The sequence below is a fragment of the Klebsiella sp. Sb-30 genome, from assembly GCF_057652795.1.
The window spans coordinates 1143139-1199296 of sequence record NZ_CM172749.1 but is presented as its reverse complement, the minus strand read 5'-3'; the positions used below and the strand labels follow the sequence as shown (position 1 = coordinate 1199296).

General features: G+C 56.5%; 58 protein-coding genes (1 of these 58 cut by a window edge). 35 read left to right on the top strand and 23 right to left on the bottom strand.

Annotation, left to right across the window (positions count from 1 at the left end; genetic code table 11):
* The 6 genes from AC236I_RS05760 to AC236I_RS05735 all read left to right on the top strand — a co-directional run.
* Positions 1 to 879, top strand: partial view of an isopenicillin N synthase family dioxygenase gene (locus AC236I_RS05760; RefSeq protein ID WP_015585910.1) — the 3' portion only. The gene continues 198 nt to the left of window position 1, outside the view; 879 of the gene's 1077 nt are visible here — the last part of the coding sequence; its start codon lies off the left edge, out of view; its stop codon occupies positions 877 to 879.
* A gap of 9 nt (positions 880 to 888) precedes the next feature.
* The gene (locus tag AC236I_RS05755) at positions 889 to 1692 is read left to right on the top strand and encodes an ABC transporter substrate-binding protein (protein WP_044023589.1); all 804 of its coding nucleotides are present in this window, start codon (positions 889 to 891) and stop codon (positions 1690 to 1692) included.
* Positions 1693 to 1725: 33 nt separating this feature from the next.
* Positions 1726 to 3246 (top strand): amino acid ABC transporter permease/ATP-binding protein, encoded by a 1521-nt coding sequence (locus tag AC236I_RS05750; protein WP_004866653.1) that lies wholly within the window; start codon positions 1726 to 1728, stop codon positions 3244 to 3246.
* Positions 3247 to 3975, top strand: a complete 729-nt coding sequence (locus tag AC236I_RS05745) for a class II aldolase/adducin family protein (RefSeq protein WP_004866655.1) — start codon at positions 3247 to 3249, stop codon at positions 3973 to 3975.
* Between the two features lie 5 nt (positions 3976 to 3980).
* Entirely contained in the window at positions 3981 to 4913 is a 933-nt protein-coding gene (locus AC236I_RS05740; protein WP_015585908.1) for a 2-hydroxyacid dehydrogenase, read from the top strand.
* An 84-nt stretch (positions 4914 to 4997) separates the two neighbouring features.
* On the top strand, positions 4998 to 5792 hold the full coding sequence (locus AC236I_RS05735) for an SDR family NAD(P)-dependent oxidoreductase (protein ID WP_004866661.1): 795 nt from the start codon (positions 4998 to 5000) through the stop codon (positions 5790 to 5792).
* A gap of 22 nt (positions 5793 to 5814) precedes the next feature.
* Here AC236I_RS05735 and AC236I_RS05730 read toward each other — a convergent pair whose 3' ends face one another.
* The 6 genes from AC236I_RS05730 to speB all read right to left on the bottom strand — a co-directional run bounded on the left by AC236I_RS05730 (position 5815) and on the right by speB (position 10320).
* On the bottom strand, positions 5815 to 6141 hold the full coding sequence (locus AC236I_RS05730; protein WP_004866665.1) for a MerR family transcriptional regulator: 327 nt from the start codon (positions 6139 to 6141) through the stop codon (positions 5815 to 5817).
* Positions 6142 to 6191: 50 nt separating this feature from the next.
* Entirely contained in the window at positions 6192 to 6647 is a 456-nt protein-coding gene (locus tag AC236I_RS05725; protein ID WP_004866667.1) for a PTS sugar transporter subunit IIA, read from the bottom strand.
* Positions 6644 to 8008, bottom strand: a complete 1365-nt coding sequence (locus tag AC236I_RS05720) for a PTS galactitol transporter subunit IIC (RefSeq protein WP_004866671.1) — start codon at positions 8006 to 8008, stop codon at positions 6644 to 6646. Before AC236I_RS05720 ends, AC236I_RS05725 begins: the two co-directional genes overlap by 4 nt.
* A gap of 3 nt (positions 8009 to 8011) precedes the next feature.
* Positions 8012 to 8293 (bottom strand): PTS sugar transporter subunit IIB, encoded by a 282-nt coding sequence (locus AC236I_RS05715; protein ID WP_004866676.1) that lies wholly within the window; start codon positions 8291 to 8293, stop codon positions 8012 to 8014.
* Between the two features lie 223 nt (positions 8294 to 8516).
* Positions 8517 to 9335 carry an ABC transporter substrate-binding protein gene (locus tag AC236I_RS05710; protein WP_015585906.1) on the bottom strand — a complete coding sequence of 273 codons (819 nt, stop codon included), beginning with the start codon at positions 9333 to 9335 and terminating at the stop codon, positions 8517 to 8519.
* 13 nt (positions 9336 to 9348) lie between these two features.
* Positions 9349 to 10320, bottom strand: coding sequence for an agmatinase (gene speB, locus AC236I_RS05705; protein WP_015585905.1), 972 nt, complete (start codon positions 10318 to 10320; stop codon positions 9349 to 9351).
* A 135-nt stretch (positions 10321 to 10455) separates the two neighbouring features.
* On the opposite strand from speB, the gene AC236I_RS05700 reads away from it, so the two are divergent.
* Positions 10456 to 11358 (top strand): LysR family transcriptional regulator, encoded by a 903-nt coding sequence (locus AC236I_RS05700; protein ID WP_268650847.1) that lies wholly within the window; start codon positions 10456 to 10458, stop codon positions 11356 to 11358.
* Positions 11359 to 11405: 47 nt separating this feature from the next.
* On the opposite strand, the gene AC236I_RS05695 is transcribed toward AC236I_RS05700, so the two are convergent.
* A complete protein-coding gene (locus AC236I_RS05695) occupies positions 11406 to 12167 on the bottom strand; it encodes a transporter substrate-binding domain-containing protein (RefSeq protein WP_004866701.1) in 762 nt (253 codons plus the stop codon).
* A 316-nt stretch (positions 12168 to 12483) separates the two neighbouring features.
* Between AC236I_RS05695 and AC236I_RS05690 the strand changes: the two genes are divergently transcribed.
* From AC236I_RS05690 to AC236I_RS05660, 7 genes are read left to right on the top strand one after another with little or no spacing between them, the layout of a single operon-like run.
* On the top strand, positions 12484 to 13353 hold the full coding sequence (locus tag AC236I_RS05690) for a MurR/RpiR family transcriptional regulator (RefSeq protein ID WP_004866702.1): 870 nt from the start codon (positions 12484 to 12486) through the stop codon (positions 13351 to 13353).
* Between the two features lie 37 nt (positions 13354 to 13390).
* Positions 13391 to 13975: a D-alanyl-D-alanine dipeptidase gene (gene ddpX / locus AC236I_RS05685; RefSeq protein ID WP_004866705.1), complete on the top strand. Its 585-nt coding sequence runs from the start codon at positions 13391 to 13393 to the stop codon at positions 13973 to 13975.
* A 2-nt stretch (positions 13976 to 13977) separates the two neighbouring features.
* The gene (locus AC236I_RS05680; protein WP_370313329.1) at positions 13978 to 15534 is read left to right on the top strand and encodes an ABC transporter substrate-binding protein; all 1557 of its coding nucleotides are present in this window, start codon (positions 13978 to 13980) and stop codon (positions 15532 to 15534) included.
* Between the two features lie 54 nt (positions 15535 to 15588).
* Positions 15589 to 16608 carry an ABC transporter permease gene (locus AC236I_RS05675; protein ID WP_004866710.1) on the top strand — a complete coding sequence of 340 codons (1020 nt, stop codon included), beginning with the start codon at positions 15589 to 15591 and terminating at the stop codon, positions 16606 to 16608.
* Positions 16609 to 17505: a D,D-dipeptide ABC transporter permease gene (gene ddpC, locus AC236I_RS05670; RefSeq protein WP_032724284.1), complete on the top strand. Its 897-nt coding sequence runs from the start codon at positions 16609 to 16611 to the stop codon at positions 17503 to 17505. It begins immediately after the preceding gene.
* Positions 17502 to 18488: an ABC transporter ATP-binding protein gene (locus AC236I_RS05665; protein WP_004866715.1), complete on the top strand. Its 987-nt coding sequence runs from the start codon at positions 17502 to 17504 to the stop codon at positions 18486 to 18488. Before ddpC ends, AC236I_RS05665 begins: the two co-directional genes overlap by 4 nt.
* Positions 18481 to 19446: an ABC transporter ATP-binding protein gene (locus AC236I_RS05660; protein ID WP_290330845.1), complete on the top strand. Its 966-nt coding sequence runs from the start codon at positions 18481 to 18483 to the stop codon at positions 19444 to 19446. Before AC236I_RS05665 ends, AC236I_RS05660 begins: the two co-directional genes overlap by 8 nt.
* Here AC236I_RS05660 and AC236I_RS05655 read toward each other — a convergent pair.
* The 5 genes from AC236I_RS05655 to exaC all read right to left on the bottom strand — a co-directional run bounded on the left by AC236I_RS05655 (position 19443) and on the right by exaC (position 26774).
* Positions 19443 to 20549 (bottom strand): fimbrial protein, encoded by a 1107-nt coding sequence (locus AC236I_RS05655; protein ID WP_015585901.1) that lies wholly within the window; start codon positions 20547 to 20549, stop codon positions 19443 to 19445. The genes AC236I_RS05660 and AC236I_RS05655 overlap by 4 nt on opposite strands.
* Positions 20550 to 20565: 16 nt before the next feature.
* Positions 20566 to 23061 carry a fimbria/pilus outer membrane usher protein gene (locus AC236I_RS05650; protein ID WP_404677240.1) on the bottom strand — a complete coding sequence of 832 codons (2496 nt, stop codon included), beginning with the start codon at positions 23059 to 23061 and terminating at the stop codon, positions 20566 to 20568.
* A gap of 74 nt (positions 23062 to 23135) precedes the next feature.
* Positions 23136 to 23804 (bottom strand): fimbrial biogenesis chaperone, encoded by a 669-nt coding sequence (locus AC236I_RS05645; protein WP_369974012.1) that lies wholly within the window; start codon positions 23802 to 23804, stop codon positions 23136 to 23138.
* A 96-nt stretch (positions 23805 to 23900) separates the two neighbouring features.
* Positions 23901 to 24497, bottom strand: coding sequence for a fimbrial protein (locus tag AC236I_RS05640; protein WP_487608710.1), 597 nt, complete (start codon positions 24495 to 24497; stop codon positions 23901 to 23903).
* Between the two features lie 756 nt (positions 24498 to 25253).
* Positions 25254 to 26774, bottom strand: a complete 1521-nt coding sequence (gene exaC, locus AC236I_RS05635) for an acetaldehyde dehydrogenase ExaC (protein ID WP_004866732.1) — start codon at positions 26772 to 26774, stop codon at positions 25254 to 25256.
* A 250-nt stretch (positions 26775 to 27024) separates the two neighbouring features.
* On the opposite strand from exaC, the gene AC236I_RS05630 reads away from it, so the two are divergent.
* Positions 27025 to 28821, top strand: coding sequence for a sigma-54-dependent Fis family transcriptional regulator (locus AC236I_RS05630; RefSeq protein ID WP_015585898.1), 1797 nt, complete (start codon positions 27025 to 27027; stop codon positions 28819 to 28821).
* Between the two features lie 7 nt (positions 28822 to 28828).
* On the opposite strand, the gene AC236I_RS05625 is transcribed toward AC236I_RS05630, so the two are convergent.
* Together AC236I_RS05625 and AC236I_RS05620 are read right to left on the bottom strand one after the other, a co-directional pair.
* Positions 28829 to 29425, bottom strand: a complete 597-nt coding sequence (locus AC236I_RS05625; protein ID WP_487608709.1) for an undecaprenyl-diphosphatase — start codon at positions 29423 to 29425, stop codon at positions 28829 to 28831.
* A gap of 88 nt (positions 29426 to 29513) precedes the next feature.
* Positions 29514 to 30434 (bottom strand): LysR family transcriptional regulator, encoded by a 921-nt coding sequence (locus AC236I_RS05620; RefSeq protein ID WP_004866739.1) that lies wholly within the window; start codon positions 30432 to 30434, stop codon positions 29514 to 29516.
* Between the two features lie 106 nt (positions 30435 to 30540).
* On the opposite strand from AC236I_RS05620, the gene AC236I_RS05615 reads away from it, so the two are divergent.
* The 4 genes from AC236I_RS05615 (at position 30541) to AC236I_RS05600 (ending at position 32328) form a co-directional block, all read left to right on the top strand.
* Positions 30541 to 31146, top strand: a complete 606-nt coding sequence (locus AC236I_RS05615) for an FMN-dependent NADH-azoreductase (protein WP_004866743.1) — start codon at positions 30541 to 30543, stop codon at positions 31144 to 31146.
* Positions 31147 to 31224: 78 nt separating this feature from the next.
* Entirely contained in the window at positions 31225 to 31524 is a 300-nt protein-coding gene (locus AC236I_RS05610) for an ArsR/SmtB family transcription factor (RefSeq protein WP_004866746.1), read from the top strand.
* Positions 31525 to 31533: 9 nt separating this feature from the next.
* Positions 31534 to 32055 carry a rhodanese family protein gene (locus AC236I_RS05605; protein ID WP_004866749.1) on the top strand — a complete coding sequence of 174 codons (522 nt, stop codon included), beginning with the start codon at positions 31534 to 31536 and terminating at the stop codon, positions 32053 to 32055.
* A gap of 93 nt (positions 32056 to 32148) precedes the next feature.
* Positions 32149 to 32328 (top strand): hypothetical protein, encoded by a 180-nt coding sequence (locus AC236I_RS05600; RefSeq protein ID WP_015585895.1) that lies wholly within the window; start codon positions 32149 to 32151, stop codon positions 32326 to 32328.
* A gap of 84 nt (positions 32329 to 32412) precedes the next feature.
* On the opposite strand, the gene stpA is transcribed toward AC236I_RS05600, so the two are convergent.
* Positions 32413 to 32814: a DNA-binding protein StpA gene (gene stpA / locus AC236I_RS05595; RefSeq protein WP_004866755.1), complete on the bottom strand. Its 402-nt coding sequence runs from the start codon at positions 32812 to 32814 to the stop codon at positions 32413 to 32415.
* A 715-nt stretch (positions 32815 to 33529) separates the two neighbouring features.
* Here stpA and alaE point away from each other — a divergent pair.
* The gene (gene alaE, locus AC236I_RS05590; protein WP_004866758.1) at positions 33530 to 33979 is read left to right on the top strand and encodes an L-alanine exporter AlaE; all 450 of its coding nucleotides are present in this window, start codon (positions 33530 to 33532) and stop codon (positions 33977 to 33979) included.
* An 88-nt stretch (positions 33980 to 34067) separates the two neighbouring features.
* Here alaE and AC236I_RS05585 read toward each other — a convergent pair whose 3' ends face one another.
* Positions 34068 to 34430: a DUF2002 family protein gene (locus AC236I_RS05585; protein ID WP_004866760.1), complete on the bottom strand. Its 363-nt coding sequence runs from the start codon at positions 34428 to 34430 to the stop codon at positions 34068 to 34070.
* A gap of 150 nt (positions 34431 to 34580) precedes the next feature.
* Between AC236I_RS05585 and AC236I_RS05580 the strand changes: the two genes are divergently transcribed.
* Positions 34581 to 34907, top strand: a complete 327-nt coding sequence (locus AC236I_RS05580; protein ID WP_004866763.1) for a DUF883 family protein — start codon at positions 34581 to 34583, stop codon at positions 34905 to 34907.
* A 130-nt stretch (positions 34908 to 35037) separates the two neighbouring features.
* On the opposite strand, the gene pdxR is transcribed toward AC236I_RS05580, so the two are convergent.
* Complete coding sequence (pdxR, locus tag AC236I_RS05575) at positions 35038 to 36399, bottom strand: MocR-like pyridoxine biosynthesis transcription factor PdxR (RefSeq protein ID WP_123629442.1); 1362 nt, start codon at positions 36397 to 36399, stop codon at positions 35038 to 35040.
* A 111-nt stretch (positions 36400 to 36510) separates the two neighbouring features.
* Here pdxR and AC236I_RS05570 point away from each other — a divergent pair, with 111 nt between their 5' ends.
* From AC236I_RS05570 to leuA, 14 genes are all read left to right on the top strand, one after another.
* Positions 36511 to 36942 (top strand): carboxymuconolactone decarboxylase family protein, encoded by a 432-nt coding sequence (locus AC236I_RS05570; protein WP_015585892.1) that lies wholly within the window; start codon positions 36511 to 36513, stop codon positions 36940 to 36942.
* A 183-nt stretch (positions 36943 to 37125) separates the two neighbouring features.
* Positions 37126 to 37368, top strand: a complete 243-nt coding sequence (nrdH, locus tag AC236I_RS05565) for a glutaredoxin-like protein NrdH (RefSeq protein WP_004866773.1) — start codon at positions 37126 to 37128, stop codon at positions 37366 to 37368.
* On the top strand, positions 37365 to 37775 hold the full coding sequence (gene nrdI / locus AC236I_RS05560; protein ID WP_004866776.1) for a class Ib ribonucleoside-diphosphate reductase assembly flavoprotein NrdI: 411 nt from the start codon (positions 37365 to 37367) through the stop codon (positions 37773 to 37775). The genes nrdH and nrdI overlap by 4 nt, the downstream gene beginning before the upstream one ends.
* Positions 37748 to 39892 (top strand): class 1b ribonucleoside-diphosphate reductase subunit alpha, encoded by a 2145-nt coding sequence (gene nrdE, locus AC236I_RS05555; protein WP_032718130.1) that lies wholly within the window; start codon positions 37748 to 37750, stop codon positions 39890 to 39892. Before nrdI ends, nrdE begins: the two co-directional genes overlap by 28 nt.
* 10 nt (positions 39893 to 39902) lie before the next feature.
* A complete protein-coding gene (gene nrdF, locus AC236I_RS05550; protein ID WP_004866782.1) occupies positions 39903 to 40865 on the top strand; it encodes a class 1b ribonucleoside-diphosphate reductase subunit beta in 963 nt (320 codons plus the stop codon).
* A gap of 355 nt (positions 40866 to 41220) precedes the next feature.
* Complete coding sequence (proV, locus tag AC236I_RS05545) at positions 41221 to 42423, top strand: glycine betaine/L-proline ABC transporter ATP-binding protein ProV (protein ID WP_004866784.1); 1203 nt, start codon at positions 41221 to 41223, stop codon at positions 42421 to 42423.
* Positions 42416 to 43480 (top strand): glycine betaine/L-proline ABC transporter permease ProW, encoded by a 1065-nt coding sequence (proW, locus tag AC236I_RS05540; RefSeq protein WP_004866787.1) that lies wholly within the window; start codon positions 42416 to 42418, stop codon positions 43478 to 43480. Before proV ends, proW begins: the two co-directional genes overlap by 8 nt.
* Before the next feature lie 71 nt (positions 43481 to 43551).
* Positions 43552 to 44550, top strand: coding sequence for a glycine betaine/L-proline ABC transporter substrate-binding protein ProX (gene proX / locus AC236I_RS05535; RefSeq protein ID WP_004866790.1), 999 nt, complete (start codon positions 43552 to 43554; stop codon positions 44548 to 44550).
* Between the two features lie 208 nt (positions 44551 to 44758).
* Positions 44759 to 45487: an AzlC family ABC transporter permease gene (locus AC236I_RS05530; protein WP_015585890.1), complete on the top strand. Its 729-nt coding sequence runs from the start codon at positions 44759 to 44761 to the stop codon at positions 45485 to 45487.
* The gene (gene ygaH / locus AC236I_RS05525; RefSeq protein ID WP_004866795.1) at positions 45477 to 45818 is read left to right on the top strand and encodes an L-valine transporter subunit YgaH; all 342 of its coding nucleotides are present in this window, start codon (positions 45477 to 45479) and stop codon (positions 45816 to 45818) included. Before AC236I_RS05530 ends, ygaH begins: the two co-directional genes overlap by 11 nt.
* Positions 45819 to 45902: 84 nt before the next feature.
* The gene (gene mprA / locus AC236I_RS05520; protein ID WP_004866799.1) at positions 45903 to 46433 is read left to right on the top strand and encodes a transcriptional repressor MprA; all 531 of its coding nucleotides are present in this window, start codon (positions 45903 to 45905) and stop codon (positions 46431 to 46433) included.
* Positions 46434 to 46563: 130 nt separating this feature from the next.
* A complete protein-coding gene (emrA, locus tag AC236I_RS05515; protein ID WP_004866802.1) occupies positions 46564 to 47736 on the top strand; it encodes a multidrug efflux MFS transporter periplasmic adaptor subunit EmrA in 1173 nt (390 codons plus the stop codon).
* 15 nt (positions 47737 to 47751) lie between these two features.
* On the top strand, positions 47752 to 49290 hold the full coding sequence (gene emrB, locus AC236I_RS05510; protein ID WP_487608828.1) for a multidrug efflux MFS transporter permease subunit EmrB: 1539 nt from the start codon (positions 47752 to 47754) through the stop codon (positions 49288 to 49290).
* A gap of 146 nt (positions 49291 to 49436) precedes the next feature.
* Entirely contained in the window at positions 49437 to 51113 is a 1677-nt protein-coding gene (gene leuA, locus AC236I_RS05505; protein ID WP_044351409.1) for a 2-isopropylmalate synthase, read from the top strand.
* On the opposite strand, the gene AC236I_RS05500 is transcribed toward leuA, so the two are convergent.
* The 6 genes from AC236I_RS05500 to AC236I_RS05475 all read right to left on the bottom strand — a co-directional run bounded on the left by AC236I_RS05500 (position 51071) and on the right by AC236I_RS05475 (position 55771).
* On the bottom strand, positions 51071 to 51859 hold the full coding sequence (locus AC236I_RS05500) for an AraC family transcriptional regulator (protein ID WP_004866811.1): 789 nt from the start codon (positions 51857 to 51859) through the stop codon (positions 51071 to 51073). The genes leuA and AC236I_RS05500 overlap by 43 nt on opposite strands.
* 51 nt (positions 51860 to 51910) lie before the next feature.
* Positions 51911 to 52426 carry an S-ribosylhomocysteine lyase gene (gene luxS, locus AC236I_RS05495; RefSeq protein WP_004866815.1) on the bottom strand — a complete coding sequence of 172 codons (516 nt, stop codon included), beginning with the start codon at positions 52424 to 52426 and terminating at the stop codon, positions 51911 to 51913.
* 163 nt (positions 52427 to 52589) lie between these two features.
* On the bottom strand, positions 52590 to 54146 hold the full coding sequence (gshA, locus tag AC236I_RS05490) for a glutamate--cysteine ligase (RefSeq protein WP_015585888.1): 1557 nt from the start codon (positions 54144 to 54146) through the stop codon (positions 52590 to 52592).
* Positions 54147 to 54344: 198 nt separating this feature from the next.
* Positions 54345 to 54773: a YqaA family protein gene (locus AC236I_RS05485; protein ID WP_004866820.1), complete on the bottom strand. Its 429-nt coding sequence runs from the start codon at positions 54771 to 54773 to the stop codon at positions 54345 to 54347.
* Positions 54770 to 55336 carry a fructose-1-phosphate/6-phosphogluconate phosphatase gene (yqaB, locus tag AC236I_RS05480; RefSeq protein ID WP_004866822.1) on the bottom strand — a complete coding sequence of 189 codons (567 nt, stop codon included), beginning with the start codon at positions 55334 to 55336 and terminating at the stop codon, positions 54770 to 54772. The genes AC236I_RS05485 and yqaB overlap by 4 nt, the downstream gene beginning before the upstream one ends.
* Positions 55337 to 55456: 120 nt before the next feature.
* The gene (locus AC236I_RS05475; RefSeq protein WP_004866826.1) at positions 55457 to 55771 is read right to left on the bottom strand and encodes a BON domain-containing protein; all 315 of its coding nucleotides are present in this window, start codon (positions 55769 to 55771) and stop codon (positions 55457 to 55459) included.
* Positions 55772 to 56158: the final 387 nt, after the last annotated feature.

The following is a 56158-nucleotide window of genomic DNA, read 5'->3' as shown; positions in this document are numbered from 1 at the left end:
TTCGCCCTGCCGATGGAGCAAAAGATGCAGTACTACATCGGCCATTCCCGCAGCCATAAAGGCTACGTCCCCGAAGGCGAAGAGATTTACGGCTCCGGCAAACCGGACCATAAAGAGGCGTTCGATATTGGCTTCCAGGCGGCGGACGACCATCCGTTTGTGCTGGCCGGCACGCCGCTGATTGGTGCCAACGAGTGGCCGGAACTGGCGGAATTTCAATCCCGGGTGCTGGCCTACTATGACGCGGTTTTCGCCCTTGGCCATCGCCTGTTTGACGCCTTCGCCCTCGCCCTTGGCCTGCCGGAAGGATATTTCAAGGCGATGGTGACCTGCCCGCCGTCGAAGCTGCGCCTGATCCACTATCCCTTTGACGCCAGCGCCGAGGATGTTCCCGGTATTGGTGCACACACCGATTACGAGTGCTTCACCCTGCTGCTCGCCGACCAGCCGGGCCTGGAAGTCCTGAACGAAGAAAGCGTCTGGATCGATGCGCCGCCGGCGAAGAGCGCCGCCGGAGAAGAGGCTTTCGTGATCAATATCGGCGACATGCTGGAAGTATTAAGCGCTGGCACATTTGTTGCTACAGCTCACCGTGTTCGCAAGGTGCCGCAGGAACGCTACTCCTTCCCGCTGTTTTTCGCCTGCGACTACCACACGCTGATTCGGCCGCTGCCCAATTTTTTAGCCGCCGGGGAAGCCAGCGACTACCAGGAATTAAGCATTGGCGAGCATATGTGGAGCCAGGCGCTGCAAACCTATCGCTACCTGCGTGAGAAAGTCACCCGCGGCGAGCTGCAGCTTCCGGAGCGCGCGCGCGGCACCAACACCTTTGGTCACCTGAAGAAACAAGCACAGCAAAAAACCGTTAATAACCCGTGAGGATACATGATGAAAAAAACGCTTAAGTCGCTCTCGCACCGTGTGGCTTTGGGCATCGCCGTCGCCGCTTGCTTTTCTCCGCTGACCCAGGCCGCAGAACTGCTGACCGATGGTGTCTTTAAAGTCGGCATGGAGGTCACCTATCCGCCGTTTGAATCCTATGACAGCAACAACAACATCGTTGGCCTCGATCCGGAGTTTGCCGCGCTGATTGCCGAACAGCTCAACGCGAAGCCACAGCTGATCGATACCAAATTCACCAGCCTGATTTTAGGCATCGGCAAGAAATACGACGCGGTGATATCCGGGATGTACGTCACGCCTGAGCGCCTGAAACAGGCCGATGCGATCCCTTACGCCCTCTCCGGCGCGTCGATTATCGCCCTGAAGAGCAGCGCGATTCAGCCCAAAACGGAAGACGAGCTCTGCGGCGTCAAGGTGGGCCTGCAGCAGGGCACCACCTGGGTCACCAGCCTGAAGAATCACTCCGACGAGTATTGCCTGAAGAACGGTAAACCGGCCATCAGCATCCAGGAGTTCCCGACCGCGCCGGAAGCCTCGCAGGCCCTGCTGTCGAAAAACATTAACGCGCAGTTAGAAATCGCCCCGGCGGCGCAAATCATTGTCGATAAAAGTCGTGGACGGCTGGCTATCAGCTCCACGCGGCTGGTCTACCCGTTGCCTCTGGGGATTTACGTTGCGAAGGGAAATAGCGAACTGGTGACTGCCATTAAATCAACATTAACCACCTTAAAAGCCAACGGCAAATATGACGCCATTATCAAGAAATACAATTTAGAGCGCATCGATTAAATACAATAAAGCACACGAGCAACAGGAGTCGGTATGGAGTTCGATTGGGGATACTTTTTCTCATTATTTAGCGTTGGGGCATTCTGGCAGGCGTGTATCACCGTCATCGTCGTCAGTTCATTGTCCTGGTTTATTGGCCTGGTATTAGGATTTTTATTAGCCTGCGCGAAGCTCTCAGGTCCGCGCTGGCTAAAGGTTCCCGTCGAACTCTATATTTGGTTTTTTCGCAGCGTGCCGTTAATGGTGCTGCTGGTCTTTGTCTATAACCTGCCGCAGCTCTTTCCGGTTACGCAGCCGCTGCTCGGTATTCCGTTTATTGCCGGATTAGTGTCGATGACCGTTACCGAAGCAGCGTATATGGCGGAAATCCATCGCGGCGGATTAATGTCAGTGGCGAAAGGACAAAGCGAAGCCGGTCACGCATTAAGTTTCAGCTTTATTGGCATTCAGCGCTTAATTATTATTCCGCAGGCGTTTCGTATTTCGTTACCCACCCTGATTAATGAATACATCACGATTATTAAGCTCAGCTCAATATTATCGGTTATTTCACTTCCGGAGCTGCTGCTCACCGGACAGCGCCTGTATGCGCAAAACTTCCTCGTCATGGAGACGCTGCTGGCGGTCGCGGTCTACTACGTCATGGTGGTAACGGTCTTCACCTGGCTGTTCCGGGCGCTGGAAAATGTACTGGATATTCAGCAAAAGCGCCCGCAGACCTTCAATGACGCCGAGTGTGACGCCCTGCGTCAGTCGCTGAAGGCGCCGCAGCATACGGCGAAAGCCGAACCCACCAGCGGTAACCCGCCGGCGCTCGATCTGCGCGCGATCGAGAAATCCTGGGGCCAGCATCAGGTCCTGAAGGGTATCGATCTGAAAGTCGAAAACGGTCAGGTCATCAGCATCATCGGGCCGTCGGGGTCCGGCAAAACCACCCTTATCCGCACCATTAACGCGCTGGAAAGCATCGATGCCGGGGAGATCGTGCTCTATGGCGAAGATTACCTTAAGGGGGCGGCAATCGTGGATAAGCCGCAGATGCGCGCCGGCGTGCGGCGTATCGGCATGGTTTTCCAGAGTTTCAACCTGTTCCCTCACCGCACGGTGCTCGATAACGTCATGCTCGCCCCGCTGTATCACAAGCTGGTTGAGCAGCGGGTGGCCAGAGAGCAGGCCCTCTATCTGCTGGATCGCGTCGGCCTGCTGGCCCATGCCGAAAAATACCCCTGGCAGCTCTCCGGCGGCCAGCAGCAGCGCGTCGCCATCGCCAGAGCGCTGGCTTTAAAACCGGACATCATGCTGTTTGACGAACCCACCTCCGCGCTGGATCCCGAACTGGTGGGGGAAGTGCTGAAGGTGATTCAGTCTCTTGCCCGTGAAGGGATGACGATGCTGATCGTCACCCATGAGATGGACTTCGCTTTATCCATCTCTGACCGGGTGGTGATGATGGAAAACGGCGTCGTGGCGAGCGATGTGCCTCCACAGCGCATCCGCAACGGCGCGGAAGATCCGGCGCTGAGCCGCATACGTGAATTTATGGGAGTGCAATAAATGACGACTGAACGTGAACTACGCCAGGATCTGGCTGCCGCCTACCGGCTTGCGGCGCTGTTTGGCTGGGAAGATACGCTTTATACCCACTTTTCCGTGCGCCTGCCGGGCGACGGCGAACCGCGGTTTCTGATAAATCCGTTCGGCATGATGTTCGATGAGGTGACGGCCAGTAATCTCATCGTCGTCGATATGCAGGGAAAGGTCGTAGAGGGCCACGCTCCGGCCAACTCGGCCGGCTTTACCATCCACAGCGCGGTGCATATGGCGCGGGAAGATGCGCATTGCGTCATCCATACCCATACGCTGCCGGGTATGGCGGTCGCCGCCTGCCAGCAGGGATTGTTACAGCTTAACCAGATCAGCACCGAGTTTTATCAGCGCGTCGGCTATCACCCGTATGAGGGCGTGGCGTTTGACCTCGACGAACGCGAACGTATTCAGCGCTCGCTGGGGGATCATATCGCCATGATTCTGCAAAGCCACGGCCTGCTGTCGGTCGGGCGTACCGTCGCCGACGCGTTTTACATCATGTACTACCTCAACCGCGCCTGCGAAATTCAAATGGCCAGCGCCCAGCTCGCTCCGCTCAGCGCCATCCACACCATTCCTGCCCACCTGAGCCAGCATGCCTGCGAACAGCTGATGGGCGTGGAACATGAGCGCCAGCTGGTCTGGCAGGCGTGGTTGCGCCGCCTGAACCGTCTCGACACTTCTTACAAAGACTAACGCCTATGCCAAACCTGACTATCGTTGTCGATTGCAATGACCAGAACTATGCCCGCGAGATTTGCGAGGCGCTGCGGCTGTTCCCGGACGTAACCGCGGTCTTGCCCGAACATCCGGCGGCCCGCACCGCGGAATATGCCAGCTGCTGGTTTCCCGATGCCAGCCTGCTGACGCGTTCGCCGGCATTAAAATTAATCCAGGCCGCATCGGCCGGGGTAGACCATCTCCCCGATAACCTGTTCGCCAGCTCTGTTCCGCTCTGCCGGGTGGTGGATGAGGATTTCCGTCACGGGATGTTCGAGTACGCGCTATGGGGCGTGCTGTGGTTTCAGCGCAGCTTCGACCGCGCGCTGGCGCATCAACGCCAGAGGGTCTGGAAGATCTATCCGCAGCGGGCCGCCAGCGATTTTCGCATTGGCGTGATGGGACTTGGCGAAATCGGCGGTTATATCGCCACCCGCCTCGCCGGGCTGGGGTATCACGTTTCTGGCTGGGCGCGCAGCGAGAAACAACTCCCCGGCGTCCGGTGCTATCACGGCGATGCGCAGGCCGGTGAATTTTTTGCTGAGCTGGATGCGCTGATCAACGTTCTGCCGCTCACCGAACAGACTCGCGGTATTCTCGCCCGGCCGCTGCTCGATCGGCTTCCCGCAGGCGCGGTACTCATCAACTGCGGGCGCGGCGAACATATGGTGAATCACGATATTCTGCAGGCGCTGGATAGCGGCCGGCTGGCGGGCGCGGTACTGGATGTCTTCCCCGTTGAACCCCTGCCGCAGGATGACCCGCTCTGGCTGCATCCGCAGGTGGTCATCACCCCACATATGGCCTCGATCGCGCCGGCGGAGGTGATTGCCCGCCAGCTGCTGGAGAACATTCACCGCCAGCAGCGTGCGCTGCCGCTGAACAATCTGGTGGATAAACAGCGGGGCTATTGAGCCTTTACTCAGGCGATCCCCGGCCTGCGCCCTCATCAGCTGCTACGCTTAATGGTCTGTCTGACAACACATAAGGCCAGAGTTATGAAGATTGATCTTTCGGGGAAAGTTGCGCTGGTGACCGCATCCACGGCCGGAATTGGCTTTGCTATCGCCAAAGGGCTGGCGGCCAGCGGCGCGGAGGTGGTGGTCAACGGGCGCAGCGAGCGTAGCGTCAACGAGGCCATCGCTCGCCTGCAAAACGAGGTACCCGGCGCCAGGCCGCGCGCTGCCGTTGCCGACCTCAGCGGTGGCGAAGGGGTCGCGCAGCTCCTGCAGGCGGTAAACGGCGTCGATATTCTGGTCAATAACGCCGGGATTTATGGCCCGCTGGACTTCTACGACACCGACGATGCCATTTGGGAAAACTACTGGCAGACCAACGTTATGTCCGGCGTAAGGCTGTCGCGTGCGCTGCTGCCGGCGATGGTGCAAAAAGGCTGGGGCCGGGTGGTGTTTATCTCCTCGGAGTCGGCGCGCAACATTCCGGCGGACATGATTCACTATGGCGTGACCAAAACCGCTCAGCTGTCGCTGGCGCGCGGGCTGGCGAAATTTGTAGCCGGTAGCGGCGTGACGGTGAACAGCGTGTTGCCCGGCCCGACGATTTCCGATGGCTTTGCCGAAATGATGAAAGACGAGGTAGCGAAAACCGGTAAACCGCTGGACCAGCTCGCCAAAGAGTTTGTGATGACCCATCGCCCCAGCTCGGTGATCCAGCGGGCGGCATCGGTTGATGAAGTGGCTAATATGGTGGTGTACGTCTGCTCAACTCAGGCCTCCGCCACCTCCGGCGCGGCGCTGCGCGTCGATGGCGGCGTGGTAGATGATATTGTCTGACCGCTTAGCGCCCGCCCGCTGACTAGCGGCCGGGCTTTTTGGCCGGATCGTTAACCGACGTCATTTCGAACTGACCTTCAGGGTCCATGGCGTTGACCGCCTTTTGCAGTTCCGCAAGGGCAAACTTGAGGGAAGCCACCTCCTCCCGTAGCGCCTGCATCTCCTGCTCTTGCGTGGTGCTGCGGCTGGTTTTTGGAAAGGCTTCAAACACATCCTCTTCAAGGAACATACGAACCTGGCGGTTATCAACATTCACCAGCTGATACTTCAGCCGGCCGCTGTTGATCGCGTTATAGATAGTCTTGCGACTGACCATCGCTAACTCTATGACGTCGCTGATTCGTAACATCTTTCCCCTCTCCGCTTCCGGCCTCACCGTCTGGCGCCCATCATTTTATCTTACTGCGTGACGACGGCATCGGTGAACACTTTTGCAATCTCCTCTGGCGTCATTTTAACGATATCGTTAACGCGATCGCGATCGGCTAATAATGCGAATAAGGATTGAATAATTGCCACTTTTTCGCAAGTTTTATCAATGGCCATCATGACCACGATCTCCGGCACCACCCTCTCTTCCGGCTCATCGGTACGGTGAAACGCCACGCCGGCCCGATTGATACCGATGGCAAACCCGGTGTGGTTAACATGCTCAAACTCGGTATGCGGAATGGCGACGCTGTGGGTCTCCATAAAGATCCCCGTCGGGTAGCGCTCCTCACGAGCGAGCACGCCGTCGGTGAAACTCGGTTTTACCAGACCATCCGCCAGCAGACTTTGGGCAAGGCGGGTTAGTAAGGCCGTCCGACTCACGGCCTCGTTAAATGTCACCACTCGCTGAGCGCTAAACATCATTTTCCTGCCTCCGTCGCCGCTTCTGCCGGCTGTTCATTTTCCTGGGCCAGTTTGCGGCGATTCCACAACACCAGCGCGAGGGTGCACAGGGTCAGAATCCCGACGCCAATCTCTTTGAGGTGGAAGCTCTGGATAATCGCCCACGGCAACATGGCCCCGGCATAATCCACGCTACTGATACTGGTGGTGCCCTGCGGCAGCGAGAAGCCGGTGCTGACCGCGGTGCTGGTGACAATCGGCGCCAGGTTGGTACCAATCAGCAGCGCCAGGCTCAGGGTTAACAGCCCGGTCAGCAGCGTGCGGAACATATCGCCGCGGCATACCGCCGTTACCAGAACAAAGGCAAAGGGTAAACCGGTTAATGACGCAAAAGGCAGGAACTGGTTGCCGGGAATGATGGCCGCGAGAACCAGCATCACCGGAATCATCAGCATCGAAACGGACAGCGTGACCGGATGCCCGACGCTGACGGCAGAGTCCAGACCAATGGCAATTTTACCGAACGATCCGGCTCGTGACTGGGCAATTTCCTGAATACGCTCACTGATCGGATAGACCCCTTCCATCAGCATCTTCGCCATCCGCGGAATAATGGTCATCACCGCCGCCATGGTAATCGCAGTTTGCAAAATAGCCTTGACTTCAATGCCGGCAATAATGCCGAGCAGCGCGCCGATAATAGCCCCGAGGGAAGCCGGGTCGCCGAGAATAGATAATCTCCGCTGAATCACTTCCGTATCAATTTTAATATCACGCACCACCGGAATACGGTCGACAATAGCATTCACCAGCCATGCCGCCGGAACAAATGAAGCGGAGAAACCGTGTGGCACCGAAATAGAGGGCAGATTTAAATATTTTTCAACATCGCCGCTGGTACGGTCGGCAATCACCATCGTAATAATGCAGTTAATCCCGGCGGCAAATATCCCCAACCACAGGCTATCGGTAATAATCGTCACCAGTGAGCCGGTAAACGCGTGATGCCACAGGTTCCAGATATCGACGTTCAACACCCGGGTGGTTTTGGTGTACAGCATCAGCACGTTAATCGCCACGCACACCGGAATCACCAGCGCTCCGACGCGCGTCCCCATCGCCACCGCCGCTGCCGCGGGCCAGCCCACATCCAGCACGTTCAGATTCAGACCGAAACGCTCTACCAGCGCGTGGCTGACGGGCGTCAGAGAATCGATCATCAGGTTCACCGTAATGCTTAAGCCGATAAACCCGATCCCCACCATTAAGCCCGCTTTCAGGGCTTTACTGAGGGACAGACGTAATAATAGACCGAGGAGCATAAATATCAGCGGCATCATCACCGATGCGCCTAAACCCACGATGTAATCAACAATAAACATGGCTTAACCCTCGGCGAGAATTAATTCTTTCACGCTGCTGAACACTTTATCGGTACCCATGCCGGTTAATAGCGGCAGAGCGTTAATGACCGGAACGGACAGCGCAACGGGCGACGTCGAGACGATAAAATCGACGTCGTCACGGGTTTTGGCCTCCGCCACGGTACCTTGTGAAATACGAACCTTATCGAGGATATTTTCTTTTTTCAGGAAGTCCTGCAGTTTATTTAAGGCGACGGTGCTGGTCGCTACGCCAGCGCCGCAGCAAATCATCATGTGTTTCATATGAATTCCTCTCTGTTTTGGTGAGGGGAATTAAAACATGCGGAGGGGAGAGGAATTGTGATCAGTGTGTAATTTTACACACTGAATACACAAAGGATGGTAAAAAGACAGTAATCAATTGATAACTATGAGAATTAAGTTTTACCTGAACGATAATCAGGCAAAAACCGTGATATAGATCTCATTAAATGGCTCGTTCATCACAACATTTCCGCTTTTCATCTCAGGGCTGCGGCGCGTTATCCGTAATACCGTAGGCGGCATATTTCTGCAGCAAAGCATGATATTCCCCGTTGTCACGCAGCGTTTTCAATGCCGAAGTCAGCTGCTGCGCCAGCGCCGTGTTGCCTTTGCGAACGTAAATCCCCAGCGTTTGCGGGTAAATCGTCTGCGGGGAACTCACCTTCAGGCGGCCTTTACTACGCTGGGTAAACAGGCTGACCACGCCAGCGATATCCACCTGGGCCTGAATATTTCCGGAGAGCAGCGCCTGCAGCGTCTCCGGCGAGGTCGGGAATTCTTTAATCTCAATAGCCCCTTTGCCCTGCTGCTGGCAATCGCCTGCCGAAAGCGCCTGCAGCTTTTTCACCCATGAAGTCCCCTGCTGTAGTCCGACGGTTAGCCCACAGAGATCGTATTCCGTTTGCGGCGCCACGGGACTGTCGCTGCGCACCATAATATAGGCCCCGGTGTTGGCGTACGGGATAGCATCCGCCTGACGGGTACGTTCCTCGGTGATATAGAGCGCCGAGATCACCGCATCCTGGCGCCCGCCGCTCAGACCAAGGATCAGGCTGCTGAATTTCGTATCCACCAGCTGGAGCGTTAAGCCTGTTTGCTGGCTGAGCAGCGCCGCCAGTTCGGCATCGAACCCCACGATGGCGTCATCCTGCCAGGATTCAAATGGCGGGTAGGCCACTTCCATAGCTATTTTTATTTTTCCCGGTGAGAGAGTGGCATCGGCCGCATGCGCCGCCGATGCCAGCCCCAACGCCAGTCCCAGCGTGGTCGCAAGATAACCTAGTGAGAGACATTTTTTCATCAGTTGGCTCCGGTTAAGCAGAAATGCGCCGATGATGAGCATCGGCAAGCTGGCAAAGCAGTTCGAACATCAGGGTCGCGCCGGTCAGGCTGGTGAGATTGCCCTGGTCAAACGGCGGCGATACCTCCACCAGGTCGGCACCAATCAGGTTCAACCCGGCAAGCTGGCGGAGACAATGCTGCGCCTGCAAGGTGGTCATACCGCCAATTTCCGGCGTTCCGGTGCCGGGGGCATAGACCGGATCCAGCACGTCGATATCAAAGCTGATGTAGGTGGGCTGGTCGCCGACAATCTCCCGCGCCCGCTGCATCACCCGCTCGACGCCCAGTTCATTGACCTGCTCCATACGGATAATCGTGATGCCGTTTTCCTCCGCCCAGCGGTGTTCATCCGCGGAGAACAGCGCGCCGCGAATACCGATTTGCACCGTGCGTCTCGGGTCGAGAACCCCCTCTTCCACGGCGCGGCGAAACGGGGTGCCGTGGGTAAAGCGCTCACCGCCAAAATAGCTGTCGTTGGTGTCCGAATGGGCATCAAAATGGATCATGCCCAGCGGCTTATTCCGTCCCAGCGCCCGCAAAATCGGCAAGGTGGTGAGATGGTCGCCCCCCGCGGTTAACGGCATTACCTGCTGCTGATTAAGGGCGTGATACCAGGCCTCAATGCGCGCCAGGCTATCCTGCATATCCACGGGATTAATCCGCACATCGCCCAGATCGCCTACCCGCGCATAATCGTAGGGAGAGCGGCGGGTCACCGGATGGATCCGCCGCACCAGGCTGGAGGCATTGCGCAGTTCGCGCGGCCCGTGGCGTGTGCCGGCACGGTTAGTGGTTCCGCCATCCCACGGCACCCCCACCACGCTGATATCCAGTTCGCTGGTCTGCGGGGCAAACGGAAGACGGAAAAAGGTCGGTAATCCGCTGAAGCGCGGAATTTCACCATCCTGCGGCTGCGGGTACTCATGTTCAGTTGCGGATGTCATTGCAGTTTCTCCATGGCTTATCGGGGCGATAAAGAGATACTGCGGAACGTAGTACAGAGAAAAAATAGTCAAAGCCAAAAAATTAGTTTAGAAAAATAAAAACAAAACCCGGGACTTACAGTGGAGTATTCCCCTATGTCAGTGGGCAAATTTCCCAATCTGCGCCTGTTACACGTTTTTATCACCGTCGCAAAATATCAGGGCTACGCCAACGCCCAGCAGGAGCTTAACCTGACGGTTTCGGCCATCAGCAACTATATGAGTGAGCTTGAAGAGAAGCTGGGAATCATTCTGTGTCGCCGTGGCAGAGGCGGATTTTCGCTGACGGAAAAAGGGGAAACCGTCCTTCAGCAAAGCATCGATTTGCTGAATTCGCTGGAGGATTTCGAACGCAATACGGCCACTCTGCGGGGCGAGCAAACCGGGATCTTTAATCTTGGCGTCATCGATTCTACGATTACCGATCCGATGCTGCCCATGAGCGATATTATTGCGACATTCAGCGAACGCTTCCCGCGGGTACAGATAAACCTGCAGGTCAGAAGTCCGAACGCGCTTTTACAGGGCGTGTTGAATAACGAACTGGATCTCGCCGTCGGGACCTTCTCACTTCAGGCCAACAGCGTGATTTCTCATCCGCTCTATCGCGAACAAAACTGGCTCTACTGCGGCGATAAGCACCCGCTCTTTACCGTTAAACATCTGACGGAAGCGCTGATTTCGCCGATGCGGATGGTCACCCGCAGCTACTGGAGCAACAGTGATTTGGGGCGTAAAGGCTTTAAGCAGAGCGAAGCCAGCGCCGAAAGTATGGAAGCACAGCTGATGCTCATCTTGTCCGGCAAATATATCGGCTATCTGCCGGAGCACTATGCGCTGCCGTGGGTACAAGCGCAAAAGCTGCGCGCCCTGCTGCCGACAGAATATGGCTACCAGGCTCCCTTTTCGCTGATCTTTCGCCGCGGGCGCAGCAAAGAGACGTTAATTCGCGCGATGCGGGATACCGTCCGCACTCGCGTGAAAGGGCGAAAAGGCTAAAGGCCGCAGGGCGGAAAAATCTGACGCTTACTCCCGGCCGCCGGCACCTATTCGTGAATCTTCCATTTTTGTTTGAGGATATTTTTATCCTGACTGTCCAGCCAGCGGTTCACCTTCTCCAGCAGCGGCTGATTATCTTTGTTCATCATATAGACTTTAAAACTGGCGGTGCCCGGGAAGGGTTTATCCGTCGCGACGCAGAAGACACCGGGCTCTTTGTTCTCGTAATAGACGCCTTCAATCAGGTCGGTGACCATCATATCGGCGGTTTTCTGGCGTAACGCCTCGAGATTATCGACGTTATTTTTGACCCTGATAATCTGCGCATGTTTGAGATGAGCATCGACGTAGCTCTGATTGGTGCCGCCCGGGTTAACAATCACTTTCACATTGGGGCGGTCAATCTTTTCCAGGCTGCCGAGTGCCGGGGCCGCCATACAGTTCGCCAGGGCGATTTTTCCGTTTGCCACCACCGGATGGCTGAGGGCGAAATCTTTAGCCCGTTCCGGGGTTTCAGTGACACCGCCCATCGCAATATCAAACTTATCGGCCTTCAGATCGCTGGAAAGCGTCGGCCAGCTGGTCAGCACAAAGGTGACCTTAAGCCCCAGCTTCTGCCCCAGATCCTTTGCCATATCCACGTCGTAACCACGCAGTTCGCCCGCTTCGTTGTGGAACGCCAGCGGAGCATAGTCGCCCGGAACGCCCACTTTCAACTCACCGCTTTGTTGAATCGCCTGCAGATCCCGCGCCTGGCTACCGCAGGCAATACTCGCGAGTACGAAGGTCAGACAGACCTTTAAGTTCATACCATCATCCTTATCAATACGTGGGTTTTGTGAAGGTTTTGCACGATTCCAGCGCGCTTTATTTTCTGCTCATTTGTTGCACAGATTACAACATTGTTAATCGTATGTTTTATTTTTGTGATGCACAACCAGGAAACGTTGCACTTTCTTTGTGCATATTCTGGCGAAAATATACGCTCTTTGTTCGCCTGCCTCGCGCATTTTCCCAGTGATACCGCAAAAAACGGTTTTCCGGAACAGATGGCATGCATCGTGCTTTGTTAGTTGAGTAACACAATGCGGGTTCATGAGAGAGAAATCTCATTGAGAGGCGGGTATGAACGATAACTCCAGGCTGTTTCGCACCATCGAGTCGATATTTAGTCAGCTGACGCCAAGTGAAAAACGCATCGGCAGCTGGCTACTGAGCCATCGGGAACATATTCCCTATGAAACGGCCGATAGCATTGCGCTGGCGACCGGTACCAGCGGGATCACCGTCGGCCGCTGCCTGCGCAAACTCGGCTATCGCAACCTCGACGACGTCAAAAACGGTCTGAAAGATCATACCCCGGCGCCCTATAAACACTGGGGCGTCATCGACCGCCTCGACTCCTGGGCGCAGCAGCAAACCCAGCCCGATCGCGCCAGCCTGTCGCTGCAGATGGAGCTGGATGCGATCCGCTATGTTTATCAGCTGGCGCAGGAAGAGACCTTCGCCCGGGTCAGCACGCGGATCGCCCAGGCCGATACGGTGATTGTGCTCGGGATCCAGTCCACGCGAGGCATCGCCAACAGCTTTTTTAGCCATCTCGAATACCTGCGCCCGCGCGTGACCTATGCCGACGGCAGTTCCGGTAGCTGGCTGGAGTCGCTGAACTCCGAATACGCACACCCTTACATCATCCTGACGGATACCCGCGCCTACTCCAGCACCGCCCGCCAGTTCTGTCGGGTTGCCGCCGAGCGGCGCATTGCCACCGCGCTGGTCACCGATATCTGGTGTCCGTGGGCCCGCGACTATCCGGTCGATCTGCTGCAGGTCAAAACCGATACAGGTCATTTTTGGGATTCCCTCGCCCCAATCAGCTGTCTTTTCAACCTGCTGCTCTCCGCGGTCGTCGAGCAACTCGGCCCGACGCTGTCGCGCCGGCTGGCCGAAAACCGGGCGCTGCAGCAGGAATTTGGTCAATTTGAACGTGAATAAGCGCCTGCTCGTCAGGCTCCAGGACAGGAAACAACAGATGAATCAGCAAGTCACTCTGGTCGATATCCGCGCGCGCTTTCCGGCGCTGGCTATCGATCTCAAGTACGCCAGCGCCGATAACATTACCGGCCAGCCCATCTATGCCGAAGCCCGCTGCCTGCTGCACCCGGATGCGGCGGCGGCGCTGGAGAGATCCCTGCGCATCGCGCAGCTGGCGGGCCTGAATCTGCAGGTTCTCGATGCCTATCGTCCGCAGCAGGCGCAGCAGTTGCTGTGGAACGCCTGTCCGAACCAGGACTACGTGGTGCCGATTGCACTCGGTTCGAACCACAGCCGCGGTACCGCTATTGATGTGACGTTAATCGACGAAAACGGCCAGCCGCTGGATATGGGCACCGCCTTCGATGAGATGGACGATCTCTCTCACCCTTATCACCCGGCGGTTCCCCAGGCCGCCCAACGTAACCGCCTGCTATTGAACGCCATTATGTTTGGCGGCGGCTTTAAGGGTATTTCCACGGAATGGTGGCACTTCGAATTACCGGATGCGGCCGGTTATCCGCTCCTTGACGATGTTTTCGCCTGCCTGTCCCCCGCTCACACTGACGGAGTCATTCCATGAATATGAGTCGCACCTCTTTTACCGGTTTTCGCCCGCTGCTGTTGGCCGTTGCGCTGGCAGCGGCTATCGCCCCGGCTTATGCTGCCGTGCCCAAAGATATGCTGGTCATCGGTAAAGCCGCCGATCCGCAGACGCTCGACCCGGCCGTCACTATTGATAATAACGACTGGACGGTCACCTACCCGGCCTATCAGCGGCTGGTCAAATACAAAACCCAGGACGGGAAAGGCTCAACGGACGTCGAGGGCGACCTGGCCGAAAGCTGGCAGGTCTCTGATGACGGTAAAACCTGGACCTTTTCACTGCACAAAAACATGCAGTTTGACGACGGCACGCCGGTCACCGCCGAAGCGGTAAAACTCTCTTTCGAACGCCTGATGCGCATTAAGCAAGGTCCTTCGGAAGCCTTCCCGAGCGGGCTGAAAATTGAGGCCGTGGATCCCGCCACGGTGCGCTTCATCCTGCCGGACTCGTTCGCTCCGTTCCTCCACACCCTGGCCAATGATGGCGCGTCGATCGTCAACCCGGCGGTCCTGAAGGCCAACGCCGCCGATGACGCCCGCGCCTGGCTGGCGGAACACACCGCCGGCTCGGGAGCCTATATGCTGCAGCGCTGGCAGAAAGGCCAGCAGCTGGTGCTGGTGCCCAACCCGCACTTCAGCGGCACGAAGCCGACCTTTAAACGCGTGACGGTGAAGATTATTGGTGAAAGCGCCGCCCGCCGTCTGCAGCTGACCAAGGGCGATCTGGATATTGCCGATGCGCTGCCGGTCGACCAGTTTGCTGCCCTGAAGAAGCAGGATAGCGTGGCGGTGTATGACTATCCGGCGCTACGCGTGACCTACCTGTATCTCAACAACAGCAAAGCGCCGATGAATCAGGTCGATTTACGCCGCGCCGTCTCCTGGGCCACCGATTATCAAGGGATGGTCAACGGCATTCTCGGCGGCAACGGCAAACAGATGCGCGGCCCAATCCCCGACGGTATGTGGGGCTTTGACCCGAGCGCGATGCAGTATTCCCTTGATATGGATAAAGCCAAAGCCGCGCTGGCCAACGTCGCCGATAAGCCAAAAACCCTGTCGTTCCTCTACTCCGATAACGACCCGAACTGGGAGCCGATTGCGCTCTCCACCCAGGCAAATCTGCAAACCCTCGGCATCCAGGTGAAGCTGGAAAAACTGGCTAACGCCACCATGCGCGAGCGCATTGGTAAAGGGGATTACGATATCGCTATCGGCAACTGGAGCCCGGATTTCGCCGACCCCTATATGTTCATGAACTACTGGTTCGAGTCAGATAAAAAAGGGCTGCCGGGCAACCGTTCGTTCTATGCCAACCCGCAGGTTGACGCGCTGCTCAAACAGGCCGTCGCCACTACCGACCAGACAGAACGCACCCGGGATTATCAGGCGGCGCAGAAAACCGTTATCGATGAGGCCGCCTACGTCTATCTGTTCCAGAAGAACTACCAGGTGGCGATGAATAAAGAGGTCAAGGGCTTCGTCTTCAACCCGATGCTTGAGCAGATTTTCAATATTGCCGATATGCACAAATAGCGCATCTTAACCTTGTGATGCCGGGCCGTCGCGGGCCCGGCAGAGGGCGTCATCATGAGTTTCTGGGGTTTAATTCGACAACGCAGTTGGGGGCTGGTCCTCGTCGTCGCCGGCGTCTGCGTGATCACCTTTATTATTTCGCACCTCATTCCCGGCGATCCGGCGCGGCTGCTGGCAGGCGATCGCGCGAGCGACGAAATCGTCCGCCATATCCGCCAGCAGCTGGGGCTGGATTTGCCGTTATGGCAGCAGTTTTTCCATTATGTCAACGCCCTGCTGCACGGCGATCTGGGGACCTCCATCCGTACCGGGCGTCCGGTGCTGGAAGATTTAAAGACCTTTTTCCCGGCCACGCTCGAACTGGCGATCTGCGCCCTGTTTATCGCGCTGGTGGTCGGCATTCCGCTGGGGGTACTTTCGGCGGTATATCGCAACCGCTGGACCGATCACCTGGTTCGCCTGATGGCGCTGACCGGAATCTCGACCCCGGCGTTCTGGCTGGGGCTGGGAGTGATTGTCCTGTTTTACGGCAAACTGGACTGGCTGCCCGGCAGCGGGCGCCTTGACGACTGGTTTGACCCGCCCACCCGCGTGACCGGCTTTTATCTGATCGATTCGCTGCTGGAAGGCAACATCGACGTGTTCTTTAACGCGCTGCAGCATCTGATTCTGCCGGCAACCACGCTGGCGTTCGTCCACCTGGGGATTGTCGCCCGGCAAATTCGCTCCGCCATGCTGGAGCAGCTGAGTGAAGATTATATCCGCACGGCGCTGGCCAGCGGCCTGCCAAAATGGACCATCGTGATGCGCTATGCGCTGCCTAACGCGCTGATTCCCTCAGTCACGGTGCTGGGGCTGGCGCTGGGCGATCTGCTGTACGGCGCGGTGCTGACCGAAACCGTCTTTGCCTGGCCCGGAATGGGCGCCTACGTCGTCTCCTCTATTCAGGCGCTCGATTTCCCGGCGGTGATGGGCTTTGCCGTGGTGGTGTCCTTTGCTTACGTGCTGGTCAATCTGCTCGTCGACCTGCTCTATTTATGGATAGACCCGCGCATGGGTCGGGGAGAAAACTAAGTGATGATGACCCAGGAACGCCCCGGCGCTATCGAAAAAACCCGCCGCAACACCGTGTGGAAGCGCCGTCTGTGGCTGATACGCAAAAGCCCGCTGACGCTGATCGGCGGCGCCATTATGTTGATCATGCTGTTTTTGATGATCTTCTCGCCGTGGCTGGTACCGCACGATCCCAACGCAATCGATCTCACCGCCCGTCTGCAGGCGCCGTCGCTGTCCCACTGGTTCGGTACCGACGAGGTCGGTCGCGATCTGTTCAGTCGGGTGCTGATCGGTAGCCAGCAATCGATCGCCGCCGGCCTGGCGGTGGTGCTGATCGCCGGGATCAGCGGTTCGCTGCTGGGCTGCCTTTCCGGCGTGCTCGGCGGACGCAGCGATGCGCTGATCATGCGGCTGATGGATATCATGCTGTCGATCCCTTCGCTGGTGCTGACGATGGCGCTGGCCGCCGCGTTAGGCCCAAGCTTATTCAACGCCATGCTGGCGATCGCTATTGTGCGTATTCCGTTTTATGTCCGTCTGGCGCGGGGACAGACGCTGGTGGTGCGCCAGCACAGCTTCGTCGAAGCTTCGGTAACCTTCGGCGCCTCCCGCTGGCACCTGATCAGCTGGCATATTTTACGCAACGCCCTGCCGCCGCTGGTGGTGCAGGCATCGCTGGATATCGGCAGCGCCATTCTGATGGCGGCAACGCTGGGCTTTATCGGCCTCGGCGCGCAACAGCCTACCGCTGAGTGGGGCGCGATGGTGGCAAACGGTCGCAACTACGTCCTCGATCAGTGGTGGTACTGCGCCTTCCCGGGAGCGGCGATCCTGATCACCGCCGTCGGTTTTAATCTGTTTGGGGACGGGATCCAGGATTTACTCGATCCGAAGTCCGGAGGACGCAACGCATGAGTAATCGGGTTCTGACAATCGACAACGTCCGTTTGAGCTTCCCCGTCTACCAGGGGGAAGTACATGTACTGAACGCGGTCTCGATGCATATTGACCGCGGCGAAATCGTCGGCGTGGTGGGGGAATCGGGCTCCGGCAAATCCGTCACCGCTATGCTGGCGATGCGTCTGCTGCCGCCGGCAAGCTATCAGATTCACAGCGGTCAGGTGACGCTGATGGGAAACGATATTCTCAAGGCTTCAGAGCAAGAGATGCGCGATATCCGCGGCCGTCGGGTGGCGATGATTTTTCAGGAGCCGATGACCGCCCTGAATCCAACGCGGCGAATCGGCAAGCAGATGGTCGACGTTATTCGTCAGCATCGTCCCCTTTCTGCCCGCGAGGCGCGCGCCAGGGCGGTGGCGCTGCTGGCGGATATGCAGATCGCCGATCCGCAGCGGGTGATGGAGCGTTACCCCTTCGAACTCTCCGGCGGGATGCGCCAGCGGGTGATGATCGCCATCGCCTTTTCCTGCGAGCCCGACCTGCTGATTGCCGATGAACCGACCACCGCGCTGGACGTGACCGTTCAGCGCCAGGTGCTGCGCCTGCTAAAACAGAAAGCGCTGGCCACGGGCACCGCGGTGCTGTTTATCAGCCACGATATGGCGGTGGTTTCACAGATCTGCGATCGGCTGTACGTCATGTATGCCGGCGCGGTGATTGAAAGCGGATTAACACAGCAGGTGCTGCATCAGCCTCTGCATCCCTACTCCGTCGGCCTGCTCGACAGCGCCCCGGATAACGGCGAGCCGCGTTCGCTGCTGCGCTCAATTCCCGGCACGGTGCCGAATCTGGCGCGATTACCGGGCGGCTGCGCCTTTCGCGAACGCTGCTTTGCCGCCGGCGAGGGCTGCGGCATCACGCCGGTGCTCCGCCCGATAGAACAGACCGGGCAGCAGGCGGCCTGCTGGTACCCTCAACGGGAGAAAACGCATGTCTGAGATGCTGCTGAAACTGAACGATGTTCATCTTAACTTCCCGGCGCGTAAGAACTGGCGCGGCAAAGTCGTCGAACGGGTATATGCGCTAAACGGGCTGGATATCACGGCGTATCGCGGTGAAACCTTAGGTATCGTCGGCGAGTCCGGCTGTGGGAAAAGTACCCTTGCAAAGCTGCTGATGGGCATGCTTAAGCCCTCTCACGGCCAGTTTGAGCGCGCGACGACGTCCGGCAGCGGGCGTATGCAGATGGTGTTTCAGGATCCGCTCTCCTCACTGGATCCACGGCTACCGGTCTGGCGCACTATCACCGAGCCGGTGTGGATCCAGTCGCGCCCCAGTGAACAGGCCCGACGCCTTCTGGCTGAGCAGCTGGCGTTGCAGGTAGGTATCCGCCCGGAGTATCTCGACCGCCTGCCGCACGAGTTTTCCGGCGGCCAGCGCCAGCGCATTGCCATTGCCCGCGCGCTGTCGGCAAAGCCGGATATTATCGTGCTGGATGAGCCGACCTCGGCGCTGGATATTTCGGTACAGGCGCAGATCCTCAACCTGCTGGTCGAGCTGCAAAAACAGCAGAACCTGACCTATGTCCTGATTTCGCATAACGTGTCCGTAGTGCGCCATATGAGCGATCGCGTCGCCGTGATGTATCTCGGACAAATCGTTGAGATGGGCGAGGCGCGTCAGGTCCTCGATAACCCGGCCCATCCCTATACCCGGCTATTGATGGATTCGGTACCGCGTATCGGCTCAGCGCTGGGCGAAGCGCCGCGCAACACGGAATTACCCGGCAATCGCCATCTGCCCGAGGGCTGCTACTTCCGCGATCGCTGTCCGTTCGCCGGCGCGGGCTGCGAGAAACCGCAGCCGCTACGCCCGTCGGATAACGGGACCGCGGCCCGTTGCTGGCAGGCGGAAGCGCTAATCGGTCAGCCGCTCAACGCCGGGAAGGCCCTCTAGTTGTATTCGAGCGCGAAGGTCGCCAGACCGTTAGCCCGTCCGGGCGTCACGACATCTCCCGTTTGCACGTATCGGGCGGTGAAGTTGATGCTTTCGGCCGCGGCGGCGTTCCCGCCCGCAATGTGCTTAAGAACCGGCAGGTTGCTGGATTCGTTGATTTTCACCGGGGTTCCCGCAGAGGGCGCCGGCGCGGGATTGTTGCCATAGCTTAGCTCGATTCCTACACCGCTCGCAGCCCCGTCGACTTTTTCCAGCGCCAGGGTATCGCTGACGCCGGGATCGGCGGTCACGCCAAAAAAACCAATACGGATATCGGTGGGCGTGGTGCAAGAGACCGGGATGCTGAAGGTCTGCGCCACCCCGGCGGCGGTGCTTTTGCCTTTGAATTCCGCTTTATTGACCGTACCCAGATTAACGTTAATCGTCGGGCGAGCCACCTGACAGCTACCGCTGGCGCCGATATCCACGTTGAGCGCAGCGAGGTCGATACTCACCGGCGCGCTGGCCGTTCGGGCGGTGCGGCTGCTGTCCTGCTCCTCGATGTATAAATTTCCTACCTGCGGCAGCCCCGGGACACTGGCGTGGTTGCCGCTGACCAACGCGACATCGCCGGTTTTATAAAAGGTGATATACGCCTTCACCACCACCTCCCGCTGGGCAAGCAGCGTTGACAGCTGTGAACTCTCGCAAACCGTCACGGATTCACTTCCAGCGGGTGCATTGCTGCCGTCAATATAGTGAACAGGACCGCCGCCGCACTGAAAGCCCAACGAATAGCCCATCCCGCTGAGCGCGGAGGCATAAACATGCTGGCCGTTAATGATTCGCGGCGAGCCGGCCGTGTTGATCTGCCGGTACACAATACGTTTCCAGCTGGCGCCGGGCAGCTGCAGATCGCAAACGAAGTGAATACCGCCGCCGCTATCGGCCATTGCGTTGGTCATCTGCGTATCGGCGCGTAGCGTCGGCAAATAGCGAATGTTCGGCACGTTAATCGTCATCTGTCCTACGCGACCGCCGCAGCTCTCGGCCCATCCGGGTTGACTATAGATTGCCGACAATAACAGGCACAGCAACGCGACTAAACGAAAGCCGTAATACATGGCTTTTCTCCTCGGTTTACAAACAAAGACCCGCCGCAGTTTTCACCGCATTCTGCTGCTGACGGTCGGAAAGATGAAAATGTAGCGAGCATTTCCGCGAAATGTTGTTATCGACCCAGTCCGCGTCGAGCGTACCCTCTTCCGGTATCCCACTGAGGTACACCTGGCCGCTATCGGCCACCATGCCTCCCGCTGCCGCCCCGGTGTCGTCCCCTTCGGGGTGCAAATGTACGCTGGCGCCAAACGGAATCGCCCCGTTCCTGTCGTGGAGGGTAAACAGCACGCGATTACCGATATGGGTCCGGTAGTTCGCCAGGACTATCGCGCCGCCGCCGGGAATCACGGTTTGCCCTTGTAGATCGACATCGGTGTCGTTGGTCATCGATTCAGTATCCAGGGTCAGGGTATTTTTTCGGTACACCGTTAAGGTCGGCACCACGGCATAGCCCCGCCCATCGGTGTGGATATTGCTCCCGTTCTGAATGGCCACATTCGCCGCGCCGGGCGCCCGAACGATAGCAAAGCTGTCGCCAACCGGTTGGCCTAATGTCACGCCGTAGGGATGCGCCACGAGCGAGCCGGCGGCTCCCCAGGTCAGCTGGTGACTTACGCGGTCATGGCGATAACCCAGCTGGGCGCTGCCGTATCCACCGTGGTAATCCAGAGCGGCACTACTGTTGCTCCCCTGCCCGGCATTAGCGTACCCCTGCTGAACGGAATAATAGAGATGAGGACGATGTGGCACCGAGCCATACATCGAAACCTGCTGCGAAGTGTGCCCATTGTTATCGGAGGTCGTGCTGTAGCTCAGGGAGCTGTCCGCCAGCGGGCCACCCAGCGGAATATTGAGGTTAAATGACCAGGCGCTGTCCGCTTGATCATGATCGGCAGATTGCGTGTAGTAATAGCCCACTCCCCACGCGATCCCTTTCCAGGCGCTATAGAACCCCAGGTGCACCGTTTCATCGTGGCCGCTGCTGTGCCAGTAGTGCTGCGAGTAAGCAGAAATGGCCAGACTACTGAGAGAACCAACCGCCTGGGCAACGGAGAGCTCTTCCCGGCTACGTTTGTGATCAAGCTGTCCGTCCGGGCTTTCGAGCGCATTGGCCTCGCTAAAGTCGTCATAGCCGCTCGACGAGTAACGATAGCTGGCGAGGCTAAAAGAGGTGCCGGTCCGGACAAAATCTTTCTGATACTGCACGCGAAACGACTGCCCCACGGAGCGCGTGCTGGAAGGAGCGGTAGTGCTGGCCCAGGTGACGTCGCCGCCCAGCGATCCCAGCTCACCAAATCCCCGCCCGGCCCCCAACGCCCAGGCCTGATAATTCTGCGCCAGCTGAGTACCGCCGTATAAAGTCAACGCCGCAGGTAATCCATAAAAGAACGTTCCCTGCACAAATTCCGGCGATCGAACCTGATGCTGACCGGCGTGATAGCGCCCGCCGCTAAGGCTGAATTTGCTTCGCCCCTCCCGGAGCATAAACGGCACGGCGGAATAAGGCTGGGTAAACGTCCGAACCGACCCGTCGCTCTCTTTCACCTGCACATCCAGATCGCCACTTTGTGCCGTCGGGTAGAGGTCTTTGATGGCAAAGGCCCCCGGCGAGACGAAGGTTTCATAGATAACGTAGCCGTGCTGCGAGACCGTTACTTTGGCATTGCTGTGCGCCATACCGCGAATCACCGGCGCAAAACCCCGCTGGCTGTCGGGCAGCATTTCATCGTCAGACATCAGCTGTACGCCGCGAAATGGCACGCTATCGAATACATCGCCGGTTGTGAAGGTATCGCCAATCCGCAGCAGGCTGTTGAGTGATTTCACATCTCGCTGCAGCCAGGTGGTTTGGGAATGCCAGCGATACTGCCGATCGTACTGCATCGCCGAAATATTGCGTAAGCGCCAGGGCCCCAGGTTCGCCCCGCTGCGTAAATTCAGATAGCTTGACTGGATGCGGGTATCAGACTGGCGAGTTTGCGCTCCGGTCAAATTGTAATTAACAAACGCCGCCGGGATCCCGTCATCCCAGCGCACCGGATCGACATAGCCGCGGCTTTGCGTGTTCATCGCTGCCTGAGGAATACGCATATTCAGACGCTGGCTGGCGAAATCAAAGCGGCTGCTGGCATCGGGAATATAGTGTTCAATCCGGGTGAAAGTTTCACCGTCATGCAGCGTGTTAAATGCGGTAAAGGCGCTGACGTTCACACCCAATTCGGCCAGTTGCGCGACGGTTAAAACCGGCTGCAGCGCCCCATTTTCCTCCACAAAGGTGATGGCCCCCTGACCGGCGTCCTGGTTGTTCACCCAGATGTTGACCGAATAAACCCCGGGCTGTTGGCCACCGGATTTAGCAAAATAGTGCAAGTCCGCCATTTTTTGCTGCGGGCTGGCAAACTCTAAGGCGGCCGGATCGAAGTAATCATCCGCCGATACCCGGGCGCTCTGACACAATAAACAGAGCAGCGGCGGCAGGCTTGCGATCAATCGGGAATCCCCGAACGGGGTCGCCATCACGGAATAGCCGTGAAGAATTACAGGGGACTTTTTTTTCACAATCGCTGACCTGGCAATGCAAAGCGCAAGGATTACTGCTGCGCGCTATCCGTAATACCGCCAAAATCATTAATGGCGCGCCACCTAATCGTCCCTGCACCGTTAACCGGCCACTCTTTGCGGGTTAACGGTCCAATCATGCCGGGTTCATCTATCTCTTTACCGCCCACCGAGAGGGAGAAAAAGGAGACAAAATAAGGCGTTGGGTTGTGCGCCACCAGTCGATTACCCTCCACTTTAAAGGTTAATTGCTGCCAGGCTTTCATCGGATCCCCGGCAAGGCTATTCGGTCGATAAAAAATCTTGAATTTAGATTTAATATTGACCTGGAGTTTATTCACATCCCCTTTTTGCGTCGGGGCTATGCTTTTTACATTCAGCCAATAAACGGATTCGCGATCGCGAGGAAGATCGGCGCCAATGAAATTAATTCGCAATACGTTTTCTTGATCCGGGTCGAGACGAAACAGCGGCGGCGTGACAATAAAAGGGACTGGTCCCTGCTCTTTTTCCACATAGTTTTCTACCCACGACTGCACCAGATAGGGGGAATGCGGATCCGCATTGCTCACTGAAATAGAGGCTTCACGTTTTCCTTCCTGATATATAACCCGGGTGCCGCCCATAATAATACCGGCCTGGGCCGCAGCGGCTAACAATAAAAAGGCAGCCGCGATACCGGCCAGCATGTTTTTCATAATCACAACCATCAGATAAGCGTCTGGAAAACAACGAATAAAAAAGAAACTATCCAGTAAATGCATAATAATGAGCAGGTAAACCTGCTCATTGATGTGTTAGTTGTAAACCATATTGAAGTTTGCCGTGCCGTTTGCCGCCCCGGCGGAAACCGCGCTGGTGGAGATATAATCGGCAAAAAACTCCAGATCCGCGGTCCCGGTGCTGGCTCCGCCGGCACCCGCAAGTACCGTCTGGTCACGTGATACCGTTCCGAGGTTAATCGGCGTGGCGCGGTCATCCTCATACAGTTTAATGGCTACGCCCTGGGCGCCACCGTTAACCGCCAGCAGATTGCTGTTGTTACTATCTCGGGTGCCGTCAAACAGCACCGCCACTCTGGTGACGGAGGCTGGACAATCTTTCACTTTAATGTGGAAGGCGGTTTTCGTGGTCTCAGAACCTGCGCCAGTAAAGAAGTTGCTTGCCCATTTGCCCAAATCGATTACCTGGCTGGCGCTGTTGCTATCAATATCGCAGGAGGTATCGGTAATTGAACCGGAGAATTCGATCTGGCCGCCCGTGCTTTGCGTCCCTGTGCTGGCGCCAGGGTTAACGGACAATGCGGAACGCGCGGGTTGTGACGGTGATGCTAATACTACGCCGGACACCAGAGCACCGACAATCATTGCCATAATACGAAATTGTGTCTTCATTATTTATCTCATTTCTAACATATATTTATAACAGATCGCGCCCAGGGCGGTGATGACCTGAGTGGTTCTGCTTGCAGATTGTCCATGTTAAAAATAGTCGCGTTCCCTCTGCAGGATATTAAATGCACAGCAGGACCGTCCATTTAATTTATTTCAACACGTTCGTGAAATAATTTTTAAACGGAGGGACATAGCAAAACATTTAACATTGGAAGAAATGTTATTCCTGATAAAAATAAAAAACAATAATTTGTTATGTTAATGAAATAACGTTTTATTTTACATTTAAAATGTAATTCATCATTTTCGCCTGAATTGTTAATTCTCAAACCCAAAAAACCAAACATCATAACAATAACGCACAACAACGCCACTTATTAATTAACAAATTTAATAAAAACCGCGCTATTCTGGTGAGATTTTTTCTGTGCAGGCGCAAGGCATAAACCCAGAATTAGGAATATTCTTAGTCGAGGTCATGTTATTTATTTTGTCACCCCCGAAATCATAATAACACTAATAAATACCTGTCCTTGTTTTCTCACGGTGACATATTTCAAATGAAAGAATAAGTTGAATAAATTTCATATTTATCGATTTAATAAACATCATGCAAAGGCGCGGATCGCCGTTTTTAAAAGACGTGACAAGGATTACCGACCAGTGGGACAGCCGACGGCATAAAAAAACCCGTCACCTCAGATACCGGTGACGGGTTTGAGCCCCCCGCAGCAGGTCAGATATTCAGACCGGCAATTAAAACAGTCCTAACGGCGCGGTACCGTAGCTCACCAGCAGGTTTTTCGTCTGTTGATAGGCATCAAGGGCCATTTTATGAGTTTCACGACCGACGCCTGACTGTTTATAGCCGCCAAACGCGGCATGGGCCGGGTAGACGTGATAACAGTTGGTCCAGACACGACCGGCTTTAATCCCACGCCCCATTCGGTACGCCAGATTGCTGTCGCGGGTCCAGACGCCGGCGCCGAGCCCAAACTGAGTCTGGTTGGCTATTTCCAGCGCTTCTGCCTCATCTTTGAAGGTCGTGACGCCGATGACCGGGCCAAAAATCTCTTCCTGGAAGCTGCGCATATCATTGCGCCCCTTAATCAGAGTTGGCTGAATGTAGTAACCATTATCCAGTTCAGCCGTAATACTGGCGCGTTCTCCGCCGGTCAGGATCTGCCCCCCCTCTTCGCGGGCAATCTTAATGTACGACAGGATCTTATCGAACTGCTGGCGTGATGCCTGTGCTCCGATCATGGTGTCGGTATCAAAGGGATCGCCGCGGCGAATCTGGGCCACCTTCGCCATCACTCGCTCCATAAACGGCTCGTAGATGGATTCATGGATCAGGGCGCGCGATGGGCAGGTACATACTTCGCCCTGGTTGAAGAAGCCCAGCACCAGCCCCTCCACCGCCTTCTCGATAAACTCTTCTTCTCCGTCCATCACATCGGCAAAATAGATATTTGGCGACTTGCCGCCCAGCTCAACGGTGGCGGGAATAATGTTCTCCGCCGCGCAGGCCAGAATATGCCGTCCGACGGGCGTTGAGCCGGTAAAGGCAATTTTGGCAATACGCTTGCTGGTTGCCAGCGCTTCACCGGCCTCTTTACCGAAGCCCTGCACCACGTTCAGGACGCCCGGCGGGAAGAGGTCGCCAATAATTTCCAGCAGCAGCGTGATGCTCAGCGGCGTCTGCTCTGCCGGCTTGAGCACCACACAGTTCCCGGCCGCCAGCGCCGGCGCCAGCTTCCAGGCCGCCATCAGCAGCGGAAAGTTCCACGGAATAATTTGCCCGACTACGCCCAGCGGTTCATGGAAGTGATAGGCCACGGTGGTTTCATCAATTTCCGCAGTACTCCCCTCCTGTGCCCGCAGACAGCCGGCAAAATAGCGGAAGTGATCGACCGCCAACGGCAGATCGGCATTCAGCGTTTCGCGCACCGGTTTACCATTGTCCCAGCTTTCAGCAATCGCCAGATATTCCAGGTTCTCCTGAATCCGATCGGCGACCTGAAGCAGCAGGTTGGAACGATGCTGTACCGATGTTTTCCCCCAGGCTTCCGCGGCGCGGTGTGCGGCATCAAGAGCAAAGTCGATATCTTTGGCATCGGAGCGGGGAAATTGTGCAATGTCACTCCCGTCCACGGGGGAGGTATTCATAAAGTATTCGCCGCCGAGTGGTTCGACAAATTGACCGTCAATATAGTTACCGTATGCGGACTTGAATGAAACTAAGGCGCCCGGGGTGCCAGGATGTGCATAACGCATTGCAATCTCCTTCTGTAGGGTTGAGGCGCAGCGGCGTATTGGTTTTTTGCTGTTGCCTGCTGCACAGAAGCTTATGCAGAGGTTATGCCAGATTTATTGAAGGAATAAATAGCTAAACAATTCAATACCATAAGATGTAATCCTGTATCGCATGGAGACGTAATTTTGCTTATGTGTCGCAAATCGCAACACATGAGAAACCATAAAGCTACAATATTGCAACATCATCCATCCGACCCCGAGGTGCTCCGTGCAAGGTAATTCGTTTACTCTCGATCCCGAGGTAAAAACCAGCCCGTTGCTCAGCGATTCCTGGTTTCGTAGCCAGCAGTACGGCCTGGATCCCGCGACGGATGATTTCCCGCGCCTGGGTTCCGGCGAACTGGCGGATGCGCTGGCCAGCCATGCCCGCTTACAGCAGCTGACCCAGCCGGTGGTGAACACCCTGTCGCGAAAAGTGAGCGATCTCCAGTCGGTGGTAATCCTCTCTGACGCCAGCGGTCTGGTGCTGCAAACCTTCGGTAACATGCACGCCATGCAGAAAGCACAAAGCTTCGCGCTGGCTCCGGGAAATCTGTGGAGCGAGAGCGGGCGCGGTACCAACGCCATCGGTACCGCGCTGGCCATTGACGACAGCTGTGAAATCGACGGTCGCCAGCACTTCCTTACCCGCAATCAGGATCTCTATTGCGCCGCGATGCCGGTTCAGAGTCCGGACGGAAAAATTGCCGGGGTGCTGGATATTTCCGGCCCGGCCCACTTCCCGCACCCCCACACGCTGGCGTGGGTAAAAGAGGCCGCGAAGCAGATTGAATATCTGTGGGTAAAACAGAGTCTCCATCCGCAGCAGTGGCTGATGAGCCTGCACCTTCACCCCCACAAACTCGACAGCGTTGAAGAGCTACTTCTGGTCTTTTCCGATAACGTGCTGACCGCCGGCAACCGCCTGGCGATGCGCGATCTGGGCCTGGATAGCGGACAACTCGGCCATATCACCTTTCAGCAGCTGTTTCCTCAGCTGGCGCAAACGGCGGTGAATGTTCCGCTGCCGCTGACCCACCAGCGACAAACCTATTACTACCGCCTGCGCGCGCCAACCCGAACCCACGTTGCGGTACCGGCTCCGGCCCCCGCGCCGACGCTGCCGGCCATCGAGCTGCCTTTCGCCAGTCAGCGTGAGGGGGAGAAGATGGTGCGTCTGCTGAATGCCGGCATTGCCCTGTGTATTGAAGGCGAAACCGGATGCGGCAAAGAGTTTGTCAGCCGCACGCTTCACCAGCACAGCCGCTGGCGCCACGGTAAATTCGTGGCTATCAACTGCGCGGCGATCCCCGAATCGCTGATTGAATCGGAGCTGTTTGGCTACCAGCCTGGCGCCTTTACCGGCGCCAGTAAGAATGGCTATATCGGTAAAATTCGCGAGGCGGATGGCGGCGTGCTGTTTCTCGATGAGATTGGCGATATGCCGATGCTGCTTCAGACCCGGCTGCTGCGGGTGCTACAGGAAAAAGAGGTTACGCCGCTCGGCGCCAGTCAGAGCGCTCCGGTCAGCTTTGCGCTTATTTGCGCCACCCACCGTAACCTGATGCAGCATGTTGCCGACGGTACGTTTCGCGAGGACCTGCTCTATCGCCTGCGCGAATTCGCCCTCACTATTCCGCCGCTGCGGGAGTGGCCACAGCTGCCGGCGTTTCTTCAGCAGCTATGGCAAACCCTCGGTGCCGAAGCGCGACACGTAGAGCTCTCGCCTGCGCTCCTGACCCATCTCGCCACCCTTCCCTGGCCGGGCAACGTGCGCCAGCTACAAAGCCTGCTGAAGGTGCTGCTGGCGCTGGCTGATGAAGGAGAACAACTGGAGGTGGAGGATTTACCGGCGGAGTACCGGTCAGCCCCGGCTCCGGCTCCGTCACGCGGATTGCAGCAGCACGATGCCCAGCTGATTGCCGACACGCTGTCGACGTATAACGGTAATGTCAGTAAAGCGGCGCAGGCTCTGGGAGTCGCGCGCAGCACGCTCTACCGGCGCGCCGCGCGGACAAGAAACTAAACCTTAGCTACGGCGTAAAACGGGCCGGCAGCCAGGAAAACATGCGCTGGCTGATGGCTTCACAAATCCGCACCATTGCCGGCCCAAAGGCCTGCCAGACCCCTTTGCTCACCCAGACGGCAACCGCCGCCACCGCCACTGCGCCGGCCATATCCAGCGGAAAATGGACCCCGAGGAAAATGCGTGACCAGGCCACCGGCAGCGAAGCGAGCAGGACAAACAGCCCGAGGCTGCGTAGACGCAGCGAAAGCAGCGCAAATGCCGCGCTGAACATCACCAGGCCGTGATCGCTCGGGAAGCCATTATCCGCCGGATGGCTGATCCAGGTATGGCCCAGCGGCATCATAAACGGCCGGGGGTGGAACCACAGCGAGCCGCAGAGATAGCCCAACGCAAGCGCCATCAGAATATTCAGCGTGCAAAACAGCGCCTGCCGGTGCCCCTGGCGGCCGCCTAAAAACCACAGACCGAGCAGAATAGCCGGAACGATAAAGATCATTCCGCTTGCGCAGAAGCGGGCTAGCGCCAGAAGGCTCTCCGACGTTCCCGGCTGAGCATTCAGCGCCAGAAAAGCGCTTTGGTTAACCGTTTCGAGTACATTCATTGCGAGGGTCCATGCCAGTCATATTACTGTCATTATCGCGATTCTCTCTTAAGTTACGCTTAACCCCACGCCGAAGAGATGACGCATTTTATGGGTGGCCTCCGGTCTGGCGGATCGCCTGGGGCAATCCGGCGAGCAGCGCATCGATGGTGACCCGGATCTTCTGCGGCACCCACGGCGCCTCGGGCCAGACGGCGGAGATCGCGAAGGTGACGCTGGCGCTTTGCGGCAGAATACAGCGCAGCCGCCCCTGTTCAACCTCCTGGGCAGCCAGCCAGTCCGGAATCCAGGCAATACCCAGCCCGCTCACCGCCGCCGCCGCTATCGCCGTAAAATCATCCATCACCAGATGCGCCTGCGGCTGCCAGGCCACGGGACCGCTTTGTGGATCGTGCAGCCGCCATTTCTGAAGCTGCCCGCCGCGCAGGTAACCGATGGTCTGGTGTCCGGCCAGTTCAGGGAGAGTCGATGGTTGCGGATGCGCCTGTAAATAGGCGGGCGAGGCGCAAAGTACCATGCCATGGTGGCCGAGGTGACGAGCTTTCAGGAAGGTGGAATCTGCCAGCGTGCCAATACGAATCGCCAGATCGAATCCCTCTTCAAAAAGATTAACCTGGCGGTCGCTGAAAGAGAGCGCGAGTTTTAGCTGCGGATAGCGCTGGCTGAGAGAAAAGAGAATCGGGGATACGCAGCGTTGGCCAAACAGCACCGGCAGGCTGATCCGCAGCCGCCCTTGCACCCGCATTTTGCCGCGATGGATTTCATCCTCCGCCTCGCGAATACTGTCCAGCGCCTGACGACATTGCAGGTAGAACAGCTCCCCCTCTTCCGTCAGGGTCTGACTGCGGGTCGTTCGCTGGAAAAGCGCCGCGCCCAACCGCGCCTCGAGACGAGCGACCGTTTTACCGACCGCCGAGCGGGTCACGTGCAGCCTCTCCGCCGCCTTAGCAAAGTTACCGCACTCCACGACGGCGACAAAAACCGGAATACCGCTCAGGTCGGTGTTCATAAGATTGGTTCCTGAAAGGATACAATTGAGAAAAATAATGTCACTACTGGCGCCAAAAAGACAGTGTTAGCCTTTGCGTAACCACGATAACCAGAGGCCACGTCCCATGAGTCAGGTTTTACTTTTGAAATCCAGCATCAACGGTCAGGCATCGCTGACCAACCGGTTAATAGATGACTATATGCAGATGCGCAAAGCGTCTGGCCAGCAGGATAGCGTGACAGAACGCGATCTGACGACCATGGCGCTGCCGGCCCTCGATCGGCCGCTGTTTGCCGCCCTGCGCGGCGCCCAGGATCCGACTCCGGCGATCCAGCGGGGCGTCGCGCTATCGGATAGGCTGATTGATGAGCTGAAAACCAGCGATCTGCTGGTGATCGGCGCCCCCATGTATAATCTCAACGTCCCTACCGATCTGAAAAAATGGTTTGATCTGGTCGCCAGGGCCCGCGAAACCTTCCGCTACACCGACAGCTGGCCTCAGGGGTTGGTCGAGGGTGTACGCGCGGTGGTGATCAGCTCCCGCGGAGGCGTACATTGCGGGCAGGATACCGATGCCGTAACCCCTTATCTCCGTTCGGTACTGGGTCTGATGGGCATCAGCGAAGTGACATTTATCTATGCCGAAGGTCTGGATATCCAGCCTCACGGCCGCGATGCTGGCATCGCCCAGGCCACAGAACAGCTTATCCGACTGACGCAAGCGTCCTGACCGCGACGGCATTTTCTGCGCTGGTACCGCGCCGTTTTTTATTTTAGACTTATCTAAATTTAGAAAAGACTAAAATACATGAATACACCAGAACAGCTGCAGTCCAGCGCCGGGGAAGCCGCCGCCCTGTTGAAAGCCATGAGCAATCCGAACCGGCTGATGATTCTGTGCATGCTGTGCGAGACGCCGCGCGCCAGCGCAGGCGAACTGGCGCAGATCACCGGCCTGAGCCCTTCGGCCACCTCTCAGCATCTGGCACGCATGCGCGATGAAGGCCTGATCGGCAGTGAGCGCGAGGCGCAACGTATCCACTACTTCATCACCCACCCTGCGGTTCAGCAAATCATTACCACGCTGAAGACCATTTATTGCCCATAAGGAGCCGTCATGACTATCGTCACCCTTTCTCCTGAAGAGGCCCGGGCGCAAATCGCGCAAGGGGCCAGATTAATCGATATTCGCGATGCCGATGAATACGCCCGCGAACACATCCCCGATGCCGAGCTGGTGCCGCTGGCTGCCCTGAATAACGGCGCAATGCTGCGCACTGCCGCGGATGAAACGGTCATTTTTCATTGTCAGGCGGGATCGCGTACACAAAATAATGCCATTCGTCTGCTGGCTGCGGCAGCTCCGGCACAGGTGAAACTGCTGGCCGGCGGTATTCAGGCCTGGAAAGCAGCAGGATTGCCCGTCAAAGAGGATAAAACCCAGCCGCTGCCGTTAATGCGCCAGGTGCAAATCGCCGCGGGAGTGCTCATTCTGCTGGGCGTGGCGCTGGGCTATGGCGTCAGTAGCGGCTTTTTCCTGCTGAGCGCTTTTGTCGGCGCCGGCTTAACCTTCGCCGGCATCAGCGGTTTTTGCGGGATGGCGCGCCTGTTGGCCATCATGCCCTGGAACCGACGCTGACGCCTGCGGCATCAGGCCTGTTGTATGCTGATATTCAGCTACGCTAAAGTGAAGGCGAACAGCGGCATTAATCCATGCCAGAGGAGAAAAACGATGTATTCAGTAGGTGATCTGGTTCAGCCTCGTATGGGCGGACCAAAACTCAAGATTGTGGCCGTCGGTGAAGATCATATTGTCGCCGTACAGGCCAGTAATGAACAGGGTGAGAAATATACTCTGAAGCCTGCAGACGTCACACCTTATAAAGAAGAAGGTGATTTTGGCGTTTGCTAATACACACGGTGGGATTCCCCACCGTTATTTTTTCGCTATCCGACAGCAGCCTTAACTCCTGCCGAATATCATTTTCACTAACGCTTAAATCAGAAAACTTTCCAGCGTCGCGCCGGCTTCAATCGCACGAGCGATCGGCTTCGGCATACGTCCCTGGCCGGTCCAGGTTTTTTGCGCACCGGAAAAATCGGTAAACCGGTATTTTGCCGGACGCGGCTGGCGTTTTTTCGCCTCCTTCGACGGGCCTGCATTCTGCGTGACCAGCTCATCAGGTGTAATACCGTCGGCAATCATCAATTCCAGCCAGGTATTAATTTTTTCCTGGTATTCCGCCTGCTGTTGCAGGGCAGACTGCTGCTCTGACCGTTTTTCTTCAGTGACGACCCTGAGTTTTTCCAGCATTTCTTCAAGTACGTCAATGGAGAATTCACGCGACATCGCCCGCAGTGAACGGATATTATTCAACTTCTGTAACATTAAAGACATAAATTATTAAACGTTCCCAAATTACATATAAGACAATACTACCGGGGTACTTTAATATATGAAGCCATATATTACCACCTTTAATGGCGAGTGATAAATATATTCAGACCACGACGTCCATATTTTATTTAAAATAACCACAGCGGTTATCCAGTTAATCCCCGAAATTAATTCAGCGACAATCTGAATAGAGTAAAAAAACCGCAAAAATATCATCACTCAGTATATTACCTGCATGGTCAGCAGGTTAGCGGGATATGTCCGACGGAAGGATAAGGTCACAACGCTCTGCCAGTGAATGAACATGCATGAAAATCGAATACACACCAACGAACAAAAACAGAATCTAATGCTATTTAAATCGCATTTATGGCATAAATTATTCTAAAAGTGACAGAAATCACATTGGAACGTGACTTCAGGCGGTAGTCGGCACAATCGTGGCTTCGCGTGAGCCTCCCTTTCTGCTCACCAAAAACATAAACAATTGATAAATAAATAAAAAATTAAGAGCCAGGACAAAAGTAGCGCAGCGAAGACAAAACCACCTTTCGCAGAGTATTTTATCGACAAAAAGCCATTAAATAAAAATTTACAGCTAGTTGTCTCTTTCATCGCAGAGAGATAATCTACGCACATCAAAACAGGCAACCCAAAACGCTGTAAAAGAGCGCATTTTGTGGCGTATCAGACTTCATTTTCGAGGAGCACACCGATGTTCTCTGCGCAGTCCCGCTTGCGTCATGCGGTAGCAGACACCTTTGCGATGGTGGTTTACTGCACCGTTGTGAACATGTTGATCGAAATTTTCCTCTCCGGAATGACCTTTGAGCAGTCGTTATCCTCGCGCCTGGTGGCGATTCCGGTGAACATTATTATTGCCGTGCCTTACGGATTTTACCGCGACCGCGCCATGCGCCTGGCACGTCACATTAGCCCTTCCGCCTGGATGAAGAGTATTGCCGATGTTGTGGCTTATGTGACATTCCAGTCGCCGGTGTATGTTGCTATCTTATTTTCCGTCGGTGCCGACTGGCATCAAATTGCCGCGGCGGTGAGCTCAAATATTGCGGTATCGATGATGATGGGAGCGGTTTACGGCTATTTCCTTGACTACTGCCGCCGTCTGTTCCGCGTCAGCGCTTACCAGCAGGCTAAAGCCTGAGTCCCGATGCAACCTGCGACTGACCACCGTCAGTCGCCTGCTCGTCTGCTTTCCCCTACTTCACATCCAGGCACGGGTCTTCATACGATTAGTTATGAGACAGGCTCGGCTGCGCTTCGCCATATAATCCCCGCAAAAAACGCTCAAGCGCCATGCGTGAACTGAAGCCATGCGGAATACCATAATGCTGCTGTACATCTCCGGCTAAATACAGCGGAAACTGTTCATAATGATCGCAGGTTTTGATATCCGAGGCGGGTTCCGCCAGCGAATTACTGCGCTCTTTTAACGCCGGATGAATAATTAAAGCGGTCCGCCCCATGCGCGCTTCGCGGTTCACATAAACATAATTATCGCCACGGCGATAGCCGTACGCTTTTTGCGTCACAACATCCATGGTGAAGCCGGCTTTTTCAAGAACACGCGCCACCTCATCGGGTCTTAAATACATACTCATTCCTCTTTATCTTTTACCGCACCTTTACCTTACCTTATTCATCATTGATAGTGCTTTCGGAAAATTCCAGAAACGGCACTGCAAAAGCATAATTCAAAATCTTGTTCTACACTTAATGACTCAATGGAATTAAGGGAGAAATCGATGGCTAACCGTCTGAACCGCAACAATGTCGATGAAAGCGCTGAAGATATTCATAACGATGTCAGCCAATTAGCGGATACGCTAGAAGAGGTGCTGAAATCATGGGGCAGCGATGCGAAAGATGAAGCTGATGCCGCACGGAAAAAAGCCCAGGCGCTGCTGAAAGAGACGCGAGCCCGTCTGAACGGGAACAACCGTGTGCAGCAGGCCGCTCGCGATGCCGCAGGCTGTGCCGATAGCTACGTGCGGGATAAACCGTGGCAGAGCGTCGGAGCCGCTGCCGCAGTTGGACTATTTATTGGCGTATTATTGAATTTACGTCGATAATATAAACGATACATGAAGATAACAAATACGCGTCTGCCCCTGTGTGCCTCTGGCCCGGGGGCTTTTTGTTGCCTCAACGCACGATCGCTACTTCAGGAAGCTCAATCCCCCGAATCCTCAATCAGCGACTTTATTTATCAGCAGAAAACAGCGCGACTTTGAGTTGACGCACCGCCTCCGTTGCCATCGCCATCGATGTCAGATTAGTAAAGCTCACCAGCAGCCCCCCTTCGCCGCGACTTTGTATCCGCCAGTCGCTCAGCGCCTGTACCGACAGGCCGACCTGCCGGGCTTTCAGAGCCAGCGCCCGATCGTCACCGTTCACCGTAATAACCAGCTGAATCCCCCCTAACTGAGGGACGACGCTGAACCCCTGCGCCAATAGCGCGGACTCCAGCCACTGTCGGCGCTGCGCATAGCAGGTACGCATTTTCTTCAGATGACGCCAGAAATGACCTTCGTGGATAAAGTCAGCCAGCGTCTGCTGCCACAGCGTCGGTACGCTACAGCTCATCCATTCGGCCTGCTGGCGAAAGGCGGCCACCTGCGGAAGGGGCACCACCAGCCAGGCGGCGCGTAATGCCGGAAAAAGCGATTTACTGAAGGTGCCGGCGTAAATTACCCGCTGCGGGGCATCAAGACTTTTCAGCGGCGGCAGCGGCTTACCCCGGTAGCGAAATTCGCTATCGTAATCATCTTCAATAATCCAGGCGTCGCGCCGGGCCGCCCATGCCAGCAGCTGCCTGCGTCGGGCCAGCGACAGCGCAACCCCCAGCGGACTCTGGTGCGCGGGAGTGAGAAGCGCAAAATGCGCATCGGGGTAATGGCGTTGCGCCCACGCCACATCCATCCCCTCTTCATCGACAGGAACCGGATCGATGACCACCCCTTCCCCGGTTATCACCGGCCGAATCAGCGGAAACCCCGGATCCTCCATCCACATATGCTGACCTGGCTGCGCCAGAGTGCGGAGGAGCAGCCTCATGGAAGCGGCATAGTTGCCGGTCACCAGTACCTGTTCGGGCAGGCATTCAATACTGCGGGAAAGCCGCAGATAATCGACAATGGCCCGCTGCAGGATCATCTCACCGCACGGATCGCCGGGCGCCAGGTCAAAACGCGTTTGCGTTCGCAGTCGCCGCCCCATCACCCGCGCCCACAGGCCGCGGGGGAAAAGATCCAGCGCCGGCAGACCCAGTTGAAACGGCTGCAGCGTCGTCGGTTCAATGCCCGACGGCAGACGCGCCGGTTCCTCCCGCAGCGGACTCAGACGCTCGCTGACAAAGGTGCCCGCCTGCCCTCGTCGCTCCAGCCAGCCCTGAGCCACCAGCTCACCCCAGGCATTCTCCACGGTTGCGCGGGAGACGCCCAGCTCCTGCGCATAAACCCGACTGGCGGGCAGGCGGCTGCCCGGCGCGAGTTCGCCGTGTTCAATCGCAGATTTGAGCTGTCTGGCAATGCGCTGATAGTGCGGGACTTTTTTGATTTCCATTATGGTCTGCTTTTTCCATTAAAATATGGCTATCTTTTGCAGTCCATTATAGTGCTATTTTGCTGCGGTCTTAGAACCCATTCCCCGCGGTTCAACATTGAGGAAAACATCATGAGCACACTCCGTCAGCCCTATAACGAACTGAGCCCGGAAGTCTATAACGCGCTGGTACAGGCCAAGATTGCGCTGGAAAAAAGCGAACTGGACGGCGCCCTGCTGGAACTGGTTTACCTGCGGGTATCACAGATTAATGGCTGCGCCTTCTGTCTGGAAATGCACAGTAAAGCGCTGCGTAAATCCGGCGTGGCGCAGACTAAACTGGATGCGCTGGCCGGCTGGCGGGTAAGCGGGCATTTCAGCGCCGCAGAACAGGCGGCGCTGGCGTGGGCGGAATCGGTGACGCATATTGCCAGCACCCACGCAGAAGATGATGTTTACCTGCCGCTGCTGGAGCATTTCAGCGCACGCCAGATCAGCGACCTGACCTTCGCCATCAGCCTGATGAACGCGTTTAACCGCCTTGCGGTCAGCATGCGCCTGTAATTTCAGGCGTACCCGTCCGGCCCTCATGGCGTGCTTCCGTGAGGGTTCCCCTTATCTAAAAACGCTATATATTGCGTGGTTGAACTTTTAGATAACTACATCTAGTATTTCCTGAACAGTTAACCGATAGCGGACGTCGCACTTTTTTGCGCCGTTCTGTTATCTTAAATGGAAATACGAATCATGCGCATTACTATTTACACTAAAAATGACTGCGTCCAGTGCCATGCCACTAAGCGGGCCATGGAAAGCCGCGGATTTGCCTTCGAGATGGTGAATGTTGAGCATCATCCGGATGCCGCTGACATGCTGCGCGAACAGGGCTTTCGTCAGCTGCCGGTCGTGATAGCCGGTGAAACCCGCTGGTCCGGTTTTCGCCCGGATATGATTAACCGCCTGCGCCCCGAACCGGTGGCCAACGCATGAGCCTGATCGTCTACTTCTCCAGCAGTTCCGAAAATACGCATCGGTTCGTCCAGCGTCTGGGGCTGCCCGCGGTGCGCATTCCGCTTAACGAGCGGGAACGCATCCAGGTAGACGCCCCCTACATTCTCATTGTCCCCAGCTACGGCGGCGGCGGCACGGCTGGCGCGGTGCCCCGGCAGGCGATCCGCTTTTTAAACGACCCGCATAACCGCCAGCGGATACGCGGCGTGATTGCTGCCGGTAACCGTAACTTCGGCGACGCCTATGGCCGGGCCGGCGACGTCATCGCGCAAAAGTGCGGCGTACCGTATCTGTATCGCTTTGAGCTGATGGGCACCCCAACCGATGTCGATAACGTGCGTAAAGGAGTAAACGAATTTTGGCAACGACAACCGCAGAACGTCTAACCACCGGGGCGGCAGATTTCCACGCCCTCAATGCGATGCTGAATTTGTATGACAGTAATGGCCGTATTCCGTTTGAAAAAGACCACCAGGCGGTAGACGCCTTTATGGCGACGCACGTGCTGACCCATACCGTCTCTTTCACGACGCAGAATGAAAAACTGGAATGGCTGATCGCCGAAGGCTATTACGATGCCAGCGTGCTGGCACGCTACGATCGCCGTTTTGTGCTGACGCTGTTTGACCACGCGCACGGCTACCCGTTCCGCTTTCGGACCTTTCTCGGCGCCTGGAAATTCTATACCAGCTATACCCTGAAGACCTTTGACGGCAAACGCTACCTTGAGCATTTTGCCGATCGCACCTGCATGGTCGCCCTCACCCTCGCGCAGGGAGATGAGACTCTGGCCCGGCAGTTGACCGATGAGATCCTCAGCGGGCGCTTTCAGCCGGCGACGCCCACCTTCCTCAACGCCGGTAAACAGCAGCGGGGCGAGCTGGTTTCCTGTTTCCTGTTGCGCATTGAAGACAATATGGAGTCGATTGGCCGGGCGGTGAACTCGGCGCTGCAGCTGTCTAAGCGCGGCGGCGGCGTGGCGTTTTTATTGTCCAATTTGCGCGAGTTCGGGGCACCGATTAAGCGCATTGAAAATCAATCTTCCGGCGTAGTGCCGGTGATGAAAATGCTCGAGGATGCCTTCTCCTACGCCAACCAGCTCGGCGCCCGCCAGGGAGCCGGGGCGGTCTACCTGCACGCCCATCATCCGGACATTCTGCGTTTTCTGGACACCAAGCGGGAAAACGCCGATGAGAAAATCCGCATCAAAACCCTGTCGCTTGGGGTCGTGATCCCGGACATTACCTTCCAGCTGGCAAAAGACGACGCGCAGATGGCGCTGTTCTCACCCTATGACGTCGAGCGCCTGTACGGCAAGCCGTTTGGCGATATCGCCATCAGCGAGATGTATACGCAGCTGGTCGCCGACGAGCGGGTCCGCAAACGTTGGATCCGCGCCCGGGAACTGTTCCAGCGGCTGGCAGAGATTCAGTTCGAGTCCGGCTATCCCTACATCATGTTTGAAGATACCGTCAACCGCGCCAATCCGATTGCCGGGCGAATTAACATGAGTAACCTGTGCTCGGAAATTTTGCAGGTCAACACCCCGTCGACCTTTGATGAAAATCTGGATTATGCCAGCGTAGGCCAGGATATCTCCTGCAACCTTGGGTCGCTGAATATTGCGCATACCATGGATTCGCCGGATTTTGCCCGCACGATCGCCGTGGCGGTGCGCGGCCTGACGGCGGTTTCCGACATGAGTGATATACGCTCGGTGCCATCGGTGGCGGCGGGCAATGCCGCCTCCCATGCCATCGGTCTTGGCCAGATGAACCTGCACGGCTATCTGGCCCGGGAAGGTATCGCCTACGGCAGCCCGGAAGGGCTGGACTTTACCAACTTCTATTTTTATACCGTCACCTGGCATGCGCTGCATACGTCGATGCAGATAGCCCGCGAGCGCGGTGAGTATTTTGCCGGATTTGAACAATCGCGCTATGCCAGCGGCGAATACTTCGAACGCTATCTGCAGGGCGACTGGCAGCCGAAAACGGCAACAGTGCGCGCGCTATTCGCCCGCGCCGGAATCCGCCTTCCCGACCGCGATATGTGGCTGAAGCTACGCGATGACGTCATGCGCCACGGTATCTATAACCGTAATTTGCAGGCCATCCCGCCTACCGGATCGATCTCCTATATCAACCATGCGACCTCGAGTATCCACCCGATTGTCTCAAAGATAGAGATCCGCAAAGAGGGGAAAACCGGGCGGGTTTACTACCCCGCGCCATTTATGACCAATGACAACCTGGCGCTCTATCAGGATGCCTGGGAAATCGGCCCGCAAAAAATTATCGACACCTATGCCGAAGCCACGCGGCACGTCGATCAGGGGCTGTCGCTGACGCTCTTTTTCCCCGATACCGCCACCACCCGCGATATCAACAAGGCGCAAATCTACGCGTGGAAGAAGGGAATCAAAACGCTGTATTACATCCGTCTGCGCCAGCTGGCGCTGGAAGGTACCGAAATCGAAGGCTGCGTGTCCTGCGCGCTGTAAGGAGAACAGGATGACCCATTTAACGCGTATTCGCGCTATTAACTGGAACAACATTGAGGACGATAAGGATCTGGAGGTCTGGAACCGTCTGACCAGCAACTTCTGGCTGCCGGAGAAAGTGCCGCTGTCTAACGACATTCCCGCCTGGCAGACGCTGACGCCAGTGGAACAGCAGCTTACTATTCGCGTGTTCACCGGACTGACGCTGCTCGATACGATTCAGAACACCATCGGCGCGCCGGCGCTGATGGCGGATGCGCTGACCGCGCACGAAGAGGCGGTGCTCTCCAACATCAGCTTTATGGAGGCGGTGCATGCCCGCTCCTACAGTTCGATTTTCTCCACCTTGTGCCAGACCAAAGATGTCGATGCCGCCTACGCCTGGAGCGAAGAGAATGCGCCGCTCCAGCACAAAGCCCGGCTGATGCTGGAGTATTATCAGGCGGATAATCCGCTGAAGAAGAAAATCGCCAGCGTGTTTCTCGAATCCTTCCTCTTCTATTCCGGATTCTGGCTGCCGATGTATTTTTCAAGCCGCGGCAAAATGACCAATACCGCCGACCTGATTCGCTTGATTATCCGCGATGAAGCGGTGCACGGCTATTACATCGGCTATAAGTACCAAAAGGGGCTGGAAAACATCGCGGCCGACGAGCGGGAGCAGCTGAAGAATTTTGCCCTCGATCTGCTGATGGATTTATACGATAACGAACTGGCCTACACCCGGGATCTGTACGCCGACAGCGGCTGGATTGAGGAGGTGAACGCCTTCCTGTGTTACAACGCCAACAAAGCGCTGATGAACCTGGGCTACGAGGCGCTGTTTCCGGCAGAGATGGCGGCGGTCAACCCGGCGATTCTGGCGGCGCTTTCGCCAAATGCCGATGAAAATCATGACTTTTTCTCCGGCTCCGGTTCCTCGTATGTGATGGGCAAAACGGAAGAAACCGCCGACGACGATTGGGATTTTTAACCTTACTTTCACCAGGAATATATTGTCCGGTTTCCTGGTGATCTATTTCACATAATTAACTTTTATCACACAAAAAAACCACGCGATATTTTCCTGACATATTGCCGTAATATTCAGCAAGAATCGCGTGGTTCACCAGTTATTCCCCTATCATCTGTAAAAAATATCACCTGCCAATAATCAACGCTCAGCCCTTCTATCATGGGGAATACGCCGAAGTGCGGCCCTCTCATTTCGCCGCCGATGGGACATTGAGGGTTGTCACAGAATCTGAGTATGTTAGGGTGTAAAAAGGTAATTATCTCCACCAGGTACTATATTGACATAATACAAATAACAGGAAACTCTCTATTGCATGGCAATTAAATTAGAAATTAAGAATCTCTATAAGATATTTGGCGAGCATCCACAGCGAGCGTTCAAATATATTGAAAAAGGATTTACTAAAGAACAACTACTGGAAAAAACGGGACTTTCGCTTGGCGTAAAAGACGCCAGTCTGACCATTGAAGAAGGCGAGATATTCGTCATCATGGGGCTTTCCGGCTCAGGAAAATCCACCATGGTTCGCCTTCTCAATCGCCTGATTGAACCCACCCGCGGGCAGGTGCTGATAGATGGCGTCGATATCGCCAAAATCTCAGAAGCCGAGCTGCGTGAGGTGCGCAGAAAAAAGATCGCTATGGTATTTCAGTCATTTGCGCTGATGCCGCATATGACCGTGCTCGACAATGCCGCCTTTGGTATGGAGCTGGCGGGCATGTCGACCCAGGAGCGCCAGCAGAAAGCGCTGGAGGCGCTGCGTCAGGTCGGCCTGGAGAATTACGCGCATGCTTACCCGGATGAGCTCTCCGGCGGAATGCGCCAGCGCGTCGGCCTCGCCCGTGCGCTGGCCATCAACCCTGATATCTTATTAATGGACGAAGCCTTCTCGGCCCTTGACCCATTAATTCGTACAGAAATGCAGGATGAGCTGACAAAATTACAGGCGAAACATCAGCGTACCGTGGTATTTATTTCCCACGATCTTGATGAAGCCATGCGCATTGGCGATCGCATCGCCATCATGCAAAATGGCGAAGTCATTCAGGTCGGTACCCCGGATGAAATACTGAATAATCCCGCCAATGATTATGTCAAAACCTTCTTCCGCGGTGTCGATATTAGCCAGGTGTTCAGCGCTAAAGATATTGCCCGACGAAGCCCGGTAGGCTTAATTCGTAAAACGCCAGGTTTCGGTCCGCGTTCAGCATTGAAATTATTGCAGGACGAAGACCGTGAATATGGTTATGTGATTGAACGTGGTAATAAGTTTGTCGGTATTGTCTCTATTGATTCACTGAAATCCGCCTTGAGCGAAGGTCAGGGAATTGATGCGGCGTTACTCGCATCCCCGCAGGCGGTAGATGCGCAAACGTCGCTCAGCGACCTGCTCTCCCACGTCGGCCAGGCACCGTGCGCGGTTCCGGTTGTGGATGAAGGGCACCAGTACATCGGCATTATTTCTAAAGGAATGCTGCTGAAGGCTTTAGATCGCGAGGGGGCAAACAATGGCTGATCAATCTAACCCGTGGGATACCGCACCGGCGGCGGATAGCGCCGCACAATCTGCCGATGCCTGGGGCACCCCGGCATCCGCACCGACCGATGGCGGCGGTGCCGACTGGCTAAACAGCGCGCCGGCGCCGCAGCCGGAACATTTCAACATCATGGATCCGTTCCATAAAACGCTGATCCCGCTCGACAGCTGGGTGACGCACGGTATCGACTGGATCGTGGTGCACTTCCGCCCGCTGTTCCAGGGCATCCGTGTGCCGGTGGACTACATCCTCAGCGCTTTCCAGCAGCTGTTATTAGGCATGCCGGCACCGGTCGCCATTGTGCTGTTCGCGCTTATCGCCTGGCAAATCTCCAGCGTGGGGATGGGCGTAGCGACGCTGATCTCTCTGGTTGCGATCGGTGCCATCGGCGCCTGGTCGCAGGCGATGGTGACTCTGGCGCTGGTTCTGACCGCACTGCTGTTCTGTATGCTGATCGGCCTGCCGCTGGGGATCTGGCTGGCGCGTAGCCCACGAGCGGCGAAAATTATTCGCCCGCTGCTGGATGCCATGCAGACAACGCCGGCGTTCGTCTACCTGGTACCGATTGTCATGCTGTTCGGGATTGGTAACGTTCCAGGCGTGGTGGTGACTATTATCTTCGCCCTGCCGCCTATCGTCCGTTTGACCATCCTCGGGATTAACCAGGTGCCCGCGGACCTGATTGAGGCTTCGCGCTCGTTCGGCGCCAGCCCGCGTCAGCTGCTCTTTAAAGTGCAGCTTCCGCTGGCAATGCCGACCATCATGGCCGGGGTTAACCAGACGCTGATGCTGGCGCTGTCAATGGTGGTGATCGCCTCGATGATCGCCGTGGGCGGTCTTGGCCAGATGGTGCTGCGCGGGATCGGCCGCCTCGATATGGGGCTGGCGAGCGTCGGCGGCGTCGGGATCGTCATTCTGGCGATTATTCTCGACCGCCTGACCCAGGCCGTCGGCCGCGATTCCCGCAGCCGCGGCAACCGTCGCTGGTACGCAACCGGTCCTCTGGGGCTGATTACCCGCCCGTTCTGTAAATAGTCTTCTCATCGCCCGGCGGCACTGCACCTGCCGGGCCCGCAGCTCTCCCTTCTCATTCATAAGGAATAACGATGCGACATAACACGATTATTGCCACAACGTTTGCCACTCTGCTCGCCACCAGCGCTGCCTGGGCAGCCGACCTACCGGGAAAAGGCATTACCGTCAAACCGATTCAAAGCACCATTACGGAAGAGACCTTCCAGACCCTGCTGGTGAGCCGCGCGCTGGAAAAACTGGGCTACACCGTCGATAAGCCCAGCGAAGTGGACTACAACGTTGGCTATACCTCGCTTGCCTCCGGCGACGCGACCTTCACCGCCGTCAACTGGCAGCCGCTGCATGACGATATGTACGCTGCCGCCGGTGGCGATAAAAGCTTCTATCGCGAAGGCGTTTTTGTTAACGGCGCGGCACAGGGCTACCTGATTGACAAAAAAACCGCCGAACAGTATCACATCAAATCCATCGATCAGCTGAAAGATCCGAAAATTGCCAAACTGTTCGACACCAACGGCGACGGTAAAGCCGATCTGACCGGTTGTACGCCGGGCTGGGGCTGCGAAGCGGTCATTAATCATCAGATTGATGCCTATGGCCTGAGCAAAACGGTGGTGCACAACCAGGGGAATTATGCGGCGATGATGGCCGATACCATTGCCCGCTTTAAAGAAGGTAAGCCGGTTATCTACTACACATGGACGCCGTACTGGGTCAGCGACGTGCTGAAGCCGGGCAAAGATGTCGTCTGGCTGCAGGTTCCGTTCTCCTCCCTGCCGGGAGTGCAGAAAAATATCGATACCAAACTGGCTAACGGCGCGAACTATGGCTTCCCGGTAAGCACGATGCACATCGTGGCCAACAAAGCCTGGGCAGAGAAAAACCCGGCGGCGGCAAAACTGTTTAGCATCATGAAACTACCGATTGCCGACATTAACGCCGAAAACGCCATGATGCATGAAGGTCATGCCTCAGAAGCGGATATTCAGGGTCACGTTGATGGCTGGATCAAAGCCCATCAGCAGCAGTTTGACGGCTGGGTGAAAGAAGCGCTGGCCGCGCAGAAGTAACCTGCCCTCAGGCCCGGAGGCAGCGCGCAGTCCGGGTACCTGAGCGCGCCACTCCGCTACCCCGGCGCCGGCCGGGGTAGCGTTCAGACGGTCCCACTCACCCGCCAGCGCCGCTTAACAAGGTGTCAAAGCGCCCCGCTCTCTGCTAAGGTAATCTCACCTGTTCAATCATGTGATATTCACGTGAGTTATCAATAAATAACGCGCTATGGAAAAACCTGCCCCTGCCAGTGAGGCCACGCTGCCTGAAGGGATTAAAGACAGCCTGCCGATTGTGATTAGCTACATTCCCGTGGCCTTTGCCTTTGGCCTGAACGCCACCCGACTCGGCTTCACGCCGCTGGAAAGCCTGTTCTTTTCCTGCATCATCTACGCCGGCGCCAGCCAGTTCGTCATTACCGCGATGCTCGCCGCAGGCAGCTCGCTGTGGGTGGCGGCCCTCACCGTGATGGCGATGGATGTGCGTCACGTTCTGTACGGCCCTTCGCTACGTAGCCGCATTCATCGCGCGCTGGATAAACGAAAAACCGCGCTCTGGGCTTTTGGCCTGACCGACGAAGTTTTCGCGGCGGCCACCGCAAAGCTGGTTCGCGACAACCGCCGCTGGAGCGAAAGCTGGATGCTCGGTATCGCCTTCACCTCCTGGATATCATGGGTGTTCGGCACGCTGATCGGCGCCTACTCCGGTAGCGGCCTGCTGGTCGGTTTTCCGGCGGTGGAAGCCGCGCTGAGCTTTATGCTACCCGCGCTGTTTATGAGCTTCTTACTGGCCTCGTTCCAGCGGAAACAGTCTCTCAGCGTGACGGCCGCCCTGGCCGGTGCCCTGGGCGGCATTATTCTGTTTTCTATTCCAGCGGCCATTCTCGCCGGGATTGTCTGCGGCTGTCTGGCCGCGCTGATTCAGGCCAGCATTCAGGGGATGCCCGATGAACAATAACGTGCTGATTATCGGGATAGTGGTCGGCTGCGTGAACTATCTGTTTCGCTATCTGCCGCTGCGCCTGCGCGCAGGAAACGCGCGCCCGACGCGACGCGGTCCGCTCAGCGTGCTGCTCGATACCATCGGCATCGCCTCCATCTGCGCCCTGCTGATCGTCTCCAGCGTGCCGGAAATCCTCAGCGATTCCAGACGGCTGCTGCCTACGTTGGTTGGATTCACGGTGTTGGGACTGGCGTTCTGGAAGACGCGCAGCATTATTATGCCCACGCTGCTGAGCGCGTTGGCCTATGGAATAGCATGGAAAATCACAACTTTTTTATACTTTTAAAGTATCAATTTTAGTCAATAATTGATTTGATTTATTTGTCACAATAGTTATTATATCGGCTGTAATTAATGAGGTCATACCCAAATGGATAGTTCGTTTACTCCCATTGAGCAAATGCTCAAGTTCCGCGCCAGCCGTCACGAAGATTTCCCTTTCCAGGAGATTCTGCTCACCCGCCTCTGTATGCACATGCAAGGTAAGCTACTGGAAAACCGCAATAAGATGCTGAAAGCGCAGGGGATTAACGAGACATTATTTATGGCGCTGATCACGCTGGAGTCTCAGGAAAACCACAGTATTCAGCCTTCTGAGCTGAGCTGCGCGCTGGGATCGTCACGGACCAACGCAACCCGTATTGCCGATGAACTGGAAAAACGCGGCTGGATTGAGCGTCGCGAAAGCGACAACGATCGCCGCTGCCTGCATCTGCAACTCACCGACAAAGGTCATCAGTTTTTGCGCGAAGTTTTACCGCCGCAGCACAACTGCCTGCATCAGCTCTGGTCTTCTCTGAGCACCAGCGAGAAAGACCAGCTCGAGCACATCACCCGCAAACTGCTTAGCCGCCTTGACCAGATGGAAGAGGATGGCGTACTGGCGGAGTCGCTGCGTTAAGCGCGGGAACTGCTCAAAACTTTTTCTGGATTGACAAGGAAAAACAGACAGGCCAGCAGATCATCTGCTGGCCTTTCTGATAAACAGGTCGGCTCAGCCGATGTGAAATAATAAGATCGTGGAGAATAACATGAGCGCAAATGCGGAGAGCCAAACCCCGCAGCAACCGGACAGCAAGAAGGGCAAACGCAAAGGCGCCCTTCTGCTACTGACATTGCTCTTTATTATTATTGCCGTGGCATACGGAGTTTATTGGTTTTTGGTACTGCGTCATTATGAAGAGACCGATGACGCTTACGTGGCAGGGAACCAGGTGCAAATCATGGCGCAGGTGTCCGGCAGCGTGACGAAAGTCTGGGCCGACAACACCGATTTCGTGCAGCAAGGCGACCCGCTGGTCACCCTGGACCAGACCGATGCCCAGCAGGCATTTGAAAAAGCGAAAACCCAGCTGGCCGCCAGCGTTCGCCAGACGCGTCAGCAGATGATCAACAGCAAACAGCTGCAGGCGAATATCGACGTCAAGAAAACGGCGCTCTCTCAGGCACAGACCGATCTCAATCGTCGTATCCCGCTGGGCGCCGCCAACCTGATTGGCCGCGAAGAGCTGCAGCACGCTCGCGATACCGTCGCCAGCGCCCAGGCCGAACTGGATGTCGCCATTCAGCAATTCAACGCTAACCAGGCTATCGTGCTGAATACCCGCCTGGAACAACAGCCGGCGGTTCTGCAGGCGGCGACGGATGTCCGCAACGCCTGGCTTGCGCTGCAGCGTACGCAAATCGTCAGCCCGATTAGCGGCTACGTTTCCCGTCGTGCCGTGCAGCCCGGCGCCCAGATTAGCCCCACCACGCCGCTGATGGCGGTCGTACCGGCCACCAACCTGTGGATCGACGCCAACTTTAAAGAGACTCAGCTGGCGCATATGCGCATCGGCCAGGAAGCGACCGTCATCAGCGATATTTACGGCGATGATGTGAAGTACACCGGCAAGGTCGTCGGGCTGGACATGGGGACCGGCAGCGCGTTCTCACTGCTGCCGGCACAAAACGCCACCGGTAACTGGATCAAAGTGGTCCAGCGTCTGCCGGTACGTATTGAGCTCGATGCCAAACAGCTGGCTGAACATCCGCTGCGTATTGGTCTTTCAACGCTAGTTGAAGTGAACACCACCAACCGCGACGGCGAAATGCTGGCTAACCAGACGCGCAAATCCCCGGTTTATGAAAGCAATGCCCGCGAAATCGCCCTTGAGCCGGTGAACAAACTGATCGACGGTATCATCCAGGCTAACGCGGGATAATTCGGAGTGAGCGTAATGCAACCGCAAAAACCGCTGGAAGGCACGCAGCTGGTCATCATGACCATTGCGCTGTCGCTTGCGACCTTCATGCAGGTGCTGGACTCCACTATCGCCAACGTGGCCATTCCGACCATTGCCGGTAACCTTGGCTCATCGTTGAGCCAGGGGACCTGGGTTATCACCTCCTTCGGGGTGGCGAATGCTATCTCTATACCGATCACCGGCTGGCTGGCAAAACGCGTCGGGGAAGTGAAGCTGTTCCTGTGGTCGACGGTGGCGTTTGCCATCGCCTCCTGGGCCTGCGGGATGTCCAACAGCCTGACGATGCTGATTTTCTTCCGCGTGATTCAGGGGATCGTCGCCGGTCCGTTGATTCCGCTGTCGCAAAGTCTGCTGCTCAGCAACTATCCGCCCGCCAAACGTTCTATCGCGCTGGCGCTGTGGTCGATGACGGTGATCGTCGCGCCGATTTGCGGCCCTATTCTCGGCGGCTATATCAGCGACAACTACCACTGGGGCTGGATCTTCTTCATCAACGTACCGATTGGCATCGCGGTGGTGGTGATGACGCTGCAAACCCTGCGCAGTCGCGAAACCCGTACCGAACAGCGGCGGATTGACGGCGTCGGCCTGGCGCTGCTGGTGATCGGTATCGGCAGCCTGCAGGTGATGCTTGACCGCGGTAAAGAGCTGGACTGGTTCGCCTCCAACGAGATTATCGTGCTGACAATCGTCGCGGTGATCGCCATCAGTTTCCTGATCGTCTGGGAGCTGACCGACGACAACCCGATCGTCGACCTCTCGCTCTTTAAATCGCGAAACTTCACCATTGGCTGTCTGTGCATCAGTCTCGCCTACATGCTCTACTTCGGTGCTATCGTGCTGCTGCCGCAGCTGCTGCAGGAGGTATATGGTTATACCGCCACCTGGGCCGGTCTGGCTTCCGCACCGGTGGGGGTTATCCCGGTTATCCTGTCGCCAATTATCGGCCGCTTTGCCCATAAGCTCGATATGCGCCGGCTGGTGACCTTCAGCTTTATCATGTACGCGGTGTGCTTCTACTGGCGCGCCTGGACTTTCGAGCCCGGCATGGACTTCGGCGCCTCGGCGTGGCCGCAGTTTATCCAGGGCTTCGCGGTAGCCTGCTTCTTTATGCCGCTGACCACCATCACCCTGTCCGGCCTGCCGCCGGAACGGCTGGCGGCGGCATCAAGCCTGTCGAACTTCACCCGTACGCTGGCAGGGTCAATAGGCACCTCGATTACCACCACCATGTGGACTAACCGCGAGGCGCTGCACCATGCGCAGCTCACCGAGTCAGTGACGCCCTATAATCCCAACGCCCAGCAGATGTATGACCAGCTGCAGGGATTAGGGATGACTCAACAGCAGGCGTCCGGCTGGATAGCGCAGCAGATAACTAACCAGGGGCTGATTATCTCCGCCAACGAAATCTTCTGGTTCTCGGCGGCGATCTTTATCCTGCTGCTGGGGCTGGTGTGGTTTGCCAGACCGCCGTTTAGCGCCGGGGGCGGCGGCGGCGGTGCGCACTAAGGTTTGACCTGAAGGGATCTGCGGATCCCTTTTTTATTGCCGGCGCTACGCCAACCTTGTCCAGTTCTCGCTAGTTTCTGTCCAGTTTGCTAAAGCAGCCCGCTCTGCGCTTCGGCAGGATAAAGATCCGACACAAGGAGAGAACTATGCTGACAAATCCCGGTGAAAAATATCGCCCCTGGCCGCCCATTTCCCTGCCCGACCGCCGCTGGCCGGACAACCCGATAACCCACGCGCCGCGCTGGCTCTCAACCGACCTGCGCGATGGCAACCAGGCGCTGGCCGAACCGATGGACGGCGCACGTAAGCTGCAGTTCTGGGATCTGCTGCTGGAGTGCGGATTTAAAGAGATTGAAGTCGCCTTCCCCTCGGCATCTCAGACCGACTTCAACTTCGTCCGCCAGCTGATTGAGGAACGGCGCATTCCAGAAGATGTCACCATCCAGGTGCTGACCCAGGCGCGAGAAGATCTTATCCTGCGAACCTTTGAATCGCTGCGCGGCGCCCATCGCGCCACCGTCCATCTGTACAACGCCACCGCCCCGCTGTTCCGCAAGCTGGTTTTCGGGATGGATAAAGCGCAGGTCATTGAGCTGGCAACCCGCGCCACTCGCCTGATTCGCCAGCAGTGTGAAGAGCAGCCGCAGACCCGCTGGCAGTATGAATACTCCCCGGAAACCTTCTGCTTTACCGAACCGGAATTTGCCCTGGCTATCTGCGAAGCGGTAGCGGATATCTGGCAGCCCTGCGCACAACGACCGATGATTATCAACCTGCCAGCCACCGTCGAGGTCAGTACCCCGAACGTTTACGCTGACCAGATTGAGTTTTTCTGCCGCCATTTCTCCCGCCGGGCCGATGTCTGCATTAGCGTTCATCCGCATAATGACCGGGGGACCGGCGTTGCCAGCGCGGAGCTGGCGGTGATGGCCGGCGCCGACCGCGTAGAAGGCTGTCTGTTCGGCAACGGTGAGCGTACCGGTAACGTCTGTCTGGTCACCCTGGCCATGAACCTCTACAGCCAGGGGATTACGCCGCGGCTCAGCTTCCCGGAGATGAAACGGGTTGTGGAAGTGGTGGAGAACTGCAATCAGCTGCCGGTTCATCCTCGCCATCCGTGGGCCGGCAGCCTCGCCTACACCGCCTTTTCCGGTTCTCATCAGGATGCCATTAAGAAGGGATTCGATGCCCGTCAGCCCGGCGATCGTTGGGAGATGCCCTACCTGCCCGTCGACCCGCAGGACATCGGCTGTAGCTATGAAGCGGTTATCCGCGTCAACAGCCAGTCCGGTAAGAGCGGCAGCGCCTGGTTAATCGAACAGAATCACGGACTGAAGCTGCCCCGTGCGCTGCAGCAAGATTTCAGCCTGCACGTTCAGCAAGAGACCGATACGCATGGCAAAGAGATGACGCAGAATGCCCTCTGGCAGCTGTTCCGTTCCCGTTACGGGCTGGTTACTCAGCCACCGCTGGCGCTGCTGGAGTATAAAACTGACAGCCGACAGGACGGCCAGCTTGCGTTGCAGGGTACGCTGCGGGTCAACGGTGAGACGCGTCGCCTTCAGGGTCACGGTAATGGCCTGCTCTCCGCGGCTGCCAGCGGCCTCAGCGCGCTGCTGAAGCAAGCGTTCGTCATTAAGGACTACCACGAACATACTCTCGGTGAACGTAGCGACAGCCGTTCAGTGGCCTATATTCGCTGTATTTTCCCCAATGGCGACAGCCGCTGGGGCGTTGGAATCGATAATGACGTGGCGCGCGCCTCATTGCAGGCGCTGTGTCATGCGGTCGGCGCAGACGCGCAAGCCGGCGGACGGAAGTAATCGCTGGGGGCGACGCCCATCACCCGGCGAAACATCGCGCTGAAGGCGCTATGGCTGCCATAGCCCAGATCGAGCGCCACCCGCAGCACCGATTGTCCCTGCGCCAGGCGAACCAGCGCTTCCATCAGCTTCGCCCGGCGCACCCATTCACTCCAGGTGAGCGTGGTCTGCTGCTGAAAATGGCGGTTGAGCGTACGTTCGCTCATATTGCTCTCTTTCGCCGCCTGCTGGCTACTCCAGGCTTGCCCCGGCATTTCCCGCACCTTGTGACATAAACGGCGCAGCGCCTCGCTCCGGGGCTCCAGCAGGCCAAATGGCAGCACCGCCATACCGCGAATCTCATCGAGAATGAGTTCATAAATGCGCTCATCGCGACTGCCGGGTTGATAGCGCTCCGCCAGGGCCAGCGAGGTGACGATCAGCTCACGCAGCAGCGGAGTGATCTGCACGATCTGGCACGAAGACGGCAGATCGGCCCGGGCGAGCGGATCGATAAACAGCGTGCGGGCCGCGACCTGTCCGGTGACACGCAGCGCGTGGGGCGTACCTGCCGGCAGCCAGACGCCGCGTCCGGGCGGGACAACCCAGTAGCCCACCGGCGTGTCAACCCGCACCACGCCGCTGAGAATATGCAGCAGCTGGGCGCAGTCATGCTGATGCCACGGTTCGCTATCACCGTGAGCATAATCATGGGCAAATGGCACCAGGGCGCGGTGTTGAAACGAGAAGGTGAGGGTCGTCGACATAGCGGCGCAGGAATAGCGGCCCGGCGGAAATCGCCGGACCGACAATAAGCACTAGATGTGCAGTTCTTGCAGGGTTTCTTTCGGCAGGGCCAGCTCATCGTTGCTGTTGATGCGCACATCGCGCTCGATGATATGGCGTGCGATCTCCTGAGCTTCTTCCAGCGAGTGCATGGTATAGGTACCGCACTGGTAGACGTTCAGTTCCGGGATCTGCTTCTGATCTTTCACTTTCAGCACATCGGCCATCGCCGCTTTCCAGGCGTCGGCTACACGCTGCTCATCCGGCGTACCAATCAGGCTCATATAGAAGCCCGTACGGCAGCCCATCGGAGAGATGTCGATAATTTCCACACCATTGCCGTTCAGGTGGTCGCGCATAAAGCCCGCGAACAGGTGCTCAAGAGTATGAATCCCTCTTTCCGGCATCACTTCCTGGTTTGGTACGCAAAAACGCAGATCGAAAACGGTAATTTCATCGCCGTGCGGCGTGTTCATTTTCTTCGCAACGCGCACCGCCGGTGCTTCCATGCGGGTATGGTCGACTGTGAAACTATCTAACAACGGCATTCTTCACCTCCGATAGTGATTTTTTTTAAAATAAAATGAACTCTTCTTACACCCGCGAGTCTGAGTATATGAAAGACGCGCATTTATTATCATCATCATCCCTGAATCAGAGATGAAAGTTTGGCCACATTGATGTGGCCTTTTTCTTTTGTACCGCTTTTTGCTACGCGTGTCTTGCTAACAGGGCTTCAAACGGCTCGCTATCTTCCGCTTCCACCTTCTGCTGGCGCATCACTGAAGCTTCACGTTCAGCGATAAAATCATCTTCACGCAAAATTTCCAGCGGCTCTTCCCGCAGCATCGTACGATATCGATCGGCCAGCTCCCTACCGGTGCCGCCAATCCCTTCTTCAAGCATAGAACGCAGAATGCGGGCTGAGAAAGTTAATTCCGGATCGTCGAAGCTGGCAACCAGCTCATCACAAACCTGCTGGTAGGCTTCGCCACCGTGGATGCTATCTAACGTCTGCGCCACGCGGCGCAAATCACGGAACAGATCTTTACCCACTTGAGCCAGCGGGAACTGCGCGCTTTCGCAGCCGATACCCAGCGTCAGCCCCGGCTTACGGCCTTCCAGAATCACGCGATTCCAGTTGGTGCGCGTACACAGCAGCTCATCGCTGCTCATTTCCGGCGCATCGGCCAGCACGCACCAGACCATAAACAGGTCGAGGAAACGCACCTGCTGCTCGTCAACGCCAATCGGCGAGAACGGGTTGATATCCAGCGAGCGGACTTCGATATATTCAATACCGCCGCGCAGCAGCGCGTCGGAAGGCGTCTCACCGCTGCGGGTCACACGCTTCGGCCGAATTGGCGCGTAGAGTTCGTTCTCAATCTGCAGAATATTGCTGTTGATTTGCAGATGCTTGCCGTCTTTCTCGAGGCCAATCCGGGCATACTCTTCCGACGGCGTTTTAATCGCCCGCTTCAATCCTGCCACATACTCGTGGAGATCGTTAAACGTAATCCCGAGATTGCTTTGCGACTTATTGGTATAACCCAGATCGCTCAGGCGCAGCGAGGTCGCATAAGGCAGGTAGTACATACCATTTTCCGCTTTCTCAAACGGCAGCGTCGTCGGTTTGCCCTGCAGGAACGAAGAGCAGATGGCCGGAGAGGCGCCGAACAGGTATGGGATCACCCAACCGAAGCGGTAATAGTTACGAATTGAACGGAAATAGCCGGCGGAAATCGCCTCTTTGCCGCTTTCCGCATCGTCAACGCCGCACTTCGCCTGCCAGAAAGCCATCGGCAGCGAGAAGTTATAGTGCACGCCGGAGATAGTTTGCATCAGCGCGCCATAGCGGTTCTTCAACCCCTCGCGGTACAGCGTTTTCAGACGGCCAATATTCGAGGTGCCATACTGCGCCAGTTCGATATCCTGACCAGGAGCAATATAGCAAGGCATGCTCAGTGGCCACATCCGCTCATCGCCCAGTTGACGAGCGGTATAGCGATGAACATCGCGCATAAAGGTGAGCATATGCTGAATGTCGCCATCAACCGGCGTAATAAACTCCAGCAGCGCTTCAGCAAAGTCGGTAGTAATCCATTTATGGGTCAGCGCCGAGCCAAGGGCCTGAGGGTGACCGGTCGTCGCCAGTGAGCCATCGGCATTGACGCGCAGCGTTTCACGCTCAAGACCACGTTGGATACCCTGAAGAGCCTGTGGATTTTTTTCCAGCCAGGCCAGCGCCTGTGATACATCCGGGATCAATTTGACCTCCCGCCTGTCGAAATCGTTTGAATAAGCATAATTGTAATGGTGACCATACAGGTTATCCCAGAAGACGTTACTGTTGCCGGTTCCGCGCGCGAAAACCGGATCGCACTGGCAGTACGTGCGGATTTCGGGCACAGCCGAGGTGTAAAATAACCGGTAACACGGCCTGTCGGGATAGTCTTAGTTCCACAATTAGTGCCACCACGTCATGCCCTGAAGCGTTACCACCGCAATGACGATATAGCGTAACGCTTTACCAAGGCATAAGAAAAAAAGTACCGGCCCCCAGGAGATGCGCATCCATCCCGCCAGCAGACACAGTAAATCGCCGATGACCGGCGCCCAGCTTAATAATAATGTGACCGCGCCGTAGCGCTTTAACCAGCCGGTTGCTTTTTCCTGCCAGCGCGATGTTTTGCGCAGCGGAAACAGGCGCCCCAGAATAACGTTAGTTACCCCTCCAAGGCTATTGCCGATTGTTGCTATTAATACCAGGGCCCACGGTTGGCTTGCCCCCGTAAGTAGCATAGCAACCAGCACAACTTCCGAATTGCCGGGAAGTAATGTGGCGCTCAAAAAACTACTGGCAAACAGCGATATCAGCGACAGTGCGTCGCTCACAGCAACCGAACGTCCACGGCATCCATCCCCGCACGCTTCGCCGCCTGCAGACCAAAATCAGCATCTTCAAAGACGACGCATGTTTCCGGCGCGACGCCCATGCGCTCCGCGCACAGCAGGAAGGTATCGGGCGCGGGTTTATGATTCTGGACATGATCGGCGGCAATCACCGCCGCAAAGTAGTGACGCAGGCCGAGGTGCGCCAGCAGCGCCTCAGCGACGGCGCTTTCGCTGCCGGTCCCGACCGACATCGGACGACGCCCGTGCCATGCCTTCACAACGTCTATCAACGGTAAGGGACGCACGCTGTCCAGCAGCATGGCCTTCACGGCCACGGTTTTTTCCTCCGCCAGACGGTGAGGATCTAAATCAGCGTGATTCAGTTCGATAATCGCCTGGGCTATACGCCAGGTCGGAGAACCATTGAGCGCGACCATCGCCTGCTCGTCGAAACGCATTCCGTAACGGCCCAGAACCTCGTGCCACGCTTTACGATGCGTCGGTTCGGTATCAAGGATGGTGCCATCCATATCAAAGATCAGTCCTGCGTAACGTTCGTACATCGTGTTCTCACAAACCGGGTAAGAAAACGTTACTTTATCGCAAAAGGCGCATGTTGTCGCGGCCAGCGCCTCAGGCAATAAAGGCGCCTTCGGGCGCCTTTATGTGACTCATATCATGATTTATTTGATTTTTAAATCGTTCTCAACCAAACGAACGCCCTGCACTCTGCGGGTGACTTCCACCGCGCGGCTGGCGTCCTTCGCTGATGAGACAAAACCACTCAACTGAACACGTCCTTTAAAGGTCTGTACGCTAATTTCAGAAGACTTAATATCTTTTTCGTTAAACAGCGCCGTTTTAACCTTCGTGGTGACGACGGTATCGTCAATATAGCCACCGGTACTTTCCTTTGTGGGCGATCCCGCACAGCCAGCTAACGATACGGCTACCAGAAGCGTCGCACAAAACGCAGGTATTGCTTTGAACCATTTCATGGATTTCTCTCCTTGCACTCATCTCACCCAAATCAGGTCGATACATACGGGTAAATTATAGTGGAAAGAGTCACTTGCCAATAAAAAAAGATCGCTCAGCATCGTTGAAAGAGATCCGCCGCCTGAATGGTCCAGGCCGCTTTTGCCAGAAAAGGCAGGCACAGAACGGATAAACGGTTTGGGATTTTAAGAAAAAGGAGAAACTGAAGAAGATGGTGCATCCAGGAGGATGACTCGTTTTACTCACCCTGCGGGCCGTTGCTCACGCAACGTTATCCTCCCTGGTACTGGCGATAATTTCGCAGACCATGAAGCGATAAATTTAATGTGAATCTGGAGAAGATGGTGCATCCGGGAGGATGACTCGTTTTACTCACCCTACGGGCC

Excerpts from the sequence above, each read along its gene's own strand:
- stpA (WP_004866755.1), bottom strand. The coding sequence starts at position 32,814 with ATGTCTTTAATGTTACAGAAGTTGAATAATATCCGTTCACTGCGGGCG.
- emrB (WP_487608828.1), top strand. The coding sequence starts at position 47,752 with ATGCAACCGCAAAAACCGCTGGAAGGCACGCAGCTGGTCATCATGACC.
- proV (WP_004866784.1), top strand. The coding sequence starts at position 41,221 with ATGGCAATTAAATTAGAAATTAAGAATCTCTATAAGATATTTGGCGAG.
- exaC (WP_004866732.1), bottom strand. The coding sequence starts at position 26,774 with ATGCGTTATGCACATCCTGGCACCCCGGGCGCCTTAGTTTCATTCAAG.
- AC236I_RS05500 (WP_004866811.1), bottom strand. The coding sequence starts at position 51,859 with ATGTCGACGACCCTCACCTTCTCGTTTCAACACCGCGCCCTGGTGCCA.
- AC236I_RS05695 (WP_004866701.1), bottom strand. The coding sequence starts at position 12,167 with ATGAACTTAAAGGTCTGTCTGACCTTCGTACTCGCGAGTATTGCCTGC.
- AC236I_RS05725 (WP_004866667.1), bottom strand. The coding sequence starts at position 6,647 with ATGATGTTTAGCGCTCAGCGAGTGGTGACATTTAACGAGGCCGTGAGT.
- AC236I_RS05660 (WP_290330845.1), top strand. The coding sequence starts at position 18,481 with ATGTCTGAGATGCTGCTGAAACTGAACGATGTTCATCTTAACTTCCCG.
- AC236I_RS05665 (WP_004866715.1), top strand. The coding sequence starts at position 17,502 with ATGAGTAATCGGGTTCTGACAATCGACAACGTCCGTTTGAGCTTCCCC.
- AC236I_RS05735 (WP_004866661.1), top strand. The coding sequence starts at position 4,998 with ATGAAGATTGATCTTTCGGGGAAAGTTGCGCTGGTGACCGCATCCACG.
- AC236I_RS05620 (WP_004866739.1), bottom strand. The coding sequence starts at position 30,434 with ATGAACACCGACCTGAGCGGTATTCCGGTTTTTGTCGCCGTCGTGGAG.
- AC236I_RS05640 (WP_487608710.1), bottom strand. The coding sequence starts at position 24,497 with ATGAAGACACAATTTCGTATTATGGCAATGATTGTCGGTGCTCTGGTG.
- speB (WP_015585905.1), bottom strand. The coding sequence starts at position 10,320 with ATGACATCCGCAACTGAACATGAGTACCCGCAGCCGCAGGATGGTGAA.
- emrA (WP_004866802.1), top strand. The coding sequence starts at position 46,564 with ATGAGCGCAAATGCGGAGAGCCAAACCCCGCAGCAACCGGACAGCAAG.
- nrdI (WP_004866776.1), top strand. The coding sequence starts at position 37,365 with ATGAGCCTGATCGTCTACTTCTCCAGCAGTTCCGAAAATACGCATCGG.
- AC236I_RS05755 (WP_044023589.1), top strand. The coding sequence starts at position 889 with ATGAAAAAAACGCTTAAGTCGCTCTCGCACCGTGTGGCTTTGGGCATC.
- AC236I_RS05610 (WP_004866746.1), top strand. The coding sequence starts at position 31,225 with ATGAATACACCAGAACAGCTGCAGTCCAGCGCCGGGGAAGCCGCCGCC.
- luxS (WP_004866815.1), bottom strand. The coding sequence starts at position 52,426 with ATGCCGTTGTTAGATAGTTTCACAGTCGACCATACCCGCATGGAAGCA.
- nrdH (WP_004866773.1), top strand. The coding sequence starts at position 37,126 with ATGCGCATTACTATTTACACTAAAAATGACTGCGTCCAGTGCCATGCC.
- AC236I_RS05530 (WP_015585890.1), top strand. The coding sequence starts at position 44,759 with ATGGAAAAACCTGCCCCTGCCAGTGAGGCCACGCTGCCTGAAGGGATT.
- proW (WP_004866787.1), top strand. The coding sequence starts at position 42,416 with ATGGCTGATCAATCTAACCCGTGGGATACCGCACCGGCGGCGGATAGC.
- leuA (WP_044351409.1), top strand. The coding sequence starts at position 49,437 with ATGCTGACAAATCCCGGTGAAAAATATCGCCCCTGGCCGCCCATTTCC.
- alaE (WP_004866758.1), top strand. The coding sequence starts at position 33,530 with ATGTTCTCTGCGCAGTCCCGCTTGCGTCATGCGGTAGCAGACACCTTT.
- AC236I_RS05690 (WP_004866702.1), top strand. The coding sequence starts at position 12,484 with ATGAACGATAACTCCAGGCTGTTTCGCACCATCGAGTCGATATTTAGT.
- AC236I_RS05730 (WP_004866665.1), bottom strand. The coding sequence starts at position 6,141 with ATGTTACGAATCAGCGACGTCATAGAGTTAGCGATGGTCAGTCGCAAG.
- AC236I_RS05700 (WP_268650847.1), top strand. The coding sequence starts at position 10,456 with ATGTCAGTGGGCAAATTTCCCAATCTGCGCCTGTTACACGTTTTTATC.
- proX (WP_004866790.1), top strand. The coding sequence starts at position 43,552 with ATGCGACATAACACGATTATTGCCACAACGTTTGCCACTCTGCTCGCC.
- AC236I_RS05745 (WP_004866655.1), top strand. The coding sequence starts at position 3,247 with ATGACGACTGAACGTGAACTACGCCAGGATCTGGCTGCCGCCTACCGG.
- AC236I_RS05600 (WP_015585895.1), top strand. The coding sequence starts at position 32,149 with ATGTATTCAGTAGGTGATCTGGTTCAGCCTCGTATGGGCGGACCAAAA.
- AC236I_RS05615 (WP_004866743.1), top strand. The coding sequence starts at position 30,541 with ATGAGTCAGGTTTTACTTTTGAAATCCAGCATCAACGGTCAGGCATCG.
- ddpX (WP_004866705.1), top strand. The coding sequence starts at position 13,391 with ATGAATCAGCAAGTCACTCTGGTCGATATCCGCGCGCGCTTTCCGGCG.
- AC236I_RS05720 (WP_004866671.1), bottom strand. The coding sequence starts at position 8,008 with ATGTTTATTGTTGATTACATCGTGGGTTTAGGCGCATCGGTGATGATG.
- pdxR (WP_123629442.1), bottom strand. The coding sequence starts at position 36,399 with ATGGAAATCAAAAAAGTCCCGCACTATCAGCGCATTGCCAGACAGCTC.
- nrdF (WP_004866782.1), top strand. The coding sequence starts at position 39,903 with ATGACCCATTTAACGCGTATTCGCGCTATTAACTGGAACAACATTGAG.
- AC236I_RS05650 (WP_404677240.1), bottom strand. The coding sequence starts at position 23,061 with ATGGCGACCCCGTTCGGGGATTCCCGATTGATCGCAAGCCTGCCGCCG.
- AC236I_RS05625 (WP_487608709.1), bottom strand. The coding sequence starts at position 29,425 with ATGAATGTACTCGAAACGGTTAACCAAAGCGCTTTTCTGGCGCTGAAT.
- AC236I_RS05605 (WP_004866749.1), top strand. The coding sequence starts at position 31,534 with ATGACTATCGTCACCCTTTCTCCTGAAGAGGCCCGGGCGCAAATCGCG.
- AC236I_RS05475 (WP_004866826.1), bottom strand. The coding sequence starts at position 55,771 with ATGAAATGGTTCAAAGCAATACCTGCGTTTTGTGCGACGCTTCTGGTA.
- ygaH (WP_004866795.1), top strand. The coding sequence starts at position 45,477 with ATGAACAATAACGTGCTGATTATCGGGATAGTGGTCGGCTGCGTGAAC.
- AC236I_RS05750 (WP_004866653.1), top strand. The coding sequence starts at position 1,726 with ATGGAGTTCGATTGGGGATACTTTTTCTCATTATTTAGCGTTGGGGCA.
- AC236I_RS05740 (WP_015585908.1), top strand. The coding sequence starts at position 3,981 with ATGCCAAACCTGACTATCGTTGTCGATTGCAATGACCAGAACTATGCC.
- AC236I_RS05570 (WP_015585892.1), top strand. The coding sequence starts at position 36,511 with ATGAGCACACTCCGTCAGCCCTATAACGAACTGAGCCCGGAAGTCTAT.
- mprA (WP_004866799.1), top strand. The coding sequence starts at position 45,903 with ATGGATAGTTCGTTTACTCCCATTGAGCAAATGCTCAAGTTCCGCGCC.
- AC236I_RS05675 (WP_004866710.1), top strand. The coding sequence starts at position 15,589 with ATGAGTTTCTGGGGTTTAATTCGACAACGCAGTTGGGGGCTGGTCCTC.
- AC236I_RS05655 (WP_015585901.1), bottom strand. The coding sequence starts at position 20,549 with ATGTATTACGGCTTTCGTTTAGTCGCGTTGCTGTGCCTGTTATTGTCG.
- AC236I_RS05585 (WP_004866760.1), bottom strand. The coding sequence starts at position 34,430 with ATGTATTTAAGACCCGATGAGGTGGCGCGTGTTCTTGAAAAAGCCGGC.
- AC236I_RS05715 (WP_004866676.1), bottom strand. The coding sequence starts at position 8,293 with ATGAAACACATGATGATTTGCTGCGGCGCTGGCGTAGCGACCAGCACC.
- yqaB (WP_004866822.1), bottom strand. The coding sequence starts at position 55,336 with ATGTACGAACGTTACGCAGGACTGATCTTTGATATGGATGGCACCATC.
- AC236I_RS05710 (WP_015585906.1), bottom strand. The coding sequence starts at position 9,335 with ATGAAAAAATGTCTCTCACTAGGTTATCTTGCGACCACGCTGGGACTG.
- AC236I_RS05680 (WP_370313329.1), top strand. The coding sequence starts at position 13,978 with ATGAGTCGCACCTCTTTTACCGGTTTTCGCCCGCTGCTGTTGGCCGTT.
- AC236I_RS05580 (WP_004866763.1), top strand. The coding sequence starts at position 34,581 with ATGGCTAACCGTCTGAACCGCAACAATGTCGATGAAAGCGCTGAAGAT.